This is a genomic window from Blattabacterium sp. (Cryptocercus punctulatus) str. Cpu (assembly GCF_000236405.1).
In the GTDB taxonomy this organism is placed as follows: Bacteria; Bacteroidota; Bacteroidia; order Flavobacteriales; family Blattabacteriaceae; genus Blattabacterium; species Blattabacterium punctulatus.
Genome location: NC_016621.1, coordinates 115,344 through 173,014, shown reverse-complemented (window position 1 = coordinate 173,014; position 57,671 = coordinate 115,344). Strand labels below are relative to the sequence as shown.

Annotated in this window: 50 protein-coding genes, 8 tRNA genes and 1 pseudogene (2 of these 59 cut by a window edge); 25 read left to right on the top strand and 34 right to left on the bottom strand. The window is 23.9% G+C overall.

What is annotated here, in order from left to right; all coding sequences use genetic code 11:
• The 15 genes from rplL to ileS all read right to left on the bottom strand — a co-directional run.
• Positions 1-181: the beginning of a 50S ribosomal protein L7/L12 gene (gene rplL, locus BLBCPU_RS00845; RefSeq protein WP_014246113.1), read on the bottom strand. Its footprint begins 197 nt before the window's first position; 181 of the gene's 378 nt are visible here — the first part of the coding sequence; its start codon is at positions 179-181; its stop codon lies beyond the left edge, outside the window.
• Positions 182-236: 55 nt separating this feature from the next.
• Positions 237-758 carry a 50S ribosomal protein L10 gene (rplJ, locus tag BLBCPU_RS00840; RefSeq protein WP_014246112.1) on the bottom strand — a complete coding sequence of 174 codons (522 nt, stop codon included), beginning with the start codon at positions 756-758 and terminating at the stop codon, positions 237-239.
• Positions 755-1,453: a 50S ribosomal protein L1 gene (gene rplA / locus BLBCPU_RS00835; RefSeq protein ID WP_014246111.1), complete on the bottom strand. Its 699-nt coding sequence runs from the start codon at positions 1,451-1,453 to the stop codon at positions 755-757. Before rplA ends, rplJ begins: the two co-directional genes overlap by 4 nt.
• 25 nt (positions 1,454-1,478) lie before the next feature.
• Complete coding sequence (gene rplK / locus BLBCPU_RS00830; RefSeq protein ID WP_014246110.1) at positions 1,479-1,910, bottom strand: 50S ribosomal protein L11; 432 nt, start codon at positions 1,908-1,910, stop codon at positions 1,479-1,481.
• 12 nt (positions 1,911-1,922) lie between these two features.
• Entirely contained in the window at positions 1,923-2,471 is a 549-nt protein-coding gene (gene nusG / locus BLBCPU_RS00825; RefSeq protein WP_014246109.1) for a transcription termination/antitermination protein NusG, read from the bottom strand.
• 15 nt (positions 2,472-2,486) lie between these two features.
• Positions 2,487-2,708, bottom strand: coding sequence for a preprotein translocase subunit SecE (locus BLBCPU_RS00820; RefSeq protein ID WP_254044407.1), 222 nt, complete (start codon positions 2,706-2,708; stop codon positions 2,487-2,489).
• Positions 2,706-2,778 (bottom strand) — tRNA-Trp (locus BLBCPU_RS00815). Before BLBCPU_RS00815 ends, BLBCPU_RS00820 begins: the two co-directional genes overlap by 3 nt.
• A 23-nt stretch (positions 2,779-2,801) precedes the next feature.
• Complete coding sequence (gene tuf, locus BLBCPU_RS00810) at positions 2,802-3,989, bottom strand: elongation factor Tu (protein WP_014246107.1); 1,188 nt, start codon at positions 3,987-3,989, stop codon at positions 2,802-2,804.
• A gap of 52 nt (positions 3,990-4,041) precedes the next feature.
• Positions 4,042-4,113 (bottom strand) — tRNA-Thr (locus tag BLBCPU_RS00805).
• Positions 4,114-4,125: 12 nt separating this feature from the next.
• Positions 4,126-4,202: transfer RNA gene (locus BLBCPU_RS00800), tRNA-Gly, on the bottom strand.
• A 34-nt stretch (positions 4,203-4,236) separates the two neighbouring features.
• Positions 4,237-4,320 (bottom strand) — tRNA-Tyr (locus tag BLBCPU_RS00795).
• 7 nt (positions 4,321-4,327) lie between these two features.
• Positions 4,328-4,401, bottom strand: a tRNA-Thr gene (locus BLBCPU_RS00790).
• Positions 4,402-4,495: 94 nt separating this feature from the next.
• On the bottom strand, positions 4,496-5,128 hold the full coding sequence (locus BLBCPU_RS00785) for a lipoprotein signal peptidase (protein WP_014246106.1): 633 nt from the start codon (positions 5,126-5,128) through the stop codon (positions 4,496-4,498).
• A 12-nt stretch (positions 5,129-5,140) separates the two neighbouring features.
• Positions 5,141-5,536, bottom strand: a complete 396-nt coding sequence (locus tag BLBCPU_RS00780; protein ID WP_014246105.1) for a TraR/DksA C4-type zinc finger protein — start codon at positions 5,534-5,536, stop codon at positions 5,141-5,143.
• Between the two features lie 90 nt (positions 5,537-5,626).
• The gene (gene ileS / locus BLBCPU_RS00775) at positions 5,627-8,989 is read right to left on the bottom strand and encodes an isoleucine--tRNA ligase (RefSeq protein ID WP_014246104.1); all 3,363 of its coding nucleotides are present in this window, start codon (positions 8,987-8,989) and stop codon (positions 5,627-5,629) included.
• A 97-nt stretch (positions 8,990-9,086) separates the two neighbouring features.
• Between ileS and mutS the strand changes: the two genes are divergently transcribed.
• The 3 genes from mutS (at position 9,087) to BLBCPU_RS00760 (ending at position 11,852) form a co-directional block, all read left to right on the top strand.
• On the top strand, positions 9,087-11,516 hold the full coding sequence (mutS, locus tag BLBCPU_RS00770) for a DNA mismatch repair protein MutS (RefSeq protein WP_014246103.1): 2,430 nt from the start codon (positions 9,087-9,089) through the stop codon (positions 11,514-11,516).
• Between the two features lie 168 nt (positions 11,517-11,684).
• Positions 11,685-11,757: transfer RNA gene (locus BLBCPU_RS00765), tRNA-Gly, on the top strand.
• A 10-nt stretch (positions 11,758-11,767) separates the two neighbouring features.
• A tRNA-Leu gene (locus BLBCPU_RS00760) sits at positions 11,768-11,852 on the top strand.
• Here the strand turns inward: BLBCPU_RS00760 and guaB are convergent.
• Positions 11,834-13,327 carry an IMP dehydrogenase gene (gene guaB, locus BLBCPU_RS02970; protein WP_014246102.1) on the bottom strand — a complete coding sequence of 498 codons (1,494 nt, stop codon included), beginning with the start codon at positions 13,325-13,327 and terminating at the stop codon, positions 11,834-11,836. The two genes, BLBCPU_RS00760 and guaB, sit on opposite strands and share 19 nt — an antisense overlap.
• A gap of 226 nt (positions 13,328-13,553) precedes the next feature.
• On the opposite strand from guaB, the gene BLBCPU_RS00745 reads away from it, so the two are divergent.
• Positions 13,554-13,832 carry a hypothetical protein gene (locus BLBCPU_RS00745; protein ID WP_041178604.1) on the top strand — a complete coding sequence of 93 codons (279 nt, stop codon included), beginning with the start codon at positions 13,554-13,556 and terminating at the stop codon, positions 13,830-13,832.
• Between the two features lie 91 nt (positions 13,833-13,923).
• Here the strand turns inward: BLBCPU_RS00745 and rplS are convergent, their stop codons facing one another.
• The 9 genes from rplS to BLBCPU_RS00700 all read right to left on the bottom strand — a co-directional run bounded on the left by rplS (position 13,924) and on the right by BLBCPU_RS00700 (position 24,326).
• Positions 13,924-14,262, bottom strand: coding sequence for a 50S ribosomal protein L19 (gene rplS, locus BLBCPU_RS00740; RefSeq protein ID WP_014246099.1), 339 nt, complete (start codon positions 14,260-14,262; stop codon positions 13,924-13,926).
• Positions 14,263-14,274: 12 nt separating this feature from the next.
• A complete protein-coding gene (glmM, locus tag BLBCPU_RS00735; protein WP_014246098.1) occupies positions 14,275-15,672 on the bottom strand; it encodes a phosphoglucosamine mutase in 1,398 nt (465 codons plus the stop codon).
• Positions 15,673-15,710: 38 nt separating this feature from the next.
• Positions 15,711-16,976, bottom strand: a complete 1,266-nt coding sequence (locus BLBCPU_RS00730; protein WP_014246097.1) for an ABC transporter permease — start codon at positions 16,974-16,976, stop codon at positions 15,711-15,713.
• Between the two features lie 60 nt (positions 16,977-17,036).
• Positions 17,037-18,590, bottom strand: a complete 1,554-nt coding sequence (gene dnaB, locus BLBCPU_RS00725; RefSeq protein WP_014246096.1) for a replicative DNA helicase — start codon at positions 18,588-18,590, stop codon at positions 17,037-17,039.
• An 80-nt stretch (positions 18,591-18,670) separates the two neighbouring features.
• The gene (locus BLBCPU_RS00720; protein WP_014246095.1) at positions 18,671-19,627 is read right to left on the bottom strand and encodes an acetyl-CoA carboxylase carboxyltransferase subunit alpha; all 957 of its coding nucleotides are present in this window, start codon (positions 19,625-19,627) and stop codon (positions 18,671-18,673) included.
• Positions 19,628-19,639: 12 nt separating this feature from the next.
• Positions 19,640-20,395, bottom strand: coding sequence for a succinate dehydrogenase/fumarate reductase iron-sulfur subunit (locus BLBCPU_RS00715; RefSeq protein ID WP_014246094.1), 756 nt, complete (start codon positions 20,393-20,395; stop codon positions 19,640-19,642).
• 6 nt (positions 20,396-20,401) lie between these two features.
• Positions 20,402-22,438, bottom strand: coding sequence for a fumarate reductase/succinate dehydrogenase flavoprotein subunit (locus tag BLBCPU_RS00710; protein WP_014246093.1), 2,037 nt, complete (start codon positions 22,436-22,438; stop codon positions 20,402-20,404).
• Between the two features lie 9 nt (positions 22,439-22,447).
• The gene (locus BLBCPU_RS00705) at positions 22,448-23,092 is read right to left on the bottom strand and encodes a succinate dehydrogenase cytochrome b subunit (RefSeq protein WP_014246092.1); all 645 of its coding nucleotides are present in this window, start codon (positions 23,090-23,092) and stop codon (positions 22,448-22,450) included.
• Between the two features lie 49 nt (positions 23,093-23,141).
• Positions 23,142-24,326 (bottom strand): cysteine desulfurase family protein, encoded by a 1,185-nt coding sequence (locus tag BLBCPU_RS00700; RefSeq protein ID WP_014246091.1) that lies wholly within the window; start codon positions 24,324-24,326, stop codon positions 23,142-23,144.
• A gap of 256 nt (positions 24,327-24,582) precedes the next feature.
• Between BLBCPU_RS00700 and rny the strand changes: the two genes are divergently transcribed.
• From rny to lpdA, 3 genes are all read left to right on the top strand, one after another.
• Complete coding sequence (rny, locus tag BLBCPU_RS00695; protein WP_014246090.1) at positions 24,583-26,154, top strand: ribonuclease Y; 1,572 nt, start codon at positions 24,583-24,585, stop codon at positions 26,152-26,154.
• Positions 26,155-26,172: 18 nt separating this feature from the next.
• Positions 26,173-27,144, top strand: coding sequence for a deoxyhypusine synthase family protein (locus BLBCPU_RS00690; protein ID WP_014246089.1), 972 nt, complete (start codon positions 26,173-26,175; stop codon positions 27,142-27,144).
• 63 nt (positions 27,145-27,207) lie between these two features.
• Positions 27,208-28,629 carry a dihydrolipoyl dehydrogenase gene (lpdA, locus tag BLBCPU_RS00685; protein WP_014246088.1) on the top strand — a complete coding sequence of 474 codons (1,422 nt, stop codon included), beginning with the start codon at positions 27,208-27,210 and terminating at the stop codon, positions 28,627-28,629.
• Between the two features lie 417 nt (positions 28,630-29,046).
• On the opposite strand, the gene BLBCPU_RS00680 is transcribed toward lpdA, so the two are convergent.
• From BLBCPU_RS00680 to BLBCPU_RS00660, 5 genes are all read right to left on the bottom strand, one after another.
• On the bottom strand, positions 29,047-29,376 hold the full coding sequence (locus BLBCPU_RS00680; protein ID WP_014246087.1) for a 4Fe-4S dicluster domain-containing protein: 330 nt from the start codon (positions 29,374-29,376) through the stop codon (positions 29,047-29,049).
• Positions 29,377-29,532: 156 nt separating this feature from the next.
• On the bottom strand, positions 29,533-30,561 hold the full coding sequence (ribD, locus tag BLBCPU_RS00675) for a bifunctional diaminohydroxyphosphoribosylaminopyrimidine deaminase/5-amino-6-(5-phosphoribosylamino)uracil reductase RibD (RefSeq protein WP_014246086.1): 1,029 nt from the start codon (positions 30,559-30,561) through the stop codon (positions 29,533-29,535).
• Positions 30,562-30,588: 27 nt separating this feature from the next.
• Positions 30,589-31,362, bottom strand: a complete 774-nt coding sequence (locus BLBCPU_RS00670) for a shikimate dehydrogenase (RefSeq protein ID WP_014246085.1) — start codon at positions 31,360-31,362, stop codon at positions 30,589-30,591.
• A gap of 4 nt (positions 31,363-31,366) precedes the next feature.
• Positions 31,367-31,564, bottom strand: coding sequence for a 30S ribosomal protein S21 (rpsU, locus tag BLBCPU_RS00665; RefSeq protein WP_014246084.1), 198 nt, complete (start codon positions 31,562-31,564; stop codon positions 31,367-31,369).
• A 47-nt stretch (positions 31,565-31,611) separates the two neighbouring features.
• Positions 31,612-31,686 (bottom strand) — tRNA-Val (locus BLBCPU_RS00660).
• A gap of 92 nt (positions 31,687-31,778) precedes the next feature.
• Here BLBCPU_RS00660 and recG point away from each other — a divergent pair.
• The 7 genes from recG (at position 31,779) to BLBCPU_RS00625 (ending at position 40,293) form a co-directional block, all read left to right on the top strand.
• Complete coding sequence (recG, locus tag BLBCPU_RS00655) at positions 31,779-33,869, top strand: ATP-dependent DNA helicase RecG (protein WP_014246083.1); 2,091 nt, start codon at positions 31,779-31,781, stop codon at positions 33,867-33,869.
• 50 nt (positions 33,870-33,919) lie between these two features.
• Positions 33,920-36,028 carry an ATP-dependent helicase gene (locus BLBCPU_RS00650; protein WP_014246082.1) on the top strand — a complete coding sequence of 703 codons (2,109 nt, stop codon included), beginning with the start codon at positions 33,920-33,922 and terminating at the stop codon, positions 36,026-36,028.
• Positions 36,029-36,056: 28 nt separating this feature from the next.
• A complete protein-coding gene (locus BLBCPU_RS00645; RefSeq protein WP_014246081.1) occupies positions 36,057-37,091 on the top strand; it encodes a cation diffusion facilitator family transporter in 1,035 nt (344 codons plus the stop codon).
• Positions 37,081-37,686, top strand: coding sequence for a DUF4290 domain-containing protein (locus BLBCPU_RS00640; RefSeq protein ID WP_014246080.1), 606 nt, complete (start codon positions 37,081-37,083; stop codon positions 37,684-37,686). Before BLBCPU_RS00645 ends, BLBCPU_RS00640 begins: the two co-directional genes overlap by 11 nt.
• Positions 37,686-38,993: a UDP-N-acetylglucosamine 1-carboxyvinyltransferase gene (gene murA / locus BLBCPU_RS00635; protein ID WP_014246079.1), complete on the top strand. Its 1,308-nt coding sequence runs from the start codon at positions 37,686-37,688 to the stop codon at positions 38,991-38,993. Before BLBCPU_RS00640 ends, murA begins: the two co-directional genes overlap by 1 nt.
• Positions 38,994-39,413: 420 nt before the next feature.
• Positions 39,414-39,896, top strand: a complete 483-nt coding sequence (gene greA / locus BLBCPU_RS00630; protein WP_014246078.1) for a transcription elongation factor GreA — start codon at positions 39,414-39,416, stop codon at positions 39,894-39,896.
• A complete protein-coding gene (locus BLBCPU_RS00625) occupies positions 39,889-40,293 on the top strand; it encodes an HIT family protein (protein WP_014246077.1) in 405 nt (134 codons plus the stop codon). The genes greA and BLBCPU_RS00625 overlap by 8 nt, the downstream gene beginning before the upstream one ends.
• 18 nt (positions 40,294-40,311) lie before the next feature.
• Here BLBCPU_RS00625 and BLBCPU_RS00620 read toward each other — a convergent pair whose 3' ends face one another.
• Positions 40,312-41,079: a type III pantothenate kinase gene (locus tag BLBCPU_RS00620; RefSeq protein ID WP_014246076.1), complete on the bottom strand. Its 768-nt coding sequence runs from the start codon at positions 41,077-41,079 to the stop codon at positions 40,312-40,314.
• 96 nt (positions 41,080-41,175) lie between these two features.
• On the opposite strand from BLBCPU_RS00620, the gene BLBCPU_RS00615 reads away from it, so the two are divergent.
• Both BLBCPU_RS00615 and BLBCPU_RS03075 read left to right on the top strand, forming a co-directional pair.
• Positions 41,176-41,970: an alpha/beta fold hydrolase gene (locus tag BLBCPU_RS00615; protein WP_014246075.1), complete on the top strand. Its 795-nt coding sequence runs from the start codon at positions 41,176-41,178 to the stop codon at positions 41,968-41,970.
• A gap of 234 nt (positions 41,971-42,204) precedes the next feature.
• On the top strand, positions 42,205-42,612 hold the full coding sequence (locus tag BLBCPU_RS03075; protein WP_371136971.1) for a 5-formyltetrahydrofolate cyclo-ligase: 408 nt from the start codon (positions 42,205-42,207) through the stop codon (positions 42,610-42,612).
• Here BLBCPU_RS03075 and rseP read toward each other — a convergent pair.
• Positions 42,559-43,896 (bottom strand): RIP metalloprotease RseP, encoded by a 1,338-nt coding sequence (rseP, locus tag BLBCPU_RS00605; protein WP_014246074.1) that lies wholly within the window; start codon positions 43,894-43,896, stop codon positions 42,559-42,561. The genes BLBCPU_RS03075 and rseP overlap by 54 nt on opposite strands.
• Before the next feature lie 119 nt (positions 43,897-44,015).
• On the opposite strand from rseP, the gene BLBCPU_RS00600 reads away from it, so the two are divergent.
• On the top strand, positions 44,016-44,237 hold the full coding sequence (locus BLBCPU_RS00600; protein ID WP_014246073.1) for a FeoA family protein: 222 nt from the start codon (positions 44,016-44,018) through the stop codon (positions 44,235-44,237).
• Positions 44,238-44,241: 4 nt separating this feature from the next.
• Entirely contained in the window at positions 44,242-46,317 is a 2,076-nt protein-coding gene (gene feoB, locus BLBCPU_RS00595; protein ID WP_014246072.1) for a ferrous iron transport protein B, read from the top strand.
• Between the two features lie 137 nt (positions 46,318-46,454).
• Here feoB and BLBCPU_RS00590 read toward each other — a convergent pair whose 3' ends face one another.
• Positions 46,455-47,429, bottom strand: coding sequence for a D-alanine--D-alanine ligase (locus BLBCPU_RS00590; protein WP_014246071.1), 975 nt, complete (start codon positions 47,427-47,429; stop codon positions 46,455-46,457).
• A 31-nt stretch (positions 47,430-47,460) separates the two neighbouring features.
• On the opposite strand from BLBCPU_RS00590, the gene BLBCPU_RS00585 reads away from it, so the two are divergent.
• Positions 47,461-48,354, top strand: a complete 894-nt coding sequence (locus BLBCPU_RS00585) for a PASTA domain-containing protein (RefSeq protein WP_014246070.1) — start codon at positions 47,461-47,463, stop codon at positions 48,352-48,354.
• Between the two features lie 8 nt (positions 48,355-48,362).
• Positions 48,363-49,355, top strand: coding sequence for an RluA family pseudouridine synthase (locus BLBCPU_RS00580; RefSeq protein ID WP_014246069.1), 993 nt, complete (start codon positions 48,363-48,365; stop codon positions 49,353-49,355).
• Here the strand turns inward: BLBCPU_RS00580 and mgtE are convergent.
• Positions 49,350-50,708 (bottom strand): magnesium transporter, encoded by a 1,359-nt coding sequence (gene mgtE / locus BLBCPU_RS00575; RefSeq protein ID WP_014246068.1) that lies wholly within the window; start codon positions 50,706-50,708, stop codon positions 49,350-49,352. The two genes, BLBCPU_RS00580 and mgtE, sit on opposite strands and share 6 nt — an antisense overlap.
• A gap of 159 nt (positions 50,709-50,867) precedes the next feature.
• On the opposite strand from mgtE, the pseudogene leuS reads away from it, so the two are divergent.
• The 5 genes and pseudogenes from leuS to asnS all read left to right on the top strand — a co-directional run.
• A pseudogene (gene leuS / locus BLBCPU_RS00570) lies at positions 50,868-53,696 on the top strand (leucine--tRNA ligase).
• Between the two features lie 163 nt (positions 53,697-53,859).
• Entirely contained in the window at positions 53,860-55,293 is a 1,434-nt protein-coding gene (locus tag BLBCPU_RS00565; RefSeq protein ID WP_014246066.1) for a Glu/Leu/Phe/Val dehydrogenase, read from the top strand.
• Entirely contained in the window at positions 55,290-56,000 is a 711-nt protein-coding gene (gene pyrH / locus BLBCPU_RS00560) for a UMP kinase (protein ID WP_014246065.1), read from the top strand. The genes BLBCPU_RS00565 and pyrH overlap by 4 nt, the downstream gene beginning before the upstream one ends.
• A 9-nt stretch (positions 56,001-56,009) precedes the next feature.
• Complete coding sequence (locus BLBCPU_RS00555; RefSeq protein WP_014246064.1) at positions 56,010-56,564, top strand: ribosome-recycling factor; 555 nt, start codon at positions 56,010-56,012, stop codon at positions 56,562-56,564.
• 15 nt (positions 56,565-56,579) lie between these two features.
• A protein-coding gene (asnS, locus tag BLBCPU_RS00550) for an asparagine--tRNA ligase (protein WP_014246063.1) crosses the window boundary here: on the top strand, positions 56,580-57,671 show its 5' portion. Its footprint extends 327 nt past the window's final position; only the first 1,092 of its 1,419 coding nucleotides appear in the window; the start codon lies at positions 56,580-56,582; its stop codon lies beyond the right edge, outside the window.

The window sequence follows — 57,671 nt, the reverse complement described above, 5'->3', positions numbered from 1 at the left end:
AATTAAAAATATTTTTTTCTTCTTTTTCTGAATTTTTTTCTTTATTTTTAGGAATATCCATAGATGTTTCTAAAAAAGTATTTGACGGTTCAATCCCATATTTTTTTTTTAAAAAAATTGATAATTCATTAACTTGTTTTACAGTAAGATTAACTAATTTTTCTGCTAGCTTTTCTATCATTTTATTATTTTTATTATTTATAGAAATAAATTATTATAGAATCATTATCATCACATCACGATGATAATGATTCTATAATTTTAAATATTTTATATTCACCTAATTTTAAGGAAAAAAGTATTTTTTCAATTGGAAATTGAAGAAGATTCAAAATATCAATTATAAGATCTTTTTTAGATTTAAAATTAATTAATATATCCAAATCTTTATTTCCAAAATAAAAAGATTTTTCTACATATGCAGCTTTTAAATAAGGTTTTTCAATTTTTTCTTTAAAATGAAATTTTTTTATAATTTTTGATGGTAACCCTCCTAAATTAGATGATAAAATCGAGGTATTTCCATTTAAAATAGGGAAAAAAGAATCTAATTTTTTATTTTTAATTTTTTCTAAAGCTTTTTTCAATAAAGTATTTTTTACTACTCTCATTTGAATAAAAAATTGATTAAAATTCTTTCTAAGAATAGAAATTTGATTAGAATTTAAATCGGAAATATCAATTAAATATATTGTTTCATTATCAGATAATATAGAAATTAATTTTAATAATTCTTTTCTTTTTTTTTCTTTATTCATTTTTTTAAAAAACTTTTTGAATCTAATAATATACTAGGACTCATAGTCGTAGATAAATAAATTTTTTTTATATAAAATCCTTTCGAAGAAGATGGTTTACTTCGGATAACCTCGTTTATAAAAATTTTTAAATTATTCAATAAATATTTAGTTGAAAAAGAGACTCTTCCAATAGAAGAATGAATAATACCATAACGATCTGCTTTAAATATTATCTTTCCAGATTTAATTTCTTTAATCGACTTTCCTGGATTTGTAGATACTGTATCTAGTTTAGGATTTGGCATTAACCCTCTTGGACCTAATATTTTTCCTAAAGTTCCTAATTGATTCATCACAGATGGAATAGCTACTATTACATCTATATCAATCCATCCAGACTTAATTTTTTCTATATATTCTAATCCTACATAATCCGCTCCAGCTTCTTTAGATTCCAATTCTTTATCTTTAGTTACTAAAGCTAAAACACAAATATTTTTTCCTATACCATGTGGTAATAATACAGTTCCTCGTACTATTTGATTTGACAAACGTGAATCTAACCCTAGACGAATAGAAATATCTATCGATTCATCAAATTTAGAAAAAGAAATTTTTTTAATAAGAGTAAAAGCTTCTTCTAAAGAATATTTATTATTCTTATCTATTTTTCCTAAAATTATTTTTCTATTTTTAGTTAATTTTTTTGACATGATAAAAAAAAATAAGAATATACTTTTATTTTTTATAAATTTCGATTCCCATAGAACGTGCAGTTCCACATATCATGGATATAGCTGATTTAATTGAATAACAATTCAAATCTTCCATTTTATTTTTTGCAATCATTTTAATTTGATTTAAACTTATTTTTCCAATTTTAGAACGATTTGGTTCCTTAGATCCTTTTTCTACTTTAATTATATTTAGTAACTGAATAGATATTGGAGGTTTTTTAATTATAAAAGAAAAAGATTTATCCTCATAGATAGTAATAATTACTGGGCAGATTTCCCCCTTTCTTTCCTTAGTTTTTAAATTATATTTTTTACAAAATTCCATTATATTTACCCCAGAACTTCCTAAAATTGGACCAATAGGTGGTGATGGATTAGCATTTCCACCATTGATTTTTTGTATTTTTATTTTTTTAACTATTTTTTTACCCATTTTTACTTTTAATTAAATTTTTTCTATTTGTGTAAAATTTAATTCTAAAGGAGTTTTTCTTCCAAAAATTAAAACTGCTAATTCTAATTTTCGTTTTTCTTCATTAATTTTTTCAATAGTTCCATTAAAACCACTAAAAGGACCATCTATGACTTTGATAGTTTCACCAATTATAAATGAAATACTAATATTTTCATAATTTTCGGATAATTGATCCATTTTTCCCAACATTTTATTTACCTCTTCTTTTCGCATAGGAATAGCAGATCCTCCTTTTCCATCACTTAAAAAATTAATAACACCTGGAACATTCTTAATTGCGTGAATAGTTTCTACTTCAAGATTTGTTTCTATCATGACATATCCTGGATAATAAACTTTTTCCCTGTGAATTTTTTTTCCTCTTCTCATTTGTATCACTTTTTCAATAGGAACTAAAACCTGACCTATACATTCTTTAAATCCATTATTTATTATTTCATTTTCAATATATAATTTTACCTTATTTTCTTGACCACTAATAGTTTTTAAAACATACCATTTTCTTTCTAAATTACTCATCTAACTTTTATATTTTTATAAGGAAAACAATTTTTTAATAAAAAAAATAAATAGACCATCTACACCATATAAAAATATGGATAAAAATATAGAAAAAAACGATACTATTAATGTAGTAATTTGTAAATTTATCCACTTAGGCCATGTAATGCAATAAAAAAATTCATCGTAAATCCCCCAAAAATAATTTTTTTTTTTCAAAATTATATACGATAATATATCTATACGATTATGCACGGATGGTAAGGTTCGAACTTACGACCTTCGGTTTTGGAGACCGATGCTCTACCATCTAAGCTACATCCGTTTTATTTTTTTTAAAAAAAATTATTAATCCATAAGTTTAATAACTTGCCCAGCACCAACTGTTTTACCACCTTCACGAATAGCAAAACGCAAATTTTCACTTAAAGCAACCGGTTGATGTAAACTAACTTCCATAGAGATATTATCTCCCGGCATCACCATTTCTATACCTCCTAATAAATGTATTTCTCCCGTAACATCAGTTGTTCTTAAATAAAATTGAGGACGATATTTTTCATGAAAAGGAGTATGCCTACCACCTTCTTCTTTCGTAAGAATATAAACTTCTGCTTTAAATTTTTTATGAGGTTTTATAGATCCCGGTTTTCCAATGACCATTCCACGTTTTATATCTTTTTTTTCTATTCCACGCAATAATAAACCTACATTATCTCCAGCTTGTCCACGATCCAATATTTTACGAAACATTTCCACTCCTGTTACTGTAGATGATAATTGTTTTTCCCAATATCCTATAATATCTACTAAATCTCCTGTATTTATAATTCCAGTTTCAATACGACCTGTAGCTACGGTTCCTCTTCCCGTTATAGTAAATACATCTTCGATAGGCATTAAAAATGGTTTATCCATTTCACGAACTGGATCTGGAATATATTCATCCAAAATATTCATAAGTTCTTGAATTTTTTTAATCCATTTTTCTTCTCCATTTAAAGCCCCCAAAGCGGATCCTTGGACAATAGGAATATTTTCTCCATCATACTCATATTTGGATAGTAATTCACGGATCTCCATTTCTACTAATTCTAATAATTCTGGATCATCTACTTGATCGACTTTGTTCATAAAAACAATTATCTTAGGAACACCAACTTGACGTGACAATAAAATATGTTCTCTTGTTTGAGGCATTGGTCCATCCGTGGCCGCAACTACTAAAATTGCACCATCCATTTGAGCAGCTCCCGTAATCATATTTTTAACATAATCTGCATGTCCAGGACAATCTACATGAGCATAATGTCTTTTTTTTGTTTCATATTCTACATGAGAAGTATTGATAGTAATTCCTCTAGCTTTCTCTTCTGGAGCATTATCAATTGCATCAAAACTTTTTTCTTCTGCAAGTCCCATTTTTGACAACACTTTTGTAATGGCTGCTGTTAAAGTAGTTTTTCCATGATCTACGTGACCTGTAGTCCCTATATTTAAATGTGGTTTGTCACGTTTAAATTTTTCTTTTGCCATGATAAATAATAATTTCTAACAATTTTAATAATTTTCAAAAAATTTAAAAAAAAGCCAATGGCGGGATTTGAACCCGTGCCCTCTTCCTTACCAAGGAAGTGCTCTACCTCTGAGCTACATTGGCCATAATCATAATTGGAGCGGAAGACGGGATTCGAACCCGCGACATTCAACTTGGAAGGATGATGCTCTAACCAACTGAGCTACTTCCGCTTTTTTTATTATACGATTACTATATAAAAAAAAATGGGGAGAGCAGGATTCGAACCTGCGAAGGCTGAGCCAACAGATTTACAGTCTGTCCTCGTTAACCGAACTTGAGTATCTCCCCAAAAAAAAGCCGGAGGAGGGATTCGAACCCACGACACCGAGATTACAAATCACGTGCTCTGACCATCTGAGCTACACCGGCTGTTTGGTTTCGTTCAAAACAATTTTCTACCAATAAATAATAAAAATCAGGTAGGTACAAATCTATGGAGATTTTTATAATTATCAAAAAATCTTTACATGTTTAATTTTTTTTTAAAAATTAACAATAAAATAATTCCAATAGATATTATAAAATCAGAAAAATTAAAAACTGGTTTAAAAAATTGAAAAATTAATATCCTCCAAAAAAATGGAGTCCAAGAAGGAATATAAATATTAAAAATAGGAAAATAAAACATGTCAACTACACATCCTTTCATCAAGGAAGCATACCCACCATTCCAAGGGAATATATTTGAAATTCCAGAATAAGAAATCCATTTATGAGATTCTTGATTGTAAATGGTACCTGTATCAAATAATAATCCATATAAAAAACTATCTAAAAGATTACCGATAGCTCCTGAAAGGATAAAAATAGTTGGAATAATTAAATAATTTGAAGATTTCTTCTTTATATTTTTATAAAGAAAAAAAAATATGAATAAAACTACAATAAAACGAAAAAAACTTAAAAGAATTTTTCCAAAATATCCAGGAGCAATAGATATACCATATGCCATTCCAGGATTTTCTACAAAAAAAAATCCAAAAAAAATGAAAAATATCGGAACTCCTTTTCCTAGTTCAAAGTGAGTTTTTATATAAATTTTTAAAATCTGATCTATTAAAATAATAGGAAAAATACTTAAAAATATCTTTTTCAAAAAATTAAAAATTTACTTTTTTTGATTTTCTACCTGTCTCTTCCCTTCAATACTTAAAGTAGTATGTGGAACTGCCATAAGACGTGCTTTAGGTATCAATTTTTTTGTAATACGACAAATTCCGTAATCTTTATTTTCAACTCTAATCAAAGCAGAATTTAAACTTTGTATAAATTTTTTTAAATGTTCCAAAATTTGAGCATTTTGTTCTTTACTAAGTGTTTCAGATCCTTCTTCAAAAGCTTTAAATGTAGGATAAGTATCATCTGTACCATTATTTTGATCATTATCAAAATTATCTTTAAGAATTGATAAATCTTTTTTTACCTTTTCTAATTTTTTAAGTATAAGTTTACGAAATTCTTTTCTTTCTTCCATCGAATATCTTTGTTTGTCTGGCTCTTTCATTTTTATGTATTTTCGATTTTTCGAATTAATATATATATTGGATTTTTTTCAAAATCGATTTTTACGCCTTTTTTTTCCTATATTTTTTTTCTAAAAAAAATAATCTACTGCAAGAGTCTCTTTACAAAGAAAGTTTTTATTCTTCTGTATAATAGATTGTATTCTTTGAATAGCATTTATATATATAAATATTTTGTCAATAACCTGGTAGTTACACTTTTTTCTTAATTCTTGTATATATCTAATTAATTCTCTTATAACACCTTCTTCCCAAAGAGAATTCGTAATATGTAAATCTAAAGCTATTGTAAGTTCATTATCAAATATGACAGACCAATTTTTAATAAATTCGGTAGTAATTTTTACATCGTTTAAAAATAATATAAATTTTTCTCCTTGAAGAAAAAAAATATATTTTTTTTTATATTCGATTTCTTTAATTTTATCTTGAGTAAATTTTTGAATTATTTCCGATATGATTGGAGTTTTATTTCCAAATCTAGAACCGATAGATTTATAGTTTGGTTGAATATATTTAACTGATTCTAAATCATTATAAGATTCCATAAATTCAATATTTTTTACATTTATTTCTTGTTTAAGAATTTCAGATATTTTTTTCAATTCAAAACGTATTTTTTCATCACGAATTAAAATGAGTAATTTTTTCAAAGGTTGACGAATTTTTATTCCATTTTTTTTTCTTATAGAAAAACTCATAGTAGTAATCCTTTGAACTAAAAGCATTCTTTTTTCTAATTCTTTATTTATAAATGATAAATCATAGATCGGAAAATTAGTAAAATGAATACTTTCAAAAGTTTCTCTTTTTGTGATAGAGTTTAGGTCAATATATAATTTTTCCGAAAAAAATGGAGCGATAGGAGATAATAATTTAGAAATTGTAATTAAACATTTATAAAGTAATTGATATGCTACAATTTTATTATTTGTATATTCTTCTTTCCAAAATCTTCTACGACATAGTCTTATATACCAATTACTTAATTGATCTAATACAAAAAATGAAATAATACGAGAAACTTTAGTAGGATTATAATCTTTATAAGATTCATCTACTTTTTTAATCATTGTATTTAATTCAGAAAGTAACCAAAGATCTAATTCAGTGTAATTTTTTAAAGAACAGTCTTTTTCTTTATAGGAAAATCCGTCTATATTAGCATATAAAACAAAAAAAGAATAAACATTATAAAGTGTTCTAAAAAATTTATTAATTCCTCTATCAATTCCTTTTATATCAAATTTTAAATTATCCCAAGGTTCAGAATTAAATATAATATACCAACGTATTGCATCAGCCCCATAATTTTCTATTAATTCAAAAGGATTGATAGTATTTCCTTTACTTTTAGACATTTTATTTCCTTTTTTATCTAATACTAAACCAGTAGATAAAACATTTTTATATGCTATAGAATTAAATAATAATGAACTAATAGTATGTAATGTGAAAAACCATCCTCTTGTTTGGTCAATCCCTTCCGCAATAAAATCTGAAGGAAAAAATTGATATTCATCAATATATTTTCTATTTTCAAAAGGATAATGAAATTGAGCATATGGCATAGCTCCAGAATCAAACCATACATCTATTAAATCCGATTCTCTCTTCATTGGAGCTCCTTTACGAGAAACCAATATAATTTTATCTAAAAAATGTTTATGCAAATCTATTTTTTCATAATTTTCATCTCTCATATCATCCGGAATAAAATTTTCTAATATATTGTATGACATAAACTCATATTCAATAGATTTTTGAATTTCTAAAAATAATTCTTTAATAGATCCTATAACTAATTCTTCTTTTCCATCTTTTGTTCTCCAAATTGGTAAAGGAGTCCCCCAATATCTAGAACGTGATAAATTCCAATCTCTTATATTTTTCAACCAAGTATCAAAACGTTTTTTTCCTATAAATTTAGGAATCCAATTAATTTTTTTATTTAAAGAAATTAATTTTTCTCTTATTTTTGTTGTTTTTATGAACCATGAATATAAAGGATAATAAAGAATAGGTTTTTCAGTTCTCCAACAATGTGGATAAAAATGTGTATACATTTCTACTTTGAAAAGTTTTTTTTCTTTTTCAAGAAAGGAAACTATTTCATGATCTACAGAAACTAGTTTTGTATTTATATTAGTATTAAAATCATTTTTAACATATTTTCCACTAAATCCATGAGGATAACAATTTAAAAATTTTCCTTGCATATCTACTAAAGGAATAGGAATATTTTTTTCATTTAAAATTAACATAGATGGAATGTTATTTTTTTTAGCTATTTTTAAATCATCTATTCCAAATGTAGGAGCTATATGAATAATTCCAGTTCCTTCATTTTCATTAACATAACCATCACCATTTATTATTTGAAAAGCATTGTTTTCTTCTTGATAAGGTTTAAACCAAGGTAATAATTGTTCATATCTACTTTTAAAAAGATCTTTTCCTTTGAATTTATATGCTATATAATAAGGAATTTTATTTTTATTTTCAATTTTTGATCGATCAAATTCATAATTATTTGATACGGAATAAAATTTATTTGGTAATAATATTTTATAAATTAATTTTTCAGCTAAAATAATGTTCTCTTTTAAAAAATTATAAGGACAATAAGTTTTTACTAAAACATAATCTATATCCGATCCAATAGCTAATGCTGTATTGGATGGAAGTGTCCAAGGAGTAGTAGTCCAAGATATTAAATATATATCTCCTAAAAACTTTTGAATTTCTTTTGGTAAAGTACTTTTTATCGCTTTAAATTTTAAAGTAGGAGTTATTTGTTTTACTTTTTTATAGGTTCCTGGCATATTTAATTCATGATAACTTAATCCGGTACCTGCTGCTGGAGAATAAGGTTGTATAGTATAACCTTTATAAATAATTTTTTTTTTATATAATTTTTTTATCAACCACCATACACTTTCTATATATTTAGTTTTATATGTTATAAATGAATTTTTAAGATCTATCCAATATCCTATTTTATTTGTAAATTTTATCCATTTTTTCATTGATTTTTTGACAAAATATTTACAAATATTATTATACTTTTCTATACTTATATTTTTTCCTATATCATTTTTAGTAATTCCTATTTTTTTTTCTACATTAAGTTCTATAGGTAATCCATGAGTATCCCATCCCGCTTTTCTAATTACTATCTTCCCTTTAAGAGTATGATATCTACAAAATATATCTTTTATAGTTCTAGATACTGTATGATGAATACCAGGACTTCCATTTAAAGAAGGAGGCCCTTCATATAAAATATGATATGAAGATCTATCCTTTTTATTAAGATTTTTTCTAAATTGAAAACTTTTTTGAATAATTTTATTTTTTTCCCAATATTGAGTTATTTCTTTAGAAATACTTTTGAGATTTAATTTTTTATATTCTTTAAATTTTTTTAACATAATAAATTCATATTTAAAAAAAAAGGTTTTTATTTCCTTAATTAAACTTTTTATATTATAAAAAAATCCCCTACTTTATTTTTAAATACTATTAGGTATGAATAAAGACCAAAATACTTTAATAAAGCAAGAAAAAACTCCATTAATTAAGCAATATAATGATATAAAATCTAAATATCCAGATGCTATATTACTATTTCAAGTAGGAGATTTCTATGAAACTTTTGGAGAAGATGCTATAAAATGTTCTAAAATATTAAATATTGTTTTAACTAATAGATCTAGTAAAAAAAAACATTCTATTATTCATTTAGCTGGGTTTCCTTATCACTCTTTAAATGTTTATTTACCAAAATTAATACGATCAGGACATCGTGTAGCTATTTGTGATCAACTAGAAGTACCAAAAAAAGGAAAAAATATTGTAAAAAGAGGAGTTATAGAATTAGTTACACCAGGAATATCGATAGACGAAAATATATTAAAAACCAAATCAAATAATTTTTTAGCTTCTATTCATATAGGAAAAAAAAAATTAGGTATAAGTTTTTTAGATATTTCTACAGGAGATTTTTTTATAGCGGAAGATAATAAAGAAAGTATATTACAATATTTAGAACATTTTAATCCAAGTGAAGTTCTTTTTCAGAAAAAAGAAAAAAATTTTTTTGAAAAATTTCTAAAAGACAAATATTATACTTTCTTAATAGAAGATTGGATGTTCAATTATTCATTTTCATATGAAAAATTGACATCTCATTTTAAAACAAACTCTTTAAAAGGTTTTGGAATAGATAATTTAAAACTTGGTATTACTGCTTCCGGTGTTATATTAAACTATTTATACGATACCCAACATTATAAAATAAAACATATTTCTAATATAAAAAGAATAAAAAAAGAAGAACATATGTGGATTGATGATTTTACATTTAAAAATTTAGAAATATTTCGTTGTTTGGATAAAAATGGGGTATCCTTAATTGATATTATAGATAAAACTATAACTCCTATGGGAGGTAGATTATTAAAACATTGGATACATTTTCCTTTAACAAATATTATTCATATACAAAAACGTTATGAAATAGTAGAATTTTTTTTTTCGAATATTTCTATTCGTTCATTTATTCAAAAAAAACTTAAAGAAATTTATGATATAGAACGAATAATTTCTAAAATGACTATTGGAAAAATTTCTCCACATGAAATAATTAGATTACATCAATCTTTAACAGCTATAGTTCAAATACAAAAAAAAATTTTTTCAAATAAAAAATATAAAACTTTTTTAGAAATTGTAAATTCATTTCAAAATTGCAATATAATATCCCAAAAAATTCTGGATACAATAGATCCGAATACACCATATCATATAGAAAAAGGAAATGTAATAGCAAAAGGGGTTTCTAAAGAATTGGATAATATTCGTAATCTATATTTTTCCAAAAAAGAATACTTGGAAAAACTATGTAATAATGAAAAATTAAATACTGGAATTCATAATTTAAAAATTGGATATAACAATATTTTTGGATATTTTTTAGAAATTAAAAAAACAAAAAAATACAATATACCATCTCATTGGATACAAAAACAAACATTAACTAATTCCGAAAGATACACAACTGAAGAATTAAAAAATTATGAGTTACAAATTTTAAATTCCGAACAAAAAATACTTTCTATCGAAAAAAAAATTTTTTATGATCTAATTAATCAAATTTTAAAATATATAATTCCTTTACAAAAAAATGCAAAAATAATTGCGGAATTGGATGTATTATGTTCCTTTTCACTTTCTGCATTAGAAAATTATTATGTAAAACCAGAAATCAATCATTCGTTTAGATTATGTATCAAAAAAGGAAGACATCCAGTTATTGAAAGGCAGTTTATTTCAAAAAAATCCTATATCCCTAATGATGTCATTTTAAATAAAAAAAATCAACAAATTATTATAATAACTGGGCCAAATATGTCAGGAAAATCTGCTATTCTTCGTCAAACTGCTATTATTATATTAATGGCCCATATAGGTAGTTTTGTGCCTGCTAAACATGCAGAAATAGGATTAGTAGATAAAATATTTAGTAGAGTAGGTGCATCCGATAATATTTCTTTAGGAGAATCTACTTTTATGGTAGAAATGAATGAAATGGCAAATATATTAAACAATTTTTCTAAAAGAAGTTTTCTAATTTTAGATGAAATTGGACGAGGTACAAGTACTTATGATGGAATATCTATAGCTTGGTCTATTGTTGAATTTTTACATAAAAGTCCTTTTAGACCTCTTACCTTATTTGCAACTCATTACCATGAATTAAATAAAATAAGTTCTTTTTTTCAAAGAATCCAAAATTATCATATATCTGTAAAAAAAATTTATGAAAATATTATTTTTATGCGAAAAATGATTAAGGGTGGAAGTGAACACAGTTACGGTATTCACGTAGCAAAAATTTCAGGAATTCCTATAGAAATTATCCATAGAGCAAAGGAAATATTAAAAAATTTTGGATAAAAAAAAAGTTTTAGAAAAAAGAAAAATGAAAAATAATTTTTTATATAAAAAAAATCCTTTTTTAGGTTAAAAAAAATAATTAATTTTTTTAAAAAATTTATTGGATAAATAAAAATTTAGACATATATTATGTTACATTTTTTTTATTTTAACATTATTTTCGAATTCGCGAGAATAGCTCAGTTGGTAGAGTACGACCTTGCCAAGGTCGGAGTCGCGGGTTCGAATCCCGTTTCTCGCTTTTTTTTTACACCTGGGTGGTGGAATTGGTAGACACACAGGACTTAAAATCCTGTGATCATTGTGATCGTACGGGTTCAAATCCCGTCCCGGGTATTATTATAAACTCCACTATATTTCCAATAATTAGGGGATTCTTTCGTTATACTTACGCTATGTGGATGATTTTCTTTTAATCCAGAATTGGTAATTCTTACAAATTTTCCCATTTTTATTAATTCTTTAATTGTCGATACTCCACAATAACCCATTCCAGAACGTAATCCTCCACATATTTGAAAAATAACATCTTTAATTTTCCCTTTATAGGGAACTTTTGCTTCTATTCCTTCTGGAACATACTTTTCTTCAAACTGAAAATAACGATCTCGACTTCCTTTTTTCATAGCTACTAAAGAACCCATTCCTACATATGTTTTAAACTTTCGACCTTGAAAAATAATTTCCTCTCCTGGAGCTTCATCTGTACCTGCAAATAAACTACCAATCATCACCGAACTTGCACCAGCTGCAATAGCTTTTACTACATCTCCTGAATATCTGATCCCCCCATCAGATATAACATTTACATTTCTTGTTTTAGCATATTCATAGACATCATTTATAGCAGTAATTTGAGGCATTCCTACACCAGCTACTACCCTTGTAGTACAAATCGAACCGGACCCTATACCTACTTTTAAAATAGTAGATCCAGCATCTATTAAATCTTGTGCCGCTTCCATAGTTACCACATTTCCAGCAATTAATGGAATATTTGGAAAATAATTTCGAATAGATTTTATCGTTTTCAATACACTAATAGAATGACCATGAGCAGAATCTATAGATATAAGATCTACATCAAACTTTACTAAGGATTCCACTCTTTCTAAAGTATTGTTATCTATTCCAACAGAAGCCCCTACACGTAAACGGCCTTTAGAGTCTTTACAAGCATTTGGATATTCTATTAAATTATCTATATCTCTAATTGTAATTAACCCAACTAATTTTTTAAAATCATCTATAATAGGAAGTTTTTCAATTCTTTCTTTTAAAAGAATATTTTTTGCTGCTTCTAGATTTATATTTTTTTTAGAAGTAATTAAATTTTCTTTTGTCATTACATCTTCTACTAAAGAATCTAAATCTAGACGATATTTGATATCTCTACTAGTTATAATACCAACTAAAGTAAAATCTTTTTCAATCACTGGTAATCCAGAAATATGATATTTATTCATGAGATTTTGTGCATCCCGAAGTGTTGAATTCCTAGAAAGAGTAATTGGATCATCGATCATTCCACTTTCACTTCTTTTTACTCTATAAACCTCCTCTGATTGATTTTTTATATTCATATTTTTATGAATAATGCCTATTCCTCCTTCTCTAGCTATTGATATTGCCAAAGCAGATTCTGTAACTGTATCCATAGCAGCACTTAATATAGGAATATTGAGTGTAATATCCAAGGTTAAAGTAGTCTTAAGAGATACTTGGGATGGAAGAATTGAAGAATATGATGGAACTAATAATACATCATCAAAAGTCAATGCTTCCTTTAAAATTTTTTTATTTAAAGACATAATTTTTTAATCTTTTTTTTTCAAAATATATATATTTTTACTTTATTTATAGGAATAATATAATTTCTAATATTCTTATATTCAAATAAAAAAAGAAATAATATGATAAATTTTGATATTCAATTATTCATTTTTATAAAAAAAATACAAATAATGATATATTTTTTCATTCCAAATTTTTATATAAATTTGTCCAGAATATGTTATAACTGAAATACTATTGATTATGATGAAAAAATTAAGAATTACCATTACCACAATTTTTTTAGCTATATTTTTGTTTACATGTAGTTGTAATAACAAGTCTAAGAATGATAATCCTTCTCCAACAACAGAAGAAGAAAAAACAGCTAATACTAATGAAAATCCAACAAATACGACTACAACTCCTCCTTCTACACCACCTAATGAAGAAGAATCCTCCAAAAATGAGGAATCTACTTCTAATAACAACAATAATAAAGAAAAAGATAAGGTAAATACAGAGGAAAACGAAAAAAAATAAAATAAATAGTGATAGTGATAAAAAAGCGAAAGAGAATCATAAATTATATTTTAATTAATTTATGATTCTCTTTTTTTCGCTTTTTTATTTCTTAAACTCTAGCTTTTTTACCTCTAAGAGATCTAAAATAATAAATTTTGGATCTACGTACTTTTCCTTTTTTATTAACTTCTATTTTTTTGATACTTGGTTGATTAAAAATAAATATACGTTCGATTCCTATTTCCCCACTCATTTTACGAACCGTAAAGGTTTTCGTCAATCCTTTTCCTTGTTTTTTAATAACAACTCCTTTAAAGGATTGAATTCTTTTTTTGTCTCCTTCTTTAATTTCAAAAAATACACTGATAGTATCTCCAGAATTAAATAATGGTAAATCATTTTTTTTGATCCATTGATCTTCTATATTTTCTATAAAATTATTTGACATATATTGTTTTAATTAATCATAATTTTTTTGTACTTCATATAGAATTTTTTTTTCTAAAAAATTCATTCTTTTTCTTGAAGGACTTTCTATGTATATTCGAATAATATTTTCAGTATTAGATTTCCTTATATGAATCCATTCTTTATTTAGAAAATGAATTTTAATTCCATCTTTTAAATCCATTTTTTCTCCTTGATATATTTTTTTTATATTTTCTAATATTTTTCCAATTTTTTGATTAGGAGATAATCGAATTTTTTTTTTTGACATAAAATAATTAGAATACCTTTTTTTTAATTTTGTTAACGGTATTTTAGAAAGTTTTGCTATATAAGTTAAAAATAAAGCAATACCTACTAATGCATCTCTTCCATAACGTAAATCTGGATAAATAATCCCTCCATTACCTTCTCCTCCAATAACGGCTTTCACTTCTTTCATTTTTTTAACAACATGTATTTCTCCAACAGAAGTGTCATAACAAGTAACTCCTTTATTAATAGATAAATCTTTTAATGCTTGTGAAGAGGAAAAAGTAGAAACTACAGATCCGATTTTATTATCTAATATGTAATCCGAAATAGATACTAAAGTATATTCCTCTCCAAAAAAATCTCCATTTTCACAAATAAATACAACTCTATCTACATCTGGATCTACAGAGATTCCTAAATCTGCTTTTACTTCTGAAACTTTTTTACAAACTGATTTTAAATTTTTTTCAATAGGTTCAGGATTATGAATAAAATCTCCATGAGGAATACAATGCATTTTAATAACTTTAGCTCCAAAATATTCTTCTAATAAAATAGGAACTGCTATTCCTCCTGTAGAATTAATTCCATCTACTACTATTTTAAATCTAGATTTTTTAATTATCTCTTTATCTACCAATGGTAAAGAAAGAATAATTTCTATATGTTTATGGATATAATTTTTTCTATAAAAATAATTCCCTAATTGATCAAAAGATGCAAATCTAAAATATTCTTTTTCTACTATATAGAATAATTTTTCAAGATCTTTTTCAGATAAAAATTCTCCTTGAGAATTAAACATTTTTAATCCATTCCAATTTTTTGGATTATGACTTGCAGTTAACATAACTCCTCCATCTGCTTTTTCGGTTATAATAGCAATACCAACAGTAGGAGTTGTAGATAATCCAATATCAATAACATTCACCCCAAGACTTTGAAAAGTAATCACTAAAAATTGTTGAAATATAGAAGAAGTAGTACGTCCATCCCTACCTAATACTATTAGATATTTATTTTTATTCTTATATTTTTTTTTCATCCAGGAAACATATCCTGCAGAAAATTTAATAATTTCTATAGGTGAAAAACCTTTCCCTACTTTTCCCCCCAATGTACCTCTTATTCCAGATGAAGATTTTACGAGTATCAAAAATTGATTTAATTTTTTATTATAAAAATATACAATATTTACTCAAATTCTATAGAATTAATAGGAGGTATTTTATTAATAATAAACCAAGAAGAAAAAAATACGGTAGAAAAACATATCAAAAAAATGGATAAATTAATAAATAAAATATAATTTATATTCAAATAAACAGGAACAAAATCAACATAATATTGTATTTTATTTAACGATAAAAATCGAAATTTATTTTGTAAAAATAAAAAAATAATACCTATACTATTCCCAATTATTAATGGAGGAACTAAAATTTTTATAATATAATATAAAAATATTTTATGTATAACTTTATTTCTAGCTCCTAAAGTCTTTAAAATTCCTATAGTTTTAATTCTTTCTATAATAAGAATTAAAAAAAATACAATCACATTGAAAAAAACAGTTATAATGACAATAATATTAATAACAAAAATATTAATATCAAAAATTTTTATCCATTCTATAATTTTTTTATAAGATTGATCATAAATAGTTTTTACTAAAAAATTATCAGAATATTTTTGATCAATTTTTTTTTTAATAGATATTATTTTATCAAAACTTATATCAGATAAAAAAATTTCAACTCCTTCTAAAAAATCTTCATTTTGATTATTATTAACATTACTATTTTTATGAAAATATTGTATATGTTTTATATTTCCAATGATATAAACATCATCAAATTCTGGAATACTCGTATCATATAAACCGCAAACATAAAATTTTTTAGAAATAAAAAAAGGATTTCCATTTTTATAAAAAAAAAAGTTTACTATAATAGATGATCCAATATTTAATCCTAAAGAAATAGATACTTTTTTTGATAGAAGAATTCCATAATCAGAAAATAATTTTTTTTTTACTTTTTCCAAATAACCTATAACCAAAAAATTTTGAAAAAAAATAGGATTATAATCTTTAGATATTCCTTTGAATATAAATTTTTCAACATTTTGAGATTTATTATCACAAATAATTACATCTTTTTCATAAAAATGATTAATACGACGAATAAATTTAAAAAAAAATAAATCTTTAAAAAAAGATTTATTTAGAATAATAGAATTATCTATCTTTAAATTCGTAATAGTAATTTGACCTTGAATATTTAATAATTTTTTTTTTATAATTTCTTTAAATCCAAATCCTATAGAAAAAGTGATAATGGATACGATTATACCAAAAAATATTGTATTTTGTGTAACCAAAACTATTGTACGTAATATTTTACTTTTTCTAACAATCTTTCCAAATTGTTTTTTGTAAAAAAACCATTCAAAATTCAATTAATAATAAATTATAATATACTTTTTAAAAAAAAATTATCTTCATATTTTAAATAATTCTTAATGATAATTTAAATCATCCTCATCTTGAGAATATTCTTCTGAAAAAAAATCATTATTTTCATTAACAGTTTCAATAAAAAAACTTTCTTTATCAATTTTTTTATAATCTTCTTCCCAAACTAAAGAAGAAGAGATTCCCTTTTCTTCAAAATCTATAAATTTTACTTGATCATTTATAAACTTCAAACGAAACTTATTCAATCCTCCATTTCTATGTTTAGCAATGATTATTTCTGCTTGCCCAATACAAGAATCCTTTTCATCAGAGTCCCAAGTATTAAATCCATAATATTCAGGTCTATAAATAAATAAAACAATATCTGCATCTTGTTCAATAGCACCTGATTCACGTAAATCAGATAATAAAGGACGTTTACTTCCACCTCTTGTTTCTACGGCTCTAGATAATTGTGATAAAGCAATAATAGGAATATCTAATTCCTTAGCTATAGATTTTAAATTACGAGAAATTATAGATATTTCTTGTTCTCTATTTCTTAATTTAGAACCGGAATCACTAATTCCCATCAATTGCATATAATCTATCATTACTAATTTTATTCCATGCTGTGATATTAAACGACGACATTTAGCTCGAAAACTGAATATAGATAAAGAAGGAGTATCATCTATAAAAATAGGAGATTTTTTTAATTTGTCAGTTTTTTGTAAAATAGATTTCCAATCTAAATTAGATAGACGAGCTTTTTTAAGTTTTTCTGAAGAAATACCAGTTTCTGATGAAATTAATCTTGTAATTAATTGAATAGAAGACATTTCTAATGAAAAAATAACAACTGGAATCCCTTGTTGTATAACAATATTTCTAACCATAGATAACATAAAAGAAGTTTTTCCCATTCCAGGTCTAGAAGCAACTATAATTAAATCTGAATTTTGCCATCCAGAAGTAATTTGATCCATTTTATAAAACCCAGATGAGATTCCACTTAATCCTTCTTTATTACTTTCAACTTTCTTTATCTTGTCAATTGCTTTCATTATAAGAATTTGAGTATTCTCATATGTTTTTTCTCTTAAATATTTTTGATTTATTTCAAATAATTTTGATTCTGCTTTATCCAAAAGTTCAAAAACATCCGTACTATCATCATAACAATTTTCTATGATATCTGAAGAAATTCGGATTAATCTTCTTAGAATAAATTTTTGTTGTACAATCCGACTATGATATTCTATATGTGCAGAAGAAATAACTTTTTGTGTTAATTCTATAAGATAAGATTCGTTACCAATGAATTCAAGATTTTTATCTTCTTTAAGTTGATTAGAAACTGTATAAATATCTATAGGTTTAGAATTATAGTATAACTTTTGTATAGAACGAAATATTTCTTGATGTTCTTTTTTATAAAAAATTTCAGGAAATAGGATATCAATAATTTCATCTAAACCTTTTTTATCGATCATAATAGAACCTATTATGGCCTCTTCTAAATCCAAAGCTTGAGGAGGTATTTTTACATTTTTAATAAAATCAGGACGAAACTTTTTATCTTCTTCTTGGATTAAAGAATTCATTTTTTTCATGATGGTAAAAAATGTTATACGATTTTCTATATAATGATTTGAAGAGTAATACAAGAAAAAAATGGACTATAAAAAATTCTTTAATCATTAAAACAACCTATAGCAATATACTTATTTTTCCTATCATTAATGAGTTTTTCTATATCAATAGAAGATAATTCTTTATAATATTTTATTATTTTCTTTTTAACTATTTTATAGGCCTGTTCTGGATTAAAATGAGCACCTCCTAAAGGTTCTTTAATAACATCATCTATCAAATTTAATTTTTTCATATCCTCTGCCGTTAATTTCAATGACTCTGCTGATTTTTCTTTTTTTTTCCAATCTCCCCAAAGTATTGTAGAACAACTTTCAGGAGAAATTACGGAATACCAAGAATTTTCCATCATAGATACTTTATCACCTATTCCAATTCCTAAAGCACCACCACTTGCACCTTCTCCTATAATTAGAATAATTATAGGAACTTTCATACACATCATTTCATAAATGTTTCTTCCAATAGCTTCACCTTGACCTCTTTTTTCTGCTTCTATTCCAGGAAAAGCTCCTGGAGTATCTATAAAACTAACAATAGGTTTACGAAATTTTTCTGCTAATTTCATAAGACGTAAAGCTTTTCTATATCCTTCTGGATTAGGCATTCCAAACCTCCTATATTGTCTATCTTTAGTGTTTTTTCCTTTTTGAGTACCTATAAACATAAAAGTTATATCTTCTATCTTACCAAATCCACCTATCATAGCTTTATCATCTCCAAAATTACGATCTCCATGTAATTCAATAAAAGACTTATTATTTGTAATAGATAATATATAATCTAATGTATAAGGTCTATTCGGATGTCTAGATAATTGTACTCTCTGCCAAGGAGTTAATTTACTGTACAATTTTTTTATAGTTTTTTCTAATTTATATTGTAATTGATTACAAACCTCCTTCATATCCACACCACTTTTTTTTTCTATAAGAATACAATTAATATATTGATCCTTAATTTCTTGTATAGGTTTTTCAAAATCTAAATATTCCATATAAAATTAAAATCAAATAAAAGATTGAATATATTCCTTATTCATAAAAGAAATATATTCTGTAGATATACCTTTTGGACAATCAATTTCACATGCCATAGTATTAGTACAATTTCCAAATCCTTCTTCATCCATTTTCTTGACCATATTTAATACACGTTTTTTACTTTCTATTTTTCCTTGAGGTAATAAAGAAAATTGAGAAACTTTTGCTGCAACAAATAGCATTGCAGATCTATTTTTACATGCTGCAACACAAGCTCCGCAACCAATACATGTTCCAGCATCAAAAGCTTTATCTGCATCTTCTTTTGGAATAGGAATCAAATTTCCATCTATAGTTTTTCCAAATGTATTTACAGAAATATAACCTCCTGATATAATGATTCTATCAAAAGAAGATCTATCGACAACAAGATCCTTAATTATAGGAAATGATTTTGCCCTCCAAGGCTCAATATATATAGTTTCGCCATTATGAAAATGACGCATGTGAAGTTGACAAGTTGTAATCAAACTTTCTGGACCATGAGCACGTCCATTTATATACAATGAGCACATTCCACAAATACCTTCACGACAATCATGATCAAAGGAAATAGGTTCTCCAACCCTTCTATATAAAATTTTATTATTTAATAGATCTAACATCTCTAAAAAGGAACTATCAGGAGAAATATCACCAATTCTATAAGTTTCAAATTTTCCTTTTTCTTCATTATTTTTTTGTCTCCATATTTTTAATATAAAATTTAGTAATTTTTTCATAATTTTTTATTTATAAGAGCGTGATTGCAATTTCACAGAACTAAAAGTTAAATTTTCTTTATACATAATTTCTTCAGAAATTGATTTATTTTCTTGATATTTCCATATAGAAACATGTTTATAATGAAAATCATCACGAATAGATTCTCCTTCTTTTGTTTGATTTTCTATACGAAAATGACTACCACAAGACTCTTTTCTAGATAGAGCATCCATTGCTATTAATTCTCCTAATTCTAAAAAATCTGCCACACGCCCCGCTTTTTCTAATTCTGAATTAAATCCATCTTCAATATTTCCAGGAACAAAAATATTTTTCCAAAATTCATTACGAAGTTCTTGTATTTTTTTTATAGCTTTAGATAAACCATTATTATCTCTACTCATTCCAACATATTTCCACATAATATTTCCTAATTTTCTATGAAAATAATCAACAGATAAATCTCCATTATTAGAAATTAATTGTAAAATTCGTTGTTTTACCTTTTTTTCTGATTTATTAAATTCTATATGCTTTGTAGATAGCTTTTTTTTATTATGTATATATATAGATATATAGTCAGCTATAGTATATGGTAAAATAAAATAACCATCAGCTAAACCTTGCATTAAAGCAGATGCTCCAAGACGATTAGCTCCATGATCAGAAAAATTGGCCTCTCCTATAACATAACATCCAGGTATAGAAGACATTAAATTATAATCTACCCATAACCCCCCCATTGTATAATGAACAGCTGGATAAATTTTCATAGGATTTTTATAAGGATTTTGATCTGTTATTTTTTCATACATATGAAATAAATTTCCATATTTAGATTCTATTATTTCTTCTCCAAATTTTTTAATTTCCATTAAACTAGGATTTTTTATTCCAAGTTCATTTGCTTTTTCTATTCCATATCGTTCTATAGAAGAAGAAAAATCCAAAAAAACACCTTCTTTATTTTCATTATTTTCTATTCCGAATCCTTTATCACAACGTTCTTTAGCTGCACGAGATGCTACATCTCTTGGAACAAGATTCCCAAATGATGGATAGCGCCTTTCAAGATAATAATCCCTTTTTTCTTCTAAAATATCTTCAGGATTTTTTTCTCCATTTCGTATAGATATAGCATCTTCTATATTTTTAGGTACCCATATACGTCCATCATTTCTCAATGATTCGGACATTAATGTTAATTTAGATTGATAATTTGCATGTGCAGGAATACAAGTTGGATGGATTTGAGTAAAACAAGGATTTGCAAAAAATCCACCTTTTTTATGAACTTTCCATATTGCACTGGAATTAGATCCCATTGCATTAGTGGATAAAAAAAATACATTTCCATATCCTCCTGATGCAATTATCACTGCATGAGCTGCGTGACGTTCAATTTCTCCAGATACCAAATTTCTAGAAATAATACCTCTAGTTATACCATCAATTACTACTAATTCCAACATTTCATAACGGTTATACATTTTTATTCTACCTTTTCCAATTTGTCTAGACATAGATGAATAACAAGCTAGTAAAAGTTGTTGTCCTGTTTGTCCTTTCGCATAAAAAGTTCTAGAAACTTTTGTACCCCCAAAAGATCTGTTTTCAAGATACCCAGCATAATCTCGAGCAAATGGAACTCCTTGAGCTACACATTGATCAATGATATTAGAAGATATTTCCGCTAAACGATATACATTTGCTTCACGAGATCTATAATCTCCTCCCTTAATAGTATCATAAAAAAGTTGATAAACAGAATCATTATCCCCTTTATAATTTTTAGCAGCATTAATACCACCTTGAGCGGCAACAGAGTGTGCTCTTCTAGGAGAATCTTGATAACAAAAAACTTTTACTTGATATCCTAATTCAGCTAAAGTTGCCGATATAGATCCACCAGAAAGTCCTGTCCCAACAACAATAATCTCTATATTAGATCGATTACTAGGTGAAACTAATTTTAAAGAAGATTTGTGATTAATCCATTTATGATTTAATGGACCAATCGGAATTTTTGAATCTAATTTAAAATAATTTTTAATGATCATTGAAAATTATTAATTACTATTGAAAAAAAACCAAATAGCTATAATAGAAAATCCAGAACAAACAAACAAAAAATAAAAAAAACCTAATTTTTTTATCCAAAAAAATTTCTTTTTTTTATAAAAACCCAATGATTGAAAAGAAGACTGAAATCCATGATTTAAATGAATACCTAAAATTAAAAATGAAAAAACATATATTAATGTATATAATGGATTTTTAAATAAAGTAATTACTATAATATAATCTGAATTAGCACTACTATTATATTTCATGGGAATTGTAAAATTCATTAAATGCAAAATTAAAAAACATAATATGATAAATCCAGTATAAATCATTGTTCTACTACTAAATGTAATCAAAGATTTTTTTAAGGAATAATCTACTTTACCTTTTGATTTTTCATTTTTCAAATGTAATTTTATTCCAAATAAAATATGGACTATAAAACCCAATGCAAGAACATATTCTAATATTCGGATAAAAATATTTTTTCTCATAAAAAAAACTGCATTATTAAATGCCTCTTCTCCATAAAAAAGAAAAAGGTTTACACTTAAATGAATCAAAAGAAAAGACATAAGAAAGATTCCAGTAGTTGCCATCACTACTTTTTGACCAATAGAAGATTGAATAAAATTATACTGATTCACTGAAATAGGGAAAATATATATATGAATATTAAAACAAAGATATTTTTTTTTACCTTTTTTTAATTAAAAAATTTTTTTCTATATTTTTTATTTTATTGAAAGCTTCAATTAATAAATCAATATCTTTCTTTTCATTAAAAATTCCAAAAGAAATCCTTATAGGAGTCATATTTTTTAATAAATATTTATTTGAAATAGATTGAATAACATGAGATACCTTTTTTAAGGTTTTAGAACTACAAGAACTACCTTTAGAAATAGCAACTCCCATTAAATCTAAATGAAAATATAATAAATGATCTTTTTTTGGATAAAAAAAATTTAATATAGTAGGAATACTTTTATCAAAAGAATCTGATAAACCATTAAAAATAATATTAGGAATTATTTTTTTCAATTCTGAAATACAATAAGATTTTAAATTTTTAATTTTTTCTATATGATTTATAAAATTACAATAAGATAAATGTAAAGCTTCCGATAATCCAATAATTCCATAAACATTTTCTGTGCCTGAACGAATTCCATATTCTTGATTCCCCCCTGTAATTAATGATTTGATTTTTTTTATTAATTTTTCCCTAATAAAAATAAAACCTATTCCTTTTGGTCCATAAAATTTATGTGCACTAGCAGTGGCAAAATCCAAAGGTAATTGATTCATATTAATTGGAAAATTACCAATAATTTGAATTGTATCGGAATGAAAATAAGCATTATTTTCTTTACAAAGAGTACCAACTTTATCTATTTCTAATAAATTTCCTATTTCGTTATTAGCATACATTAAACTAACAAGAATTTTTTTAGAATGATTTTTTTTTAATAACATTTCCAAATGATTTAAATCTATAACTCCTCTATCTTTAATTTTAATAAATTCTACAAAAACTTTATATTTATAACAGAGATCTGAAACAGTTTGCAATACGGAATGATGTTCCAATGGTGAAGTCAATATATATTGAACTTTTAAATCTATGACAGAAGATCGCAAAATTATGTTATTAGCCTCCGTTCCACCAGAAGTAAAAATGATTTCATATGGAGAAGATTTTATATTTTTTGCTATACGAATTCTCGATTCTTCTATTATAGAACGAGCCGCTCTTCCATAACTATGTTGTGTAGAAGAGGGATTACCAAATGAATATTTTAAAGCATTTACCATTACTTTTATAACTTCGTTTCTTACAGGTGTTGTAGCTGCATTATCCAAATATGCTCGTTGCATTAATTCTTTTCCTTTTATAGATAGTTAGTTACAAATATAAGATTATCAAACTATATAATTTATTTAGTTGATTCTATGAGAATAACTACATAAAAATATTTAAAAAAAAATACTTCATTTGTATATTTATGATTCATTCAAATTAATTAAAGTATTTAATATAAAATTTTATAGATTATACTTATTTTATTTATTCCTTTTTTTTTAAAAAATGTTATTAAAATATCTATTTTATTTTTATTTAAATTAAGTAAATATGAAAATAAATGTTGGGTTTTCGGTTTTAATGGGGTTCATGATTGGAATTATTACATGTTTTTTTTTTGGAAAAAAAATAATATTAAAAAAATATATTCAATTATTAGAAAAAGCTAATATTAAAGCAAAAAAAATTATAAAAAATGCAGAAAAGGAAGGAAATTCTATAAAAAAAAATAAAATTATTCAAGCAAGAGAAAAATTTATAGAACTTCAATCTAAATATGAAAAAAATATTCATTTTAGAGAAAAAAAAATAATTGATATAGAAAATCAAACAAAAGAAAAAGAAAATAGACTTTCAAAAGAAATTGAAATTTATTTTAAAAGAAATAATCGCCTAGAATCCAAAATTTTTGATTATGAAAAAAAAATTAAAATTATTCAAAAAAAAAAGGAAGAATTTGACAATATTCATATAAAAAAAGTAGAATTACTTGAAAAAATATCCAAATATTCTTCTGAAGAAGCTAAAAATGAATTAATTGATATCTTTAAAGAAGATGCAAAAGTAAAAGCACAATCATACATACAAAACATTATAGAAGAATCACAACTAACTGCTAAAATGAAAGCAAGGAAAATTATAATTCAAGCTATCCAAAGAATTGGAACAGAACAAGCAGTTGAAAATTCTGTATCTATTTTCAATATAGAATCAGATGATGTAAAAGGACGTATTATTGGACGAGAAGGAAGAAATATAAGATCTTTAGAAAAAGCAACAGGTGTAGAAATTATTGTAGATGATACTCCAGAAGCTATACTTTTATCTTGTTTTAATCCTATACGAAGAGAAATAGCTAGATTATCTCTTCATAAATTGGTAATAGATGGACGAATTCATCCTGCAAAAATTGAAGAAATTGTATCAAAAACAGAAAAACAAATTGAAGAAGAAATCATAGAAATAGGAAAAAAAAATATAATTGATTTAGGAATTCATTCTATACATCCAGAATTAATTAGAATGATAGGAAGAATGAAATACCGGTCTTCTTATGGACAAAATCTTTTACAACATTCTCGAGAAGTTTCTCATTTATCAGGAATATTAGCTTCTGAATTAGGATTAAATGCAAAATTAGCAAAACGTGCAGGATTATTACACGATATTGGAAAAATTCCTGAAACTGAATCTGAACTTTCTCATGCTATTTTAGGAATGCAATGGGCTGAAAAGTATGGAGAAAATGTAGAAATTTGTAACGCTATAGGATCTCATCATGATGAAATAGAAATGAAAACCCTCATTTCTACCATTGTACAAGTATCCGATTCTATTAGTGGAGCACGTCCTGGAGTAAGGAAAAATTCTTTTGAATCTTATTCAAAAAGATTAAAAAATTTGGAAAATATTGCTTTCAGTTTTGATGGAGTTAATAAAGCTTTCGCTGTACAAGCAGGTAGAGAACTACGTGTTTTAGTAGAAAGCAAAAAAATAGATGATAAAAAAGCTTTTCAATTATCTTATGATATAACAGAAAAAATAAAAAAAGAAATGACTTATCCTGGTCAAATAAAAGTAACAGTAATCAGAGAAACTAGGGCAGTACAAATAGCTAGATAATAAAATATAATAAAAATCATGAAAGAGACTATTACTTCATTTATTGAAAAATATTTTCTTCATTTTAATGCACTATCTTTATCAGAAGCAGCAAAAGCCTACAAATATCATATTAAAAATAATGGTAAAATGATGATTACATTAGCGGGAGCTATGAGTACTGCAGAATTAGGGAAAATTCTATCTGAAATGATACGAAAAGATAAAGTTCATATTATTTCTTGTACTGGTGCTAATTTAGAGGAAGATATAATGAATTTAATAGCTCATACACATTATAAAAAAATTTTTAATTATAGGGATTTAACTCCTGATGAAGAAAAATCTTTTTTAAAAAAAGGATTAAACCGTATTACGGATACTTGTATTCCAGAAGAACAAGCTTTTAAAAAATTACAACAACCTATTTTCAGTATTTGGAAAAGAGCTCAAGAAAAGTCCGAACGCTATTTCCCCCATGAATATATTTATCAATTATTACTAGAAAATATTTTAGAACCCTATTACAATATTAATTCCCAAGATAGTTGGGTCTTAGCTGCAGCTAAAAAAAACTTACCTATAGTAGTTCCAGGATGGGAAGATAGTACAATTGGGAACCTTTTCTCTTCATATTGTATTAAAAAATTATTTTCTCCATATATCGTAAAGAATGGAATCGAATACATGATTTATTTAGCAAAATGGTATCAAAAAGAATCTATAAAAAATAAAATAGGATTTTTTCAAATAGGAGGAGGAATTTCTGGTGATTTTCCTATTTGTGTTGTTCCTATGCTATCACAAGATATAGGATTACAACATATACCTTTTTGGTCTTATTTTTGTCAAATTTCTGATTCTACAACTAGTTATGGATCCTATTCAGGAGCCATTCCTAACGAAAAAATTACTTGGGGTAAATTAGATAAAGATACTCCTCAATTTATTATTGAATCCGATGCAACTATTGTTGCTCCATTAATTTTTGCATATATATTAAATATGTAATTTATCTTAACATGTTAACTTTTTTATTTATGTAACTTAGTTACATAAATAAAAAAGTTAATAATGAATAATTACGATGTTGTTGTTATAGGATCTGGTCCCGGAGGTTATGTATCTGCTATTCGTTCAAGTCAACTTGGTCTTCGTACGGCTATTATAGAAAAACATCAAGAATTAGGTGGAACATGTTTAAATGTCGGTTGTATTCCTTCTAAATCTCTTTTATATTCTTCTAAATATTTTCTTTTTGCAAAAAAAGAACATTATCTACATGGAATTTTTTACGAAAAATTATCCTTAGATTTCGAAAAAATGATGAAAAGAAAAAACAATATAATAAAAAAAACAAATGAAGGAGTTAAATATTTAATAAAAAAAAATAAAATTGATTTATATCAAGGAATAGCATCTTTTAAAACAAATCATAGTTTATCTATCATAGATAAAAAATATTTAAAAGAAATAACAAAAATAAAATTTCAATATTGTATTATAGCAACAGGATCAAAACCAACCTGTCTCCCTTCATTAAATTTTGATATACAAAAAAGAATTATTTCCTCTACAGAAGCTCTTTCTCTAAAGGAAATACCAAAAAGATTAATAATAATAGGAGGAGGTATTATTGGATTAGAATTAGGTTCTATTTATCATAGATTAGGAAGTCGAGTTACTATTATTGAAACTATGGATAAAATTATATCAAATATGGATCATTCTTTAAGTAAAGAAATTCAAAAAATATTGGAAAAATCTTCTATTCAAATAGAAAATTCCTTATTAATAAATAATATAAAAATATTAGAAAATACTAAAGAAATTTCGGTTCATGTTAAAAAAAATAATGGAAAAGAAATGAAATATATAGGGGATTATTGTCTCCTATCAATCGGAAGATATCCAAATACTAAATATCTTGGATTAGATAATATAGGTATAAAAAAAGATAAAAATGGATTTATCCTTGTTAATGATTTTTTACAAAGTTCTATAAATAATATTTATGCTATAGGAGATGTAATAGGAGGAAAAATGTTAGCACATAAAGCAGAGGAAGAAGGATTATATGTTTCAGAATACCTATCTGGACAAAAACCAAATAAAATAAACTATAATTTGGTCCCTTCCGTCATTTATACTTATCCTGAAATTTCCAGTGTTGGAAAAACAGAAAAAAAAATAAAAGAAGAAGGAATAGAATATAATATAGGAATTTTTCCAATGAAATCATTAGGAATTTCACAAGCAAGTGGGTGTACATCAGGATTTATAAAAATTTTATCCCATAAAAAAACGGATGAAATACTAGGAGTTCATATGATAGGTGAACATGTTACAGATATGATTATGGAAGCTACTGTTGCAATGGAATTCCATGCTTCTTCAGAGGATATTTATAGAATATGTCATCCTCATCCAACTTTTAGTGAATCTATAAAAGAAGCAGCATTATTGAGTTTTGAAAATAATTCAATACATATGTAATTACCATATTATAATTTTTTTTCCTTTATTACTCAAGATAAATTTTTTTTATAATCTAAATCTTGGCCTAAGATAACTACTTTAACTTTATTCTACTTTAAAATGAAATTTCATAATTATTGAAAATAATATTTATTCCATTTCTTTTTTTTTATAAAATCTAAAACTTATCATTTATTTATTATTTTTATCCTAAAATTTATAATATTTAAAATATTTCAAAATTCCTAAAAAATTAACTTTATTATTTATTTACATATTTTTATAAAATATAATATTTATATTATTTTATTTATTTCTGTAAATAAATGAATTATTGATCTTAATAATATATCGATTCATAATTTTTCCAATTATTTTCTATTCCTATGTGAATTATAAAGTAAATAGAATCAAAAATGATCAATAAATTATACATTAAAATTTTATTGGGATTCCATCATGTAAAAATTTTTTCTTTTTAAGAAGACTATCCTTAGATTCTAAATTATTTTCATCTACTATACAACAATTCACTGGACAAATAATTACACATTGAGGTTCTTCATAAAAACCAATACATTCTGTACATTTTTCTGATACAATAAAATAAATATCTTTTTTTATAGGATTTTTATATTTTGTTATTTTTTTAGATGTTCCATCTGATATTCTCCACTTTTTTCCTCCTTCATATATTGCATGATTTGGGCATTCCAATTCGCAAGCTCCACAATTTATACATTCATCTGTTATTTTTATAGACATTTAAATTAAATAATTTTATTAATAAAATTAATAGAATCATAAAATATTATTCTATTTTTTTTAAATTTTTTTTCATACAAAATAAAAATTTTTTATAATGATTATATTCTAAAAAAAAAATATAATATCAATCATAATTTATTTTATAGAATATAATTAAAATGGAATTTTAATAACTAATTTATCTTTTTCTATATATTTTTTTTGAAAAATTTTTCCACTTATTATAGGTGATTTTAATCCATTTTTTAAAAAAATATTACAGATAAAAATTCTAGATTCATCCCAAATTTTTTCTTTTATAAAACTTTCTAAAGTCATTTTACCCCCCTCTACAATTAAAGAAATAATCTTTTTTTTGTATAAATAATTCAAAATATTTTTGATTATTTTTTTATCAAAAGAAATCTGAACAAATTCCGTATTTTTACGGTTTTCTTTTTTTTTTTCTGTAAAAATAATTGTGTATTTTGTTTTATCTAAAACAAAATAAGTATCGGATATACTTAAATTTCGATCCAATACAATTCTAATAGGATTATTTCCAAACCATTTTCTAACATTTAATTTTGGGTTATCATTGATTACTGTTTTTCTTCCAACTAAAATACTATCCTCTTCAGATCTCCATTTATGACTCAATTGTCGAGAATAAATTCCACTAATCCATGAATTTTTTTTTATTGAATTATCCATAAATCCGTCATAACTTTGTGCCCATTTCAATATAACATAAGGTCTATTTTTTTCATAAAAAGTAAAAAATCGTTTATTTAAATAACGACATTCATTTTTTAATACATTTTCTATTACCTCTATTCCATATTCCCTTAATTTTTTTATTCCTAATCCATTTACCTTATCACAAGGATCTTGTGTACCTATTACAACTCTAGGAATTCTATTCTTAATAATTAAATCAACACAAGGTGGTGTTTTCCCAAAATGAACACATGGTTCTAATGTTACATAAAGTGTAGAATCTACCAATAAGGATAAATCTTTAACAAAATTAATAGCATTTATTTCTGCATGATACATGCCAATTTTATAATGCCATCCTTCTGAAAGGATCAATCCATTTTTTTCTATAACACATCCTACCATAGGATTAGGAGATGTTGTTCCTAATCCATTTTTAGCTAGTTGAATAGCTCTATACATAAATTTTTTTTTATATTCCATTCATCAAAGTTTAATATGTGGGTAGTGTCAAGAATTCCATATTTTCCAAGATTCTTCAGCTTGAATACGAAACATTTCTAATCCATTTCGAATCATTGCTCCTTTTTCTTCTCCTTTTTTTAGAAATAAAGTTTTAGGGGGATTATAAACTAAATCGTATAGATAATGATGAGAAGATATCCATTTATAGGGTAAAGAAGGACATAAATTTATTTTTGGATAGGTTCCTAAAGGAGTACAATTAATAATAATTTGATAATTTTCTAATAGATCTTTATTAATTTCTTCATAAATCAAAAAATTTTTATTTTTTTTCCTAGAGACATATTTATGATCAATTCCTAATTTATTTAAAATAAATGAAATGGAACTAGAAACTCCACCAGTACCCAAAATTAATGCCTTGGGATTTTTATATGAAAATTTATTCATATCTTTTTTAAAGGATAATTCAAAACCTAAAATATCTGTATTATATCCAATACGATTTTTTTTTTCATCAATTTTTATAACATTTACAGATCCAATAATTTTTGCTTCTGGCATTAATTCAGTAATAAAAGAAATGATGCTTTGTTTATATGGAATAGTAATATTGCATCCTTTTAAATAAGGAATATTAAAAATAGATAAAACTTCCTCTATTTTTGGAATATCGAATATTTCATAAGTTGTCTGAATAATAGATTCTTTTTGAAATTTTTTTAAAAAAAATTTTTTTGAAAAAGAATAACTAATTTCTTTTCCAATCAATCCAAAAATATATTTATGGTTTTTTTTAGAATAACTATATTTTATCATATTTTTATTCTTCTCCTTTTAATCTCATTCGCTCTCTATATATAGCTCGTAATATTTCATTTCTTCTACCTTCAGAAGGTTTTATATATTGTTGTTTTTCTCTAAATTCCTTTAAAATACGAGTTTTATCAAATTTTTTTTTACATTTTTTTAGGGCTTTATCAATAGATTCACCTTCTCTAACTGTCGTAATTAATACCATATAAAAAAAATCATAAAATAAAATAATTGAAATAAAAAAAATCCTAGTGGACACTATCGGATTTGAACCGACGACCTCTACTCTGTCAAAGTAGTGCTCTAAACCAACTGAGCTAAATGTCCTTTTTACAAAATTAAGTATTTTTTATTTATGTAATAAAAAGAGAATAGATTATTTTACTTAATTAAAAATGGACTATATAAATTTAAAAAAAATGTTACATAATATATTAGAAAAATCTATAGATAATTTAAAAGGATTAAGCTTAAAAAAAGCCCATTTATTAAATGTAGAATTAAATATTCATACATATGAAGATTTTCTTTTTTTTTATCCAAAAAAATATGTCAATTGTCCTATATTAGAGGATATATCTAAATTAAAATTTAAAGAAAAAACTTCCAAAAGTATCATACAAATAATGGGTACAATTACAAAAATTGAAGAAATTAACTATAAAAATAAAAAAGGAAAAATATTAATAGCACGTTTAGAAAATAAAACGGGATTTATTGAATTAGTATGGTATCATAAAATAAATTTTTTTAAAAAAAATTTAAAAAAAATAATTCCTATAATAGTTTATGGAAATATTCAATTTTTTCAAAAAAAAATTCAAATTATTCATCCAAATATTCAAAAATTTCAATTTTTTCAAAAAAAAATTTCCATATTACCTGTATACTCGATATCTAAAAAACTAAAAAAAAATGGAATCAATAATTTTTTTATAATGAATTTATTGAAAAATCTAATAGAAGAATCAAAAAATAATATAGAAGAAGTTTTTTTTCAAGATCTTATAAAAAAAAAATTAATGCATAGAAGAGAAGCATTGATTCAAATCCATTTTCCAAAATCTTTAGAAAAACTATTCCAAGCACAATATCGTTTAAAATTTGAAGAATTATTTTTTTTAAAACTATCTCTACTATCTAAAAAAAATAGAAATATAAAACTTTTATATAGTTATCCTTTTTTAAAATTAGGAAAAAACTTTTATAAATTTTACAAACATTTTTTACCATTTTCTTTAACAGAAGATCAAAAAAAAGTTTTTAGGGAAATCCGAAATGACTTAAAAAAATCCATTCAAATGAATCGATTATTACAAGGAGATGTAGGATGTGGAAAAACTATCATTGCTGTATTATCTATGCTAATTGCATTGGATAATGGATATCAATCTTGTTTAATGGTCCCTACTGAAGTTTTAGCTATACAGCATTATTTTTCTATTGATAAAATGGTTTCTTTAATTGGAATTAGAACAGCTTTATTAACAAGTTCAGTATCTATTAAAAAACGAAAATTTATATATAGTGATCTTCTTACAGGAAAAATATCTATTCTTATAGGTACCCATGCCTTAATTCAGAAATCCGTTCATTTTAAAAATCTTGGATTAGCAATAATTGATGAACAACAACGTTTTGGTGTAGAACAAAGAGCTAAAATTTTAGAAAAAAATAAAATACCACCTCATATTTTGATTATGACTGCTACTCCAATTCCTAGAACGTTATCAATGACCCTTTATCAGGATTTAAATATTTCCATTATTAAAGAATTACCTTTAGATAGAAAACCAATAAAAACTATTCATTTTTGGAATAAAAATAAACCTAAAGTATTTGAAATTATAAAAAATCAGATTTTAAAAGGAAGACAAATATACATCATATATCCTACTATAGAAAAATCTAAAAAAAATGAATATCAAAATTTGATAAGTGGCTATAAAATATTAAAAAAAGAATTCCAAAATTTAGAAAATAAAATAGGAATTCTTCATGGTAGAATGAACTATCAAGAAAAGAATATTCAAATGGATCAATTTTTAAGTGGAAAAAATAAAATACTGGTATCCACTACTGTTATAGAAGTAGGAGTAGATGTACCTAATGCTTCAGTTATTTTAATAGAAAATGCAGATTATTTTGGATTATCTCAATTACATCAATTAAGAGGGAGAGTGGGTAGAGGACCATATCAAAGTTATTGTTTTCTTATGACAAATGAAAAAATTAGCATTGAAAGTCACTTTAGAATAAAAGTAATGTGCCAGACTAATGATGGATTAGAAATATCTAAAAAAGATCTTAAATTAAGAGGAAGTGGAGATTTAATAATAGGTACAAAACAAAGTGGGAAAAGTTGTTTACGCATTGCAAATCTTATCCAAGATTATAAATTAATGAAAGAAGTTATTCCAATTGCTCAAAATTTTTTTCACAAAAAACCCAATTTTTTTTTAACTCATAGAGTTTATAAATACTATAATAAATATTTATGGAAAAAATAAATTAGTTGATTTAAAAAAAATCTAAAAAAAAATATGAATTATATATATGTATGTATAGATTAAATAGTTTGCAACGTAAAATTATCAAAACTATTAATGGACCAATTCTTGTTATTGCTGGGGCTGGATCTGGAAAAACACGTATTCTAACACATAGAATTGTTCATATGATTAATAATATAGGAATAAATCCATCTAATATATTAGCTTTAACTTTTACTAACAAAGCGGCTAAAGAAATGAAAAATCGTATTTCAAATATGATGAATGAAACTAATTTTAATTTAATCTCATTAGGTACATTTCATTCTATATTTTCTGGAATTTTACGAAAAGAATCTCATTGGTTGGGTTATAAATCTAATTATACTATTTATGATCAAAAAGATTCAGAAAATGTTATAAAAAAAATATTAGAAGATACAAATGTTAAAACATCTTTTAGTCCTAAAAATATTATAAAAAAAATATCTGAATATAAAAATAATTTCTTCGATAAATTAAGAAAAAAAAAAGAATTCTATTATAAGGATATAAAAAAAATTTATAAAATTTATGTCAAAAAATGCTCTAATTCAGAAGCTTTAGATTTTGATGATATATTACTACACACAAATTATTTATTTTTTCGTTTTCCAAAAATACTGCATAAATACCAAGAAAAATTTCAATATATATTGATTGATGAATATCAAGATACCAATCTTGCTCAAAATATTATCATTAAAAATCTTTCCTCTAAATATAGAAATGTTTTTGCAGTTGGCGATGATGCACAAAGTATTTATGCTTTTCGGGGAGCAAATATTTCAAATATTTTAAATTTTCATAAAGACTACAATGAAGCAAAAATTTTTCGACTTGAACAAAATTATCGTTCCACTAATCACATAGTAGAGGCCTCAAATAAAATTATTTCTTTTAATAAAAATCAACTTTTTAAAAAAATTTGGACTAAAAACGAAAAAGGAGATGAAATAAAAATATATGGAGCTTTTTCAGAAAAAGAAGAAGCACAATATATTGCTGATTATATTCTTTTTCTGAAAAAAATTAAAAAATTTCAAAACAAAGATTTTGCTATTCTTTATAGAACAAATTCACAATCCAATATTTTAGAATATGCAATGAAAGAAAATAATATACCCTATAAGATAGGTGGATCTATATCGTTTTATAAACGTAAAGAAATTCAAGATTTATTAGCTTATTTTAGAATTATCAATAATCCAAAAGATGAGGAATCATTATTAAGAATCATAAAAAAAAAAATAAACAATAAAAAAACTGTTAAATTATTATTAATATTTTCTCAAAAAAAAAATGAAATATTTTCATTTCTTTGTACAGAACTCCAAAATCGTTCTCTTTTCTATGAAAAAGATTACTTATGGAAAGTGATCCATCTAACAATAAATAGGATTATAGAAAATTTTCGTTTAAAATTAAAAGATAAAAATATATATGAAATAGCTCAATATATAGTAAAATTTTTATTAAAAAAAGAGAAAAAAAATAATTATAATCATGATAATTTTCAACTTATATTAGATAATATCTCTTATTATATTAATGATCAAAAAAAATTAAAAAAAAATGGAGATATAAGTTTATCTGGTTTTTTACAATATTTTTCTTTAAGAGAAGGAATAAATGAAAATAAAGAAGAAAATAAAGTTTCGTTAATGACAATTCATTTATCTAAAGGGTTAGAGTTTCCAGTGATTTTTATTACAGGATTAGAAGAAAATTTATTTCCTTCAAAATCTAGTTTAGAAAACCAATTAAAACTTGAGGAAGAACGTCGATTATTCTATGTTGCTTTAACTAGAGCTCAAAAAAAAGCTATATTAACTTATACAAAATATCGTTTTTTATGGGGGAAAAAAATTATGAATATCCCTAGTCGTTTTATTCATGAAATCAATGAAAAATTTATTGAAAAAAAAATATCAATTTCTAATTATTCATACAAATTAAAAACAAATAATTATGAAAAAAAATTAATAAAAAAAGGAATAAAAGTATTTCACAAAAATTTTGGAATAGGAACCATTATAGATATACAAAGACAAAATGAAATAGCCATAATTAAATTTCAACAATCAGGAGAAAAGAAAATTTTACTAAAATTAGCTAAACTCATTATTTATTCATAAACTTTTTCCCATCCATTTTTATTTTATTATGGAAGATAAAAAAATAAAAATAAATTTTAGTCTCCAAAAACTGATTTGTTTCGTAGCAGTAATTTTATTTTTAATTAAATTAATTACTTGGTATATTACTTCTTCTATTTCTATATTTAGTGATGCTCTAGAAAGTATCACAAATATAATTAGTGGATTTATAGGGTTATATAGTCTTTATGTTTCTTCTTTGCCTAAAGATCAAAATCATCCATATGGTCATGGAAAAATAGAATTTATATCCACTGCAATAGAAGGTTTTTTAATTTTTTTCGTAGGAATTATCATTTTTATAAAAATTTTTATACGTGTAAAAAATCATGAAACTATTTTTTTATTAAGATTAGATTATGGAATCTATCTAATGTCATTTACTGCAATTATTAATTACTTTTTAGGTATTTTTGCCTGTAAAATAGGAAATAAAAATAGTGCTTTAACATTAATAGCTAGTGGAAAACATCTTCAAATAGATACCTATTCTACTTTTGGAATTGTGATAGGATTAATATTATTAAATATAACTCAATGGATATGGATAGATTCTATTATTTCTGTTATTTTTTCCTCTGTAATTTTATATACAGGATTAAAATTATTAAGATCGGCTGCAGCTGGAATTATGGATGAATATGATAAAAAACTTTTAAAAAAGTTATCTTTTTATATCAATGAAAAAAAAAATAGTCATTGGATTGATCTTCATCATTTAAAAATTATTAAATATGGAAGTGCTTTACATGTTGATTGTCATTTAACAGTTCCATGGTTTTTTAATATAAAAGATGCTAATAAAGAAGTACAAAAATTAACAAAACTAACAAAAGATAAATTTGGAAATAAAGTAGAATTATCTGTTCACGTAGATGCTTGTAAATCAAATCATTGTTATATATGTTTTAATAAATTATGTAAAGTTAGAAAAAATATTTTTCAAAAAAAAATTCTTTGGACGTTAGATAAAACTTCATATTACAACAATAATAAAAGAAAAGATCTTATTTTTATAAATAAAAATCAATATGGAATATAATACTAATCGTTTCAAATTAGTTATACCAGAATATGGAAGAAATATTCATAAAATGATCGATTATGCAATAAAAATAAAAAATAGAAAAGAACGTAATCGTTGTGCATGGAGTATCATTAAATTAATGACGTATTCCAATCCTAGATTTAAAATTCCTTATTTTCAGCATAAATTATGGAATCAATTATTTATTATGTCTAAATATCAATTAGATATTGATACACCTTTTCCAAAACCAAATCCAGAAAAAAGAAAAATTTATCATTATAAAAAAGTAGTCTACCCTGACTATTTAACTAATTTTCGATATTATGGAAAAATTATAAGAAATATGATATATGTAGCAATAAATTGTAAAAATAGTAAAAAAAAAGAAGGATTATTTTATGCTATAGCAAATACAATGAAGAAAAATTATTTAAGGTGGAATAAAAATATTGTAGAAGATGATATCATATTTAAAGATTTAAAAGACCTTTCAAAAGGAAAAATCTGTTTAATGAATAAAACTAATCCATTATTACAATCTTCCTATCTTTTAAATCCAAAAAGAAAAAAAAATTATATGAGAAAAAAATATGAATATGAAAAGTAATGGCTTCTTTTAAAATAGAAGGTGGAAATTTTTTAAAAGGGGAAATAAAACCACAAGGTGCAAAAAATGAAGCTTTACAAGTTTTATGTGCAGTTTTATTAACATCAGAAAAAATAAGAATAAAAAACATTCCAGAAATAGGAGATGTTCAATGTTTAATACAAATTCTTAAAAATTTAGGAGTTATAATAAAAAAAAATAATATTGGAGATTATACTTTTCAAGCAAAAGAAATTTATATTGAGTATTTAAACACAAAAAAATTTTTTATTGAATATGGACAATCTATTAGAGGATCTCTAATGATTGCAGGTCCTTTGTTAGCTCGATTTGGAAAAGTATGTATGCCAATTCCTGGAGGGGACAGGATTGGTCGTAGACGATTGGATATTCATTTAAGAGGATTTGAATCCTTAGGTAGTCAGATAGTTTATAAAGAAAATCAATATTTTTATATTTATTCCAAATATTTAACAGGAAAATATCTTCTTTTAGAAGAAGCTTCTGTAACAGGAACAGCTAATATTATCATGGCAGCTACCTTAGCAAAAGGAAAAACAACTATTTATAACGCAGCTTGTGAACCTTATATTCAACAATTATGTAGATTATTGAATAGAATGGGATCAAAAATAAAAGGAATAGGTTCTAATTTAATTCATATTATCGGAGTTACAGAATTAAGTGGATGTTCACATACTATTTTACCTGATATGGTAGAAATTGGAAGTTGGATAGGATTAGCAGCAATTACTAGTTCCGAAATAAAAATTAGAAATGTTAGTTGGAAAAATTTAGGAATTATTCCAAATACATTTAAAAAAATGGGGATAAAATTAGAAAAAGAAAATGATGATATTTATATTCCATCTCAAAAATATTATAGAATAAAAAAATTATTAAATAATGCTATATTAACAATTTCTGATGCACCATGGCCAGGATTAACTCCCGATTTATTAAGTATTTTAACAGTTGTCGCAACTCAAGCAAAAGGAAGTGTTTTAATTCATCAAAAAATGTTCGAAAGTAGATTATTTTTTGTAGATAAACTAATTGAAATGGGTGCACAAATAATATTATGTGATCCTCATAGAGCAACTATTATTGGATTAAATCATCAATCTTATTTGCGAGGTTCGATATTAAATTCTCCGGATATAAGAGCAGGAATTGCACTTTTAATAGCAGCACTTTCTGCTAAAGGTACTAGTATAATAAAAAATATAGAACAAATAGATAGAGGATATGAAAATATTGATCAACGATTACGTATTTTAGGAGCAAAAATTTCCAGAATAGTATAATTTTTTATCCAGTAATATGGATTATTAATAGATGACTTTTTTATCCATAATCCAATTTTATTTTTTTTCGCTATATTTTCTATTATTTTCATATAATAATCCAAAAAAATGATCACTATTTTATTCATAAAGCTTGATTTTTTTTATGGACAATCTATATCCAAAATCCTTATTTTGTAATTTTTCATTTTTTTTTCAGAAAATTTAAATTATAAAGTATATCCATTATAAATTTTAATTACTTTTCCTGGTATTTTCGATATTATCGATAATAAAATAATTAAAAATAACCGAATAAAAAAATCCATATTTTATTATTTTTTTATACATTTTATACAGTTTACTATTATTCACAAAATCAATTAACTTTATATATAATAATAATAAATAAATGAAAAAATACAATAATAATGAAAAATTATGGAAAAATTCGAATATATAACTAAAAAAGGATTAAAAAAATTACAACAAAAAATAGAAAGATTAGAAAACATTGAACGTCCAAAAATATCAATGCAAATAGCTGAAGCAAGAGATAAAGGAGATATTTCAGAAAATGCAGAATATGATGCAATCAAAGAAGCACAAGGATTTTTAGAAATGAATATAGCTAAGTTTAAAAAAAAATTATCCAATGCAAGGATTATAGATGAATCAAAAATTAATAGAACTAGGGTTTCTATTCTATCTACAGTAAAAGTTAAAAATCTAACTTATGGTGGAGAACAAATATATACTTTAGTTCCAGAAGGAGAAGCCGATTTAAAATTAGGAAAAATTTCTATAAATACTCCTATATCTACAGGAATACTTGGAAAAAAAGTAGGAGAAATTGCCCATATTAATTTACCTAATAAGATGATACTTGATTATGAAATTTTAGAAATAGGATTTAATGAATAAAAATATTTTTACAAAAATAATTAAAAATGAAATTTCCGCTTATAAAATAGCAGAAACTTACAATCATTTAGCTTTTTTAGATATTTATCCATTAAAAATAGGACATACTTTAGTGATACCAAAAAAAGAAAATATAGAAAAAATATTTTCTCTTACAAAAAATGAATTTCTCTCTATTATGTCTTTTACTCGAAAAGTAGCTATAGGGATTGAGAAAATAATACCTTGTAATCGTATAGGTATATTTGTTCTTGGATTTGAAATTCCTCATGCTCATATTCACTTAATTCCTATGGATAAAGAAAGTGATGGAAATTTTTCTAAAAAAAGAATAGATCTATCGGAAAAATATTTAAAAACTTTATCAAAAAAAATCAAAAAATCTATTAAAATTTAAAAATAATAATTATTAATTCTATTTATTCAAATGAAATAGAATTTTTAATCCTTTTATTGTATGTAATTTATCTTTAAAATGAATCTCTTTAGTTAAAGGAGTATATATATGCGAAAGTCCTCCAGTAGCAATTACAAAACAATTTTTTTTTAATTCTTGATTAATACGATTAATAAGACCTTCTACCATACTTAAATATCCATAAATAATTCCACTTTGTATACATGTTTCAGTATATTCTCCTAATATATTGGGAGGTTTTTTTAATTCTATTTGTGAAAGTTGAGCAGTATTACCAATCAATGCGGATAAGGAGCTATTAACTCCTGGTGCAATAATAACTCCTTTAAGATTTCCATATTTATCTATACAGGTAAAACTTAATGCAGTACCAAAATCTATTACTAAAATATTTTCTTTATTATATAATGTATATGCAGCTATAGCATTAGCGTATAAATCTGTTCCTAATTGATGAGAATAATGTCTTATTGGAGAATAAGAATATCTATCTACTATTATTGGTTTAATTTTATGTATTTCATATAAAGATTGTTCTACAATATTCGTAAGGGGGGGAACTACAGATCCAATAATAATATTTTTTATTAATTTTGAAAAAATTCCATATTGTTGATATATATTCCTAAACAATAAAATATATTCATCTAATGATCTGTGGGGATTACTATTAATAATCCATGAACAATTACATTTTAAATTATAATTATTATTAAATAATCCAAAACGAATACTGGAATTTCCAATGTTTATAGTTAATAACATTATTAAATTCATTTTTTAATAATAAAAAATGTAATTAAATTTGAATATTTCATATTATAATTCTGTTTTTCAATTATTTATTATCAATATAAAAATATGTTTATATATTTTCATAATAAAAAAAAGATTTATTATAAAATAAAAGGAAGTGGAAAATCTATTGTTTTTTTGCATGGATTTATGGAAAGTTCAGAAATTTGGAATTTTTTTTATGATATGTTTTCCGAAAAATATAAAATTCTTTTAATTGACTTTCCTGGTCATGGAAAAAGTTCTTCCTATGAAGAAAAAACTATTTTTACTATGGAAGAGGTAGCTGATATAGTAAAAATTATTTTAGAAAAAGAAAATATAGAAAAATCGATATTTGTTGGTCATTCTATGGGGGGATATATTGCTCTTGCACTTGCAGAAAAATATTCAAAAATATTTTTAGGTTTATGTTTAATTAATTCTACCGCAAAATCAGATACAAAAGAAAAAAAGAAAAATAGGATTCGTTCTATACAATTTGCAATAAATAATTATCCTTTATTTATCTCTTATAGTATACAAAAACTGTTCAATCCTAAAAAATTAGATTTATTACAAAAAGAAATTCATTTTTTAAAAAAAATTACTTTATCTATTTCCGTTAAAAGTGCAATTTCTTTTTTACGAGGAATGTCAATTCGAAAAGATAGAACATTTTTATTAAAAAAAACTAAATTTCCAAAATTGTATATAATTGGTTTACATGATTTAATTATTCATGAAAAAAAAATACGTGAAGAAGCAAAATTAGGATATAATTGCCATTTCATGGAAATAAATACAGGTCATATGGGACCTATAGAAAAACCTAAAGAAATAAGTAAAATATTAGAAAAATTTATAAATATCATAAAATAATAAATAATTACTATTTATAATAATGAATAAAAATAAATTACGAAAAAAATATCTTTTTTACAGAAAATCTTTTTCAAAAAATGAAATACTAAAAAAAAGTTATGACATATTTTTTAAAGTAAAAAAACTATTCATCTGGAATAAAAAATATTATCATATTTTTTTACCAATAGATAAAAATAATGAAATAAATACGTTTTTTATTATTAATTTTCTTTTAAAAAAAAAAAATATATAACAATTCCTTATTCAAATTTTCATAAATTATCTATAGATAATTGTTTTTTTGATAGAAAAACATTGATAAAAATAAATAAATATGGAATTCCGGAACCTATAAATAAAAATATTATTCCACCTTATTTTATTGAAGTTATATTTATTCCATTATTAGTTTTCGATTTAAAAGGATATCGTATTGGTTATGGAAAAGGATTTTATGATAGATTTCTTACACTATGTAAAAAAAATATTCTTAAAATTGGATTAAGTTTATTTGATCCCATAAATTGTATTAAACCAATACATAAAAATGATCTTATAATAGATATAGGAATTACTATGAATCATACTTTTTTTTTTAAAAATTCAAGAAAAAAATACTTTAAAAATATCCCAAATAATGACCATAACCATAATTAAACTAATAATTAAAAATCCAATAATCGTAAAACGTTCAAAAATTTTTTCGTTTATCTTTTTTTTGGTTATCATTTCTATGATAATAAATAATACATAACCTCCATCTAATGATGGAATAGGAAATAAATTCAAAAAGGCCAACCATATAGATAAAGTAGCTGTTAATGTCCAAAATATTTCCCAATTCCATTGATCAGGAAATTCCTTAGCCATAGAAAAAAAACTACCTATATGTTTGTAAGCTCTAGTCTCTATATGAAAAACATTTTTTAAAAAAAATATTTGATTTTTTAAAACTTCCCATGATTTTTTTACACCATAAGGTAAACTTTCAATTATAGAATAATTTTTTTTTTCGAATGAAAAAATTTGATCCATATTTATAAAATTTTTCAAATTTATTCCTAATATACCTTTTTGATTTAAAAAAATTTCCTTTTGAAAAAGGTTCCCATTTCTATTGATAGAAACTAATATAGGTTGATTTTTATATTTCAATAAAATATCTTTTAATTGATCGGAAAATAAAATAAATTCCGAATTAATTGCTAAAATTTCATCATTATTTTTCAATCCAGATTTATATGCTACTGAATTTTTCATTACGTAATTTATAATAGGAGGAATACGAGGTTTAATAAAAAAATTAAATTCTTTTCTATCAAAAAAATATTTTTTTTTATCGTAATTCAATGATAAATGTATAATTTTTCCCATACGATCTATAGTAATGGAATTACCTAAAATAATTGCTTTAGGAATATCATTAAAATAAGGGATAAATTTTCCATTAACAAATAAAATTTTATCTCCGTTTTGTAATCCAATTTTTTCTCCTAAAGAATCTACTTCAATTCCATATTTTACATTTTTTGTAGGAAGTAAAATATCTCCATATTTAAATAATAAAAAAGAAAAAATAATAATAGATAACAATACATTGGAAATAATTCCTCCTAAAACAATTAATAATTGTTTTAATGAAGATTTTGAACGAAATTCCCAATCTTTTGTACTTTTTTTTTCTTTAGAAGAACTTTTATTTTCTTCTGTCATCATTCCAGATATTTTTACATATCCTCCTAAAGGTATCCACCCTATTCCATAAATAGTCTTTCCTATTTTTTTTTTGAAAATAGAAAACCAAGGATCAAAAAATAAAAAAAATCTTTCTACATGTACTTGAAATGCTTTAGCTAATAAAAAGTGCCCTAATTCATGAATTACTATCAATATAGAAACACTAAACAATAACTGTATGGATCTAACAATAATAGAAGTCATAAATTATAACATATTTATTTCAAAAAGTAGATAAATTTAAACCTTTATTTTCTTTTTTTACCATACATATATACTTAGAAGTATATTTAATTATTTAATTTTTTTAAATACATATAAATTTGAACTTATCTAATCTTAAAAAAGGAGAAAAAGGAATTATTAAGGGATATAAAAATGAAGATTTTCCTATAAAATTATTAGAATTAGGTCTTTTACCTGGTGTTAAATTTGAAATACTTTTTGTTTCGATTTTTTATGATCCACTTTGTATTAGTTATGATCAATCTTGTGTTATTTTACGAAAAAAAGAGGCAGAAAATATTCTAATAGAACCTATTTAAAATAATGAAAAAAATAATTAAATTGGCTCTTATTGGAAATCCAAATGTTGGAAAAACTTCTTTATTTAATAAATTAACTGGACTTAATCAAAAAGTAGGAAATTACTTAGGTGTAACAATTGATAAAAAAATAGGATATTTTTTTTACAAAAAAATATATTATCAAATCATGGATCTTCCTGGAACTTATAGCATATATCCATCATCTGATGATGAAGAAATAGTTTGTAGATTATTAAATGATACAAAAAACGTGAATGATTATCCAGATAAAATTATTGTTGTAGCGGATTCCTCTAATATAAAAAAAAGTATTTTTTTACTTAGACAAATACAAGATTTAGGTTTTCCGGTTTTATTCATATTAAATATGATTGATGAAGCAAAAAATAAGGGAATTTTTATTAATATAAAAAAATTAAAAAAATTTCTTATAACAGAAATTATATCAATAAATGCAAAGAAAAGGAATAAGGAATTAGAAAAAGTTAAAAATAAAATAAATAAAATAAATTATACAAAAAAATATAATTACTTTTTTTTTAATCCAAAATTGGATTATATCACTGCTATTAAAAATGTAAAAAGTTATTATCCAATTAATTCTTATAAAGCTTGGTATTATTTAGCTAATAATAGAATTTTTTTTAAAAAAAAAGATAAAATTTTAAATAAAATTAAAAAAAAACATAATATTATTTCTAAAAGATTACAAATTAAAGAAATACTATATAGATATAAGGAAATAAGTTACATTTTTTCTAAAACAGTTTCTGAATTCCTTTCGGATAAAGAAAAAAATTATTTAAATTTTCAAAAAAAAATAGATAAATATTTATTGGGCCATCCTTTATGGGGTTATTTAATTTTCTTTTTTTTTATTATTCATTATATTTCAAAGTGTTTTTTTTTTTATCAGAAAATCCTAAAAAAATTTATAGAATTTTTTTTTTATTTTTTTCAAAAAAAATTAGTAACATTTTATCCAGGTCCTTTAAATCATTTTTTTATCCAAGGTATTTTACCTGGAATTATTACTATTATTACTTTTATCCCACAAATTTTTATTTTATTATTTTTTATTATTCTTATGGAAGAAAGTGGTTATATGAGTAGAGTAATATTTTTAATGGATAGAATTATGCGCCCATTTGGATTAAATGGAAAAAGTGTAGTTCCTCTTATTTCTAGTTTTTCTTGTTCTATTCCAGCAATAATGGCATCTAGACATATAGAAAATTCTAGAGATCGATTAATCACTATTTTAGTAACTCCTTTTATGACATGTTCAGCTAGATTACCTATTTATACCTTAATCATTTCTTTAATTATTCCGGATAAAAAATGGTATTTAATCCAATTAAGAGGATTAGTACTCATGGCAATGTACCTTCTAGGTTTTTTCTCTGCTTTAATTATTTCTATGATTATTCATTATTTTATTCTCAAAAAAGATTATAAAAATTATCTTATTATGGAAATGCCAACTTATAAATATCCCATATTCATAAATATATGGATTCCATTATGGATAAATATAAAATCTTTTATTTTTAATACAGGAAAAATGATTTTGTTAGTAAATGTATTAATATGGGGATTAGGATCTTTCGGTCCTTCAAAAGAATTATCAAATAAAAATTCTATTTTTTTGGAAAAAATAATAAAAAAAAAAGAACTTCCTAATTCTTATTTAGGTTTAATAGGAAAAAAAATAGAACCATTTATTCAGCCATTAGGATATAATTGGGAAATAGGAATTGGTTTGATTTCTTCTCTTATAGCAAGAGAAGTTTTTGTTAGTACAATGGGATCAGTCTATAATATAGAAAAAGAAAATTTTTTATTAAAAGAAAAAATGAAAAAAGAACAATTTTATAATACAAAAAAACCTGTTTACAATATAGCAACAGGATTTTCTTTACTACTTTTTTACGCATTTTCTATGCAATGTATGAGTACCTTATATACAGTAAAAAAAGAAACAAAATCTTGGAAATGGCCTATTATACAATTATTTTTTATGACAATATTAGCTTATTTTTCTTCTTTCTTCATTTATCAAATATTAAAAAAATAAAAAAATGTGGCAATATATTATGATTGGTCTATTTTTTTCTTATTCTATTCTTTTTTTTATCAAAAAATTTTTGAATTTTTTTTTCAAAAAAAAGGAATTTTTGTAAAAAAAAATGCCATTGTAAATTATAATTTTTTTTAATTTTTAATAGAAAAATCTATTAATTTTTTCAATAAATTAGAGATAGAAATACCAGCTACATTTAATTGTTTTGGAAAAATGCTTTTTTTAGAAAGCCCAGGCACCGTATTAATTTCTAGAAAAAAGGGTTCTCCATTTACAAGAATAAATTCCGATCTAGATATTCCAGATAAATTTAAAATTTTACATATTTTTTTTACTAATTTTTGAATTTTATTTTCCATATTTGGAAGTAATCGAGCTGGTGTAATTTCTTGAGATCCTTCGTCATATTTTGATTCAAAATCGAAAAAATCATTTTTACTAATTATTTCTGTAATTGGTAATACTGTAATTTCATGATTAAACGAAATAACTCCTACTGAAATTTCAATTCCTTTTAAAAAAGATTCAATAATTATTTCGTCATCTTTTTTAAAAGCCTTTTTTATAGCAGGAAATAGTTCTTCTTTTTTATATACTTTTGATATACCTAAACTAGATCCGGATCTATTAGGCTTTACAAAACATGGTAATCCAATTTTTTTTATTATTTTTTTTTCACAAAAAGGTTGATTTTGATTCAAAAAAAAGGAAATTGCTGTATTTATTCCAAATTCCTTTAATAAGGTTAAACAATACTTTTTATTAAAAGTAACATTTGCCTGATGAAAATTACATCCTGTATAAGGTATTTTCAATAAATGAAAATAAGCTGGTAAAATTCCATCTTCTCCTGGAGTTCCATGAATAGCATTAAATACACAATCAAATTTTAAAATTTGATTACTTTTAAGAAGAATTGTAAAATCTTGTTTATTAATAGAATATTCCTTTTTTTCTCCTATTAAAACCCATTTATCTTTGAATATATAAATTTGATAAGGATCAAATTCTTCTCTATTTAAATTTTCGTAAACTATTTTTCCACTTTTTAATGAAATGATAGATTCTTCGGTATACCCTCCCATAATAATAGCAATCTTTTTCATTATTCTTTATTTATTTTATATTTATTCAGTTATGATATATTTGAAATACGGTTTAATTTTAATTTTAAATTTATTAATATCCATATTTATTTTATATAAAATAATTAATTTTTCATTAAAATGGGTAGATTTTTATACAAAACATGGTACTTATGTAAGAGTTCCGGATCTTCATTATTTATCTTTAAATAAATCCTTATCTATTTTAAATAAATTAGGATTAAAATACGATGTAGATACATCATTTTATGATCCCTATTTTAATCCTTTTCAAGTTATTTCCTTCTTTCCAGAAGCTGGAGATTATGTTAAAAAAGGAAGATCTATATATATCAAAGCTAATCCCAAAAATTTTCAATCTACTATATTACCAAATATAATAAATATGCATAAACATATAGCAATTAAATTGATTCATGCTAATCATCTACTAGTAAAAAATATAAAATATATGAATAATCTATCTAAGGATATTGTTCTAAAAGTTTTTTATAAAGGAAAATCCATTCCATCTGGATATATTTTACCAAATAAAGATAAAATTACTTTAATAGTTGGAAAAGGATATGAAAAAAATTGTTTTATAGTTCCAAATGTTATTGGAATGTCTTTATCTTCTGCTACTGATACTTTGAAAAAACAATCATTTAACATTATTCATTTTTATGATGAACAGTCATTGGATGATGATTCTATAAATAATGCAAAAGTTTACCATCAAGAACCTGATCCTGGAAAAATAAAGGATAAAAATTCTCCGATATATATTTGGTTAAAATCGAATAATTCAAAAGAATTATTCGATAGTTTAATTCCAACATATGAATTTAATCCTTCGAAAAATATAAATAAAAAAGAGGATAAAATTCAAGAAAAATTTATACAAAAAATAGATATATATAAAGAAAAAAAAATAGGAATATAAAAGAATAAATGCACATCAAAAAATTTAGTTTTTTATTAAAAAAAAATCAAAAATCTATTCGAATTGATAAATTTTTAATGAAATCAATCCCAAATATTAGTAGAAATCAAATCCAAAAGGCTGCAAATTTAGGAAAAATTTTGGTAAATAAACGTTTTGTAAAAAAAAATTACCAAATAAAACCTTTTGATTTTCTAGAAATAGAAATATCTTATCTACCCATTTTAGATTTAGAATATAAAAATATTATTGCAGAAAAAATACCTCTTGATATTATTCATGAAGATGAGGATATTATTGTAGTTAATAAAAAGCCAGGTATGGTAGTACATCCAGGAATTGGAAATGAAAATGGGACTTTAATTCATGGAATTAAATATCATCTAAAAAATAATAATAAATTATTATATAGGTTAGGTTTAGTTCACAGAATTGATAAAGATACTTCAGGGTTACTTGTTTTAGCTAAAAATGAATATGCACAAAAATTTTTATTTCAACAATTTATTTCTAAAACTATTAAAAGAAAATATATAGCTTTAGTATGGGGAGATTTAAAAAATGAAGAAGGGACTATAACTGGATTTATAGGAAGAGATCCAAAAAATAGAAAAAGAATGACTCTTTTTAAAAAAGATTTTTATAGAGGAAAATATTCAATCACTCATTACAAAGTTTTAGAAAGATTTAAATATATAACATATATTTCCTGTAATTTAGAAACAGGGAAAACACATCAAATAAGAGCTCATTTTAAATATTTAGGGCATCCATTATTTAATGATATTATTTATGGTGGAAATACAATTTTAAAAAGTTTTTCAAAAAAAAATTTTAAATTTTTAAAAATATGTTTAAATATTTTAAAAAGTCAAGCATTACATGCAATTTCACTTTCCTTAATTCATCCAAACAATGAAAAATATCATTTTACTAGTCCAATTCCTGAAGATTGGAAAAAAGTTATTCAAAAATTTAGAGAAAAATTTTCATTTTTATAATAAAGTACCATGAAGAATAATATAAGACATAGAAAAATATATTATTAATCCAATAACATCTACTAATGTAGCCACAAAAGGAGCAGAAGAACTAGCTGGGTCACCTCTAAATTTTTTAATTAAAAAAGGTAACATAGATCCACTAAATGTTCCCCATAAAACAACGAAAATTAAAGATAAAAAAACTGTTAATCCAACTAATATAAAATGAGGTCCATAATTGAAAAAATTTATATTATGCCATGCCAAAACACGGATAAATCCAGTTAATCCTAAGATACTTCCTAAAAAAAAACCACATATTATTTCTCTTCGCATTACTATCCACCAATCTTTTATTTTAACTTCTCCTAAAGCCATTGCTTGAATAATCAAGCTAGATGCTTGAGATCCACTATTCCCACCACTAGAAACAACTAAGGGAATAAATAAAGCCAAAACTACTGCTTTTTCTATAACACTTGAAAAATTCTGCATAACAGTTGTCGTTAACATTTCACCTATAAATAATAAAATTAACCATCCAGCTCTTTTTTTAATTAATTTAGATAAAGGAATATTTAAATAAGATTGATTCAAAGCTTCCATTCCACCTATTTTTTGAATATCTTCTTTATAATTTTTATTTAAAACCCATAATATATCATCTATAGTTACTATTCCAAGAAAATTTTTTTTATCATCTATTACTGGAAGTGAAATTCTATTATTCATAGAAAATATTTTATTTGCTTCTTCTTCTGTATCGGTAACATTTAAAGCAGCAGTATATTTTCTATCCATTAATTCTTCTACTTTAGTATCTATATCTACTAATAAAAATTCTCTTATTTTGATATCATCTACTAATTTTCCATTTTTATTTACTATATAGATAATTTCTATTATATCACTATTTTTACCTTCTTTTCGTATATATTCTAATACTTCTTTTACCTTCCAAGTATCTTGTACAGCAAGATAATCTGGAATCATAAGACGTCCGACACTATTTTCAGGATATCCTAAAGAAATTAAAGTCCTACGTTTTTCTTCCGGATTTAAATATTTTATCAAATCTTTTAAAGAATCTTTTGGTAGATTTTCCAAAAATGATACACGATCATCCACAGATAATTGATTCATGAATTCCATTATTTTAATAGATGGAAACCCTTCAATAATTTTTTTTTTTATAGAAAAATCTAAAAATTTAAAGACGGAAGTAGCTTTATTTATTTTTAATAAATAAAATATTTCTATAGAATTATCCGGATCATCTTGAATTAATGTTACCAAATAACTAATAGTTTGATTATTAAAAAATTTTTGATTAAAATTATTTTTAAAACAATCTTGATGGTTATTAAACATTTATTTTCTTTTTTAGAAAAACTTTTTTTATTATCATCAAATAATTATGGATAATTATATTTTTTAAATTAAATATTATTGTTTTTTACAGAAATCACTCAATAAAATTACGTAACAAAATTATTGAATTTTTTATATAGAATTTAAAATAAAATAAACATGGAATATAATTTTCGAAAAATAGAAAAACGTTGGCAAATATATTGGAAAAAAAACAATATTTTTCATATAAAAGAAAACGAAACCAAAAAAAAATACTATATTTTAAATATGTTTCCTTATCCTTCAGGATCTGGTCTTCATATAGGACATTGTTTAGGATATATTGCTTCCGATATTTATGCGAGATATAAACGTGCTGAAGGTTACAACGTATTAAATCCTATAGGATTTGATTCCTTTGGGCTACCCGCAGAACAATATGCTATTCAAACTGGACAGCATCCCTACGAAACTACTAAAAAAAATATACAACAATATCAAAAACAGATGGATAAAATAGGTCTATCTTTTGATTGGAGTCGAAAATTATATACCAGTAATCCTGATTATTATCGATGGACTCAATGGATGTTTATTCAAATTTTTAATTCTTGGTACGATAAGGATAGTGAAATAGCTCGGCCTATCAACTTTTTAATTAAAGAATTTAATAAAAACGGAAATTTATCTATTAATGCTAGTACTTCCTTAAAGTATCAATTTGATTCCAAAAAATGGAAAAAATTTAGTTCTTTAAAAAAAGATTCGATACTTTTAAATTACCGATTAGCATTTTTATGTAAAAATACAGTTAATTGGTGTCCAGATCTAGGTACCGTTTTAGCAAATGATGAAATAAAAAATGGAAAAAGTCAAAGAGGTGGATATCCAATTTATAAAAAAAAAATGCTTCAATGGCATATAAGAATTACCGCTTATGTAGAAAGACTTTTAAAAGGTCTAGATTTTATTGAATGTTCTAATTCTCTTAAAAAACTGCAATATAATTGGATAGGTAAAAAAACCGGAATTACCATATTTTTAGAACTTTTTTTTTCTAAAAAAAACGATAAAAAAATAGAATCTTTTATTTTTCGTCCAGAAATTATATTTGGAATAACATTTATTATTATATCTACTGATCATCCATTATTAAAAATCATTACTATTCCTCATTATAAAAAAAGTCTTCTTGCATATATTAATATGCAAGAAAATTATGTAGAAAAATCAGAAAAAGAAAAAAATATTTCAGGATTTTTTACAGGAAATTATGTTATACATCCATTTATTAATGGTAAAAAAATTCCTATTTATGTTAGTAATTATTTTTCTGTAGATACTCAAGTAAAATCTATAGTAGGTATACCTAGTCATGAAAAATATAGCCTAAAATTTGCAAAAAAATTTGGATTAGAAATTTTACCAGTTTTTTTTGAAAAAAATAAAAATAATAAAAATGAACTTTATGAAGGAAAAAATGGAATTTGTATTAATTCTGATTTTTTAAATGGACTAAATGCTAAAGAAGCCAGGAAAAAAATAATCCAAATTTTTAAAAATAAAAACATTGGAATAAAAAAAATAGTTATCGATTACGAGATGCCGTTTTTTCCAGACAGAGGTACTGGGGTGAACCTATTCCAATTTATTTTAAAAAATAAAAATCCTAAAACTATTCCCATAGAAAAACTTCCTCTGCTTTTACCAAGAATAGAAAATTATCATCCAAAAAACGGAAAATCTCCATTAATGAGAGTAAAAAATTGGGCTTGGGACGAAAAAAATATGAAAATTGTTTCAAATACTCTTATTGATAATAAATATGTATTTCCAATAGAAACTAGTACTATGCCATGTTGGGCGGGATCTAGTTGGTATTTTCTTCGTTATATGGATGGACATAATCCAAATTTTTTTTTGGACAATAAAAAAGAGAATTATTGGAAAAATATAGATCTATATATTGGGGGATCGGAGCATTCTACAGGTCACTTAATTTATGCAAGATTTTGGCATAAATTTCTGAAAGATAGAGGATGGATAAAAACCGAAGAACCTTTTCATAAAATATTAAATCAAGGAATGATCCTTATTCACTCTGCTATGATATTAAAAATTATTGGAAAAAATATATTTGTTTCCTATGGGTTATTAAAAAATAAAAATAGTCTATCATTTCAAGAAATATATGTAGATATTTCTCTAATAAATCATAATAACGAATTAAATATAAATAAATTGAAAAAATGGAATCCTGAATTTTCCAATTCCAAATTTATTTTAGAAAAAGGAATTTTTTTTTGTAAAAGAAAATTAGAAAAAATGTCCAAATCTAAATATAATATTATTAATCCAGATCATATTTCTGATAAATATGGATCAGATATTTTTCGTATTTATGAAATGTTTTTAGGACCAATTACATTATCTAAACCTTGGAATGATCAAAAAATTATTGGAATAAAAAAATTTATAAATAAATTTTGGCGTTTATTCCATAAAAATGGAGTATTTCAAATTAGTAATTTATCTCCAACATTTAAGGAATTAAAAATTTTACATTACACAATTAAAAAATTAAAAGAAAGAATAGAATCTTTCTCTTTTAATACATCTATTAGTTATTTAATGATGATTGTTAATAAATTAACTATTTTAAAATGTAATAAAATAAAAATATTGGAACCTTTAGTGAAATTAATGGCTCCATTTTCTCCTCATATATCTGAAGAAATTTGGAAAAAATTAGGAAATAAAAAATCTATTTTATTTTCACCTATACCTATTTTTAATCCAAAATATCTTATAGAAAAAAAAATTACATATCCAATTATGTTTAATGGAAAATTAAAATTTAAAGAGATTTTTGATTCAAATCTAACAATAGAAAAAATAAAACAAAACATTTTAAATCATCCTAAAACTATATTTTTTTTAAAAGAAAAAGTATTAAAACGAGTAATTATTATTCAATACAAAATAATAAATATTTTATTTATTTAATTAAATATCAGTTTTTTAATTAAAAATTAAAATAATCTCTATTCAAATAGATATTTTGTATATTTAAAAAATATTTCAACATAATACGTAGATTTGTATTTAATTACAGCATTTTTTTTTGAATTTTTTCATTTTATATTTAAAAATGTGTAAAAATTTTTTTATGTCAAAAAAAAATAAAAGTAAAGCTGGTACATATAATAGTTTTTTTAGTTGTATAGAAAAAAATTTTGATAAAGCAGCACGATTTATTTCTATTGAAAAAGGACTTTTAGAACAAATTAAATATTGTAATGCTGTATATCGTATGCACTTTCCTGTAAAAATAGGAAAAAAAATCAAAGTTATTGAAGCCTATAGAGTCCAACACTCTCATCATAAATTACCCTGTAAAGGAGGTATCAGATATAGTATAAAAGTAAATCAAGATGAAATTATGACTTTAGCTGCACTTATGACATATAAATGTGCTATTGTAGATGTCCCTTTTGGTGGATCTAAAGGTGGAATTAAAATAGATCCACAAAATATTTCTGTAGAAAATATAGAAAAGATTACACGTCGTTATACTTCTGAATTAATTAAAAAAAATTTTATAGGTCCAGGAATTGATGTTCCAGCTCCTGATTATGGAACTGGAGAAAGAGAAATGAGCTGGATTTTTGATACTTTTTTATCTATACTTCCTGGAGAAGTAGATGCCTTAGCCTGTGTAACTGGAAAACCTATTTCTCAAGGAGGTGTTAGAGGGCGAAAAGAAGCAACTGGATTAGGAGTTTTTTACGGAATTAGAGAATTATGTTGTATGAAAGAATATATGTTTTCTATTGGTCTGGATTTAGGATTAGATGGAAAAAAAGTTATAATACAAGGTTTAGGAAATGTAGGTTATCATGCCGCTAATTTTTTTCATGAATCAGGTGCTATTATTGTGGCTTTAGCAGAAAGAGAGGGGGCAATTTACAATAAAAAAGGATTGAATGTATCTAAAGTGATACTACATTTAAAAAATACTGGATCCATATTAAATTTTCCAGAATCAAAAAATATTAAAAATACAGAAAAAGCATTAGAATTAGAATGTGATATCCTAATACCTGCTGCATTAGAAAATGTTATACATAAGAATAATGCTAATCGTATTAAAGCAAAAATTATTGGAGAAGCTGCAAATGGTCCGGTAACTCCTGAAGCGGATGAAATATTAGAAAAAATGGGGGTAATTATAGTTCCAGATATTTATTTAAATGCTGGAGGAGTGACAGTTTCTTATTTTGAATGGTTAAAAAACTTAAGTCATGTACGTTATGGTCGTATGGAAAAAAGATTTAATGAAAATATGAATTTTGACCTTTTACAGGTTATTGAAACGATTTCTCATAAAAAAATTCCAAAAGAAGAAAAAAAAAATATTTTAAGAGGACCAAGAGAAATAGATTTAGTACGTAGTGGGTTAGAAGATACAATGATTAGTGGATTTCATAAAATTCATGATTTAAAAAAAACATTAAAAATAGAAACTATGCGGACATCTGCTTTTGTCCTTTCCATAAATAAAATCATAGATTCTTATGAAAAGTTAGGAATTTTTCCATGAAGTACAAAAGATCATTATTAAAATTAAGTGGAGAATCTCTTATGGGAAATAAGAATTTTGGACTTCATTCTACTCGTCTTCAACAACATGCCGAAGAGGTAAAAAAAGTTGTAGATATGGGGGGCCAAGTGGCTATAGTTATTGGTGGAGGAAATATATTTAGAGGTTATTCTAGGTTAAATAGTACAATAGATCGTATAGGTGGAGATTATATGGGAATGCTAGCTACTGTTATAAATGGAATTGCACTACAATCTTACTTAGAAAATATAGGAATATGTACCTCTATACAAACAGCTATTAGAATGGATCAAATTGCGGAACCTTTTGTCAAGGATAAAGCTATTCATCATTTAGAAAAAGGCAGAGTAGTTATATTTGTAGCAGGATTAGGAAATCCTTATTTTACTACAGATACAGCAGCTGTATTACGTGCTATAGAAATAAAGGCTGATGTTTTATTAAAAGGAACTAGAGTTGATGGAGTCTATACTAAAGATCCGGAAAAAGATAAATATGCTAAAAAATTAAAAAAAATATCCTTTGATATGGCTTATCAAATGGGAATAAAAGTGATGGATCAAACCGCTTTTATTTTAGGAAATGAAAATAATTTACCCATTATTATTTTTGATATCAATAGAAAAGGTAATTTTAAAAAAGTAATTTCCGGAGAAGAAATAGGTACCTTAGTTTCTAAAAAATAATAAAAAATTATGGATGAATTAAATAAAATTTTTTCTTCTTGTAAAAAAGACATGAAAATAATTTTAAAAAAATTACAAGAGGAAATTTATCCTATTCATTTAGGAAGTAAATCCATTCTTACCTTTTTAGAAAAAATAAAAATAAAGTGTTATGGGACTTTTTTACCTTTAATAGAAGTAGCTAATATTAATATTGTAGATAATATGACTCTAACAATTCAACCTTGGGATCGGTCTCTTATTTCACATATAGATAAAGCCATTATAGATACTAATTTAGGAATTATGCCTACTAATAAAGGAGACTATATTCAAATTAATATTCCTATTATTACAGAAGAAGGAAGAAAAAATTTGATAAAAAAAATAAAAAAACAAATAGAACAGGCAAAAATATACGTAAGAATAATACGAAAAAAAAATAATCAATCCATAAAAAAATTAAAATTGGCCCAAGATTTATCTAAATCAGGAGAAAACAGTATACAAAAAATAACGATTGAATATATTCAAAATATGGATAATCTTTTTCTTTATAAAGAAAAAGAAATTTTAAAAATATAAAAATCTGTATATTTTATGATAAAAAAATATTCGATTAAAGAATTGTTGAATAATGGTAATTTTTTTTTAGAAAAAAAAGTTTTAGTTGAGGGATGGATACGTTTTTTTCGTAATTCTATTTTTATTGCATTAAACGATGGATCTACCATTAAAAATATTCAAATTGTTTTATCTAAAAATATAGATAAAAAATTGATAAAAAAAATAACAATTGGAACATCTATTAAAGTTATAGGAATATTAAAAAAAAGTATAGGGAAAAAACAATCTATAGAAATTCAATCTTTATATATAAGTATATATGGAAAAGTAGACCAAAAAAATTTTCAAAAATCTATTTTACAACCTAAAAAACATAGTTTAGAAAAACTACGTAAACAAGCACATTTACGTTTCCGTACAAGTATTTTTAGTAGTATTATACGTATACGTCATCATATAGCTTTTTCTATACATAAATATTTTCATGAACATGGATTTTTTTATATTAATACTCCAATTATTACTACTTTAAATGCTGAAGGAGCTGGAAATATGTTTCAGGTTACGACTATGGATTTAAAAAATATTCCATGTATAAAAAAAGGAGATATAATAGATTATAAAAAAGATTTTTTTCAATGTAAAACCTATCTTAGTGTATCTGGACAATTAGAAGCTGAAACTGCTTCTTTATCTTTAGGAAAAGTATATACTTTTGGACCTGCTTTTCGTGCAGAAAATTCCAATACTTCACGACATTTATCCGAATTTTGGATGATAGAACCCGAAATTGCCTTTTATCATTTAGAAGAAAATATGAATTTAGCAGAAAATTTTTTAAAATTTATCATACAATATATTATTGAAAATTGTGTAGAAGATTTATTTTTTTTAAAAGAAAATATAAAAAAATGGAATAAAGAGGATAATTTTTCCATTTTAGATAGACTAGAACTTATATTAAAATTTCCATTTAAAAGGATTAGTTATACTGAAGCTATAAAAATTCTTGAAAAAAAAAATAAAAAATTTTTTAATCCAGTAATTTGGGGGATGGATTTACAATCTGAACATGAACAATATTTAGTGAATGACCATTTTCAACATCCTGTCATTGTTTTTGAT

Excerpts from the sequence above, each read along its gene's own strand:
- BLBCPU_RS00565 (WP_014246066.1), top strand. The coding sequence starts at position 53,860 with ATGTCAAAAAAAAATAAAAGTAAAGCTGGTACATATAATAGTTTTTTT.
- rplJ (WP_014246112.1), bottom strand. The coding sequence starts at position 758 with ATGAATAAAGAAAAAAAAAGAAAAGAATTATTAAAATTAATTTCTATA.
- rplS (WP_014246099.1), bottom strand. The coding sequence starts at position 14,262 with ATGTCAAATAATTTTATAGAAAATATAGAAGATCAATGGATCAAAAAA.
- tuf (WP_014246107.1), bottom strand. The coding sequence starts at position 3,989 with ATGGCAAAAGAAAAATTTAAACGTGACAAACCACATTTAAATATAGGG.
- BLBCPU_RS00690 (WP_014246089.1), top strand. The coding sequence starts at position 26,173 with ATGAAAGAGACTATTACTTCATTTATTGAAAAATATTTTCTTCATTTT.
- rseP (WP_014246074.1), bottom strand. The coding sequence starts at position 43,896 with ATGACTTCTATTATTGTTAGATCCATACAGTTATTGTTTAGTGTTTCT.
- ileS (WP_014246104.1), bottom strand. The coding sequence starts at position 8,989 with ATGTTAAAAAAATTTAAAGAATATAAAAAATTAAATCTCAAAAGTATT.
- BLBCPU_RS00650 (WP_014246082.1), top strand. The coding sequence starts at position 33,920 with ATGTATAGATTAAATAGTTTGCAACGTAAAATTATCAAAACTATTAAT.
- nusG (WP_014246109.1), bottom strand. The coding sequence starts at position 2,471 with ATGAGTAATTTAGAAAGAAAATGGTATGTTTTAAAAACTATTAGTGGT.
- rplK (WP_014246110.1), bottom strand. The coding sequence starts at position 1,910 with ATGGGTAAAAAAATAGTTAAAAAAATAAAAATACAAAAAATCAATGGT.
- BLBCPU_RS00715 (WP_014246094.1), bottom strand. The coding sequence starts at position 20,395 with ATGAAAAAATTACTAAATTTTATATTAAAAATATGGAGACAAAAAAAT.
- BLBCPU_RS00615 (WP_014246075.1), top strand. The coding sequence starts at position 41,176 with ATGTTTATATATTTTCATAATAAAAAAAAGATTTATTATAAAATAAAA.
- ribD (WP_014246086.1), bottom strand. The coding sequence starts at position 30,561 with ATGGAATATAAAAAAAAATTTATGTATAGAGCTATTCAACTAGCTAAA.
- greA (WP_014246078.1), top strand. The coding sequence starts at position 39,414 with ATGGAAAAATTCGAATATATAACTAAAAAAGGATTAAAAAAATTACAA.
- BLBCPU_RS00670 (WP_014246085.1), bottom strand. The coding sequence starts at position 31,362 with ATGATAAAATATAGTTATTCTAAAAAAAACCATAAATATATTTTTGGA.
- murA (WP_014246079.1), top strand. The coding sequence starts at position 37,686 with ATGGCTTCTTTTAAAATAGAAGGTGGAAATTTTTTAAAAGGGGAAATA.
- mutS (WP_014246103.1), top strand. The coding sequence starts at position 9,087 with ATGAATAAAGACCAAAATACTTTAATAAAGCAAGAAAAAACTCCATTA.
- pyrH (WP_014246065.1), top strand. The coding sequence starts at position 55,290 with ATGAAGTACAAAAGATCATTATTAAAATTAAGTGGAGAATCTCTTATG.
- BLBCPU_RS00780 (WP_014246105.1), bottom strand. The coding sequence starts at position 5,536 with ATGAAAGAGCCAGACAAACAAAGATATTCGATGGAAGAAAGAAAAGAA.
- BLBCPU_RS00590 (WP_014246071.1), bottom strand. The coding sequence starts at position 47,429 with ATGAAAAAGATTGCTATTATTATGGGAGGGTATACCGAAGAATCTATC.
- rpsU (WP_014246084.1), bottom strand. The coding sequence starts at position 31,564 with ATGGTATTAATTACGACAGTTAGAGAAGGTGAATCTATTGATAAAGCC.
- BLBCPU_RS00620 (WP_014246076.1), bottom strand. The coding sequence starts at position 41,079 with ATGTTATTAACTATAAACATTGGAAATTCCAGTATTCGTTTTGGATTA.
- BLBCPU_RS00745 (WP_041178604.1), top strand. The coding sequence starts at position 13,554 with ATGATGAAAAAATTAAGAATTACCATTACCACAATTTTTTTAGCTATA.
- BLBCPU_RS00555 (WP_014246064.1), top strand. The coding sequence starts at position 56,010 with ATGGATGAATTAAATAAAATTTTTTCTTCTTGTAAAAAAGACATGAAA.
- mgtE (WP_014246068.1), bottom strand. The coding sequence starts at position 50,708 with ATGTTTAATAACCATCAAGATTGTTTTAAAAATAATTTTAATCAAAAA.
- lpdA (WP_014246088.1), top strand. The coding sequence starts at position 27,208 with ATGAATAATTACGATGTTGTTGTTATAGGATCTGGTCCCGGAGGTTAT.
- BLBCPU_RS00585 (WP_014246070.1), top strand. The coding sequence starts at position 47,461 with ATGATATATTTGAAATACGGTTTAATTTTAATTTTAAATTTATTAATA.
- recG (WP_014246083.1), top strand. The coding sequence starts at position 31,779 with ATGTTACATAATATATTAGAAAAATCTATAGATAATTTAAAAGGATTA.
- rplA (WP_014246111.1), bottom strand. The coding sequence starts at position 1,453 with ATGTCAAAAAAATTAACTAAAAATAGAAAAATAATTTTAGGAAAAATA.
- BLBCPU_RS00720 (WP_014246095.1), bottom strand. The coding sequence starts at position 19,627 with ATGGAATATTTAGATTTTGAAAAACCTATACAAGAAATTAAGGATCAA.
- BLBCPU_RS00640 (WP_014246080.1), top strand. The coding sequence starts at position 37,081 with ATGGAATATAATACTAATCGTTTCAAATTAGTTATACCAGAATATGGA.
- BLBCPU_RS00625 (WP_014246077.1), top strand. The coding sequence starts at position 39,889 with ATGAATAAAAATATTTTTACAAAAATAATTAAAAATGAAATTTCCGCT.
- BLBCPU_RS00580 (WP_014246069.1), top strand. The coding sequence starts at position 48,363 with ATGCACATCAAAAAATTTAGTTTTTTATTAAAAAAAAATCAAAAATCT.
- dnaB (WP_014246096.1), bottom strand. The coding sequence starts at position 18,590 with ATGAAAAAAATGAATTCTTTAATCCAAGAAGAAGATAAAAAGTTTCGT.
- BLBCPU_RS00645 (WP_014246081.1), top strand. The coding sequence starts at position 36,057 with ATGGAAGATAAAAAAATAAAAATAAATTTTAGTCTCCAAAAACTGATT.
- BLBCPU_RS00710 (WP_014246093.1), bottom strand. The coding sequence starts at position 22,438 with ATGATCATTAAAAATTATTTTAAATTAGATTCAAAAATTCCGATTGGT.
- BLBCPU_RS00700 (WP_014246091.1), bottom strand. The coding sequence starts at position 24,326 with ATGCAACGAGCATATTTGGATAATGCAGCTACAACACCTGTAAGAAAC.
- BLBCPU_RS00680 (WP_014246087.1), bottom strand. The coding sequence starts at position 29,376 with ATGTCTATAAAAATAACAGATGAATGTATAAATTGTGGAGCTTGCGAA.
- rny (WP_014246090.1), top strand. The coding sequence starts at position 24,583 with ATGAAAATAAATGTTGGGTTTTCGGTTTTAATGGGGTTCATGATTGGA.
- guaB (WP_014246102.1), bottom strand. The coding sequence starts at position 13,327 with ATGTCTTTAAATAAAAAAATTTTAAAGGAAGCATTGACTTTTGATGAT.
- feoB (WP_014246072.1), top strand. The coding sequence starts at position 44,242 with ATGAAAAAAATAATTAAATTGGCTCTTATTGGAAATCCAAATGTTGGA.